This is a genomic window from Euzebyella marina (assembly GCF_014855515.1).
Taxonomy (GTDB): Bacteria; Bacteroidota; Bacteroidia; order Flavobacteriales; family Flavobacteriaceae; genus Euzebyella; species Euzebyella marina.
In genome coordinates this window covers 634,387-692,057 of record NZ_JACYFK010000002.1, presented here as the reverse complement: position 1 = coordinate 692,057, position 57,671 = coordinate 634,387, and the positions used below count along the sequence as shown (strand labels likewise).

At 40.0% G+C, this 57,671-nt stretch carries 54 protein-coding genes and 1 riboswitch (2 of these 55 only partly in view); of the genes, 24 read left to right on the top strand and 30 right to left on the bottom strand.

The window, feature by feature from the left end:
• On the top strand, positions 1 to 1,292 hold the 3' portion of the coding sequence (locus tag IL356_RS11880; protein WP_121848798.1) for a DUF6623 family protein. It extends 13 nt beyond the left edge of the window; only the last 1,292 of its 1,305 coding nucleotides appear in the window; its start codon lies off the left edge, out of view; the stop codon is at positions 1,290 to 1,292.
• A 68-nt stretch (positions 1,293 to 1,360) separates the two neighbouring features.
• Here the strand turns inward: IL356_RS11880 and purL are convergent, their stop codons facing one another.
• Together purL and IL356_RS11870 are read right to left on the bottom strand one after the other, a co-directional pair.
• Entirely contained in the window at positions 1,361 to 5,053 is a 3,693-nt protein-coding gene (gene purL, locus IL356_RS11875) for a phosphoribosylformylglycinamidine synthase (RefSeq protein WP_121848799.1), read from the bottom strand.
• Positions 5,054 to 5,153: 100 nt separating this feature from the next.
• Entirely contained in the window at positions 5,154 to 6,365 is a 1,212-nt protein-coding gene (locus IL356_RS11870) for an RsmB/NOP family class I SAM-dependent RNA methyltransferase (protein ID WP_121850690.1), read from the bottom strand.
• A 79-nt stretch (positions 6,366 to 6,444) separates the two neighbouring features.
• On the opposite strand from IL356_RS11870, the gene IL356_RS11865 reads away from it, so the two are divergent.
• Complete coding sequence (locus IL356_RS11865) at positions 6,445 to 7,347, top strand: WD40/YVTN/BNR-like repeat-containing protein (protein WP_317125468.1); 903 nt, start codon at positions 6,445 to 6,447, stop codon at positions 7,345 to 7,347.
• Positions 7,348 to 7,514: 167 nt separating this feature from the next.
• Here the strand turns inward: IL356_RS11865 and IL356_RS11860 are convergent, their stop codons facing one another.
• From IL356_RS11860 to IL356_RS11830, 7 genes are all read right to left on the bottom strand, one after another.
• A complete protein-coding gene (locus IL356_RS11860) occupies positions 7,515 to 7,964 on the bottom strand; it encodes a hypothetical protein (RefSeq protein ID WP_121848800.1) in 450 nt (149 codons plus the stop codon).
• The gene (locus tag IL356_RS11855) at positions 7,954 to 8,469 is read right to left on the bottom strand and encodes a hypothetical protein (RefSeq protein ID WP_121848801.1); all 516 of its coding nucleotides are present in this window, start codon (positions 8,467 to 8,469) and stop codon (positions 7,954 to 7,956) included. Before IL356_RS11855 ends, IL356_RS11860 begins: the two co-directional genes overlap by 11 nt.
• Before the next feature lie 33 nt (positions 8,470 to 8,502).
• Positions 8,503 to 9,045, bottom strand: coding sequence for an RNA polymerase sigma factor (locus IL356_RS11850; protein WP_121848802.1), 543 nt, complete (start codon positions 9,043 to 9,045; stop codon positions 8,503 to 8,505).
• Between the two features lie 85 nt (positions 9,046 to 9,130).
• Positions 9,131 to 10,957, bottom strand: a complete 1,827-nt coding sequence (locus tag IL356_RS11845; RefSeq protein WP_121848803.1) for an ABC transporter ATP-binding protein — start codon at positions 10,955 to 10,957, stop codon at positions 9,131 to 9,133.
• Positions 10,957 to 12,666: a phospho-sugar mutase gene (locus IL356_RS11840; protein ID WP_121848804.1), complete on the bottom strand. Its 1,710-nt coding sequence runs from the start codon at positions 12,664 to 12,666 to the stop codon at positions 10,957 to 10,959. The genes IL356_RS11845 and IL356_RS11840 overlap by 1 nt, the downstream gene beginning before the upstream one ends.
• Before the next feature lie 33 nt (positions 12,667 to 12,699).
• Positions 12,700 to 13,674, bottom strand: a complete 975-nt coding sequence (locus IL356_RS11835; protein ID WP_121848805.1) for a glycosyltransferase family 2 protein — start codon at positions 13,672 to 13,674, stop codon at positions 12,700 to 12,702.
• A 41-nt stretch (positions 13,675 to 13,715) separates the two neighbouring features.
• Positions 13,716 to 14,237, bottom strand: coding sequence for a DUF4199 domain-containing protein (locus IL356_RS11830; RefSeq protein WP_121848806.1), 522 nt, complete (start codon positions 14,235 to 14,237; stop codon positions 13,716 to 13,718).
• 185 nt (positions 14,238 to 14,422) lie between these two features.
• Here IL356_RS11830 and IL356_RS11825 point away from each other — a divergent pair, with 185 nt between their 5' ends.
• From IL356_RS11825 to mtaB, 3 genes are all read left to right on the top strand, one after another.
• Entirely contained in the window at positions 14,423 to 14,704 is a 282-nt protein-coding gene (locus IL356_RS11825; protein ID WP_121848807.1) for a type B 50S ribosomal protein L31, read from the top strand.
• Between the two features lie 174 nt (positions 14,705 to 14,878).
• Positions 14,879 to 16,054, top strand: coding sequence for a GlmU family protein (locus IL356_RS11820; protein WP_121848808.1), 1,176 nt, complete (start codon positions 14,879 to 14,881; stop codon positions 16,052 to 16,054).
• A gap of 110 nt (positions 16,055 to 16,164) precedes the next feature.
• The gene (gene mtaB, locus IL356_RS11815) at positions 16,165 to 17,493 is read left to right on the top strand and encodes a tRNA (N(6)-L-threonylcarbamoyladenosine(37)-C(2))-methylthiotransferase MtaB (RefSeq protein WP_121848809.1); all 1,329 of its coding nucleotides are present in this window, start codon (positions 16,165 to 16,167) and stop codon (positions 17,491 to 17,493) included.
• 74 nt (positions 17,494 to 17,567) lie between these two features.
• On the opposite strand, the gene IL356_RS11810 is transcribed toward mtaB, so the two are convergent.
• Positions 17,568 to 17,861 carry a GNAT family N-acetyltransferase gene (locus tag IL356_RS11810; protein WP_121848810.1) on the bottom strand — a complete coding sequence of 98 codons (294 nt, stop codon included), beginning with the start codon at positions 17,859 to 17,861 and terminating at the stop codon, positions 17,568 to 17,570.
• A 165-nt stretch (positions 17,862 to 18,026) separates the two neighbouring features.
• Here IL356_RS11810 and IL356_RS11805 point away from each other — a divergent pair, with 165 nt between their 5' ends.
• From IL356_RS11805 to cls, 3 genes are all read left to right on the top strand, one after another.
• Positions 18,027 to 18,689, top strand: a complete 663-nt coding sequence (locus tag IL356_RS11805; protein WP_121848811.1) for an alpha/beta fold hydrolase — start codon at positions 18,027 to 18,029, stop codon at positions 18,687 to 18,689.
• Positions 18,690 to 18,732: 43 nt separating this feature from the next.
• Positions 18,733 to 19,692, top strand: coding sequence for a lytic transglycosylase domain-containing protein (locus IL356_RS11800; protein ID WP_121848812.1), 960 nt, complete (start codon positions 18,733 to 18,735; stop codon positions 19,690 to 19,692).
• A gap of 113 nt (positions 19,693 to 19,805) precedes the next feature.
• Positions 19,806 to 21,278: a cardiolipin synthase gene (gene cls, locus IL356_RS11795; protein WP_121848813.1), complete on the top strand. Its 1,473-nt coding sequence runs from the start codon at positions 19,806 to 19,808 to the stop codon at positions 21,276 to 21,278.
• Between the two features lie 27 nt (positions 21,279 to 21,305).
• On the opposite strand, the gene IL356_RS11790 is transcribed toward cls, so the two are convergent.
• On the bottom strand, positions 21,306 to 21,821 hold the full coding sequence (locus tag IL356_RS11790; RefSeq protein WP_121848814.1) for a DUF2892 domain-containing protein: 516 nt from the start codon (positions 21,819 to 21,821) through the stop codon (positions 21,306 to 21,308).
• A gap of 11 nt (positions 21,822 to 21,832) precedes the next feature.
• Positions 21,833 to 22,732 (bottom strand): DUF6263 family protein, encoded by a 900-nt coding sequence (locus IL356_RS11785; RefSeq protein WP_121848815.1) that lies wholly within the window; start codon positions 22,730 to 22,732, stop codon positions 21,833 to 21,835.
• A gap of 181 nt (positions 22,733 to 22,913) precedes the next feature.
• Between IL356_RS11785 and rpmH the strand changes: the two genes are divergently transcribed.
• Positions 22,914 to 23,081: a 50S ribosomal protein L34 gene (rpmH, locus tag IL356_RS11780; RefSeq protein ID WP_072991142.1), complete on the top strand. Its 168-nt coding sequence runs from the start codon at positions 22,914 to 22,916 to the stop codon at positions 23,079 to 23,081.
• 126 nt (positions 23,082 to 23,207) lie between these two features.
• Positions 23,208 to 26,063: a carbamoyl-phosphate synthase large subunit gene (gene carB, locus IL356_RS11775; protein ID WP_121848816.1), complete on the top strand. Its 2,856-nt coding sequence runs from the start codon at positions 23,208 to 23,210 to the stop codon at positions 26,061 to 26,063.
• A 51-nt stretch (positions 26,064 to 26,114) separates the two neighbouring features.
• On the opposite strand, the gene IL356_RS11770 is transcribed toward carB, so the two are convergent.
• From IL356_RS11770 to gndA, 4 genes are all read right to left on the bottom strand, one after another.
• A complete protein-coding gene (locus IL356_RS11770) occupies positions 26,115 to 26,465 on the bottom strand; it encodes a ribose-5-phosphate isomerase (protein ID WP_121848817.1) in 351 nt (116 codons plus the stop codon).
• A 30-nt stretch (positions 26,466 to 26,495) separates the two neighbouring features.
• Positions 26,496 to 28,724: a tetratricopeptide repeat-containing hybrid sensor histidine kinase/response regulator gene (locus IL356_RS11765; protein WP_121848818.1), complete on the bottom strand. Its 2,229-nt coding sequence runs from the start codon at positions 28,722 to 28,724 to the stop codon at positions 26,496 to 26,498.
• A gap of 124 nt (positions 28,725 to 28,848) precedes the next feature.
• On the bottom strand, positions 28,849 to 29,379 hold the full coding sequence (locus IL356_RS11760; RefSeq protein ID WP_121848819.1) for a DUF3124 domain-containing protein: 531 nt from the start codon (positions 29,377 to 29,379) through the stop codon (positions 28,849 to 28,851).
• Positions 29,380 to 29,423: 44 nt separating this feature from the next.
• Complete coding sequence (gndA, locus tag IL356_RS11755) at positions 29,424 to 30,836, bottom strand: NADP-dependent phosphogluconate dehydrogenase (protein ID WP_121848820.1); 1,413 nt, start codon at positions 30,834 to 30,836, stop codon at positions 29,424 to 29,426.
• Positions 30,837 to 30,992: 156 nt separating this feature from the next.
• Between gndA and zwf the strand changes: the two genes are divergently transcribed.
• Positions 30,993 to 32,525: a glucose-6-phosphate dehydrogenase gene (gene zwf, locus IL356_RS11750; protein ID WP_121848821.1), complete on the top strand. Its 1,533-nt coding sequence runs from the start codon at positions 30,993 to 30,995 to the stop codon at positions 32,523 to 32,525.
• Positions 32,526 to 32,555: 30 nt separating this feature from the next.
• Entirely contained in the window at positions 32,556 to 33,269 is a 714-nt protein-coding gene (gene pgl / locus IL356_RS11745; protein ID WP_121848822.1) for a 6-phosphogluconolactonase, read from the top strand.
• Positions 33,270 to 33,303: 34 nt separating this feature from the next.
• Here pgl and IL356_RS11740 read toward each other — a convergent pair whose 3' ends face one another.
• From IL356_RS11740 to IL356_RS11715, 6 genes are all read right to left on the bottom strand, one after another.
• A complete protein-coding gene (locus IL356_RS11740; protein WP_192466547.1) occupies positions 33,304 to 33,849 on the bottom strand; it encodes an acyl-CoA thioesterase in 546 nt (181 codons plus the stop codon).
• The gene (locus IL356_RS11735; protein ID WP_121848824.1) at positions 33,849 to 34,214 is read right to left on the bottom strand and encodes a 6-phosphogluconate dehydrogenase; all 366 of its coding nucleotides are present in this window, start codon (positions 34,212 to 34,214) and stop codon (positions 33,849 to 33,851) included. Before IL356_RS11735 ends, IL356_RS11740 begins: the two co-directional genes overlap by 1 nt.
• Before the next feature lie 41 nt (positions 34,215 to 34,255).
• On the bottom strand, positions 34,256 to 35,623 hold the full coding sequence (gene rmuC / locus IL356_RS11730) for a DNA recombination protein RmuC (protein WP_121848825.1): 1,368 nt from the start codon (positions 35,621 to 35,623) through the stop codon (positions 34,256 to 34,258).
• 65 nt (positions 35,624 to 35,688) lie between these two features.
• Positions 35,689 to 36,474 carry an ABC transporter ATP-binding protein gene (locus tag IL356_RS11725; protein ID WP_121848826.1) on the bottom strand — a complete coding sequence of 262 codons (786 nt, stop codon included), beginning with the start codon at positions 36,472 to 36,474 and terminating at the stop codon, positions 35,689 to 35,691.
• Positions 36,474 to 37,502: a FecCD family ABC transporter permease gene (locus tag IL356_RS11720; RefSeq protein ID WP_121848827.1), complete on the bottom strand. Its 1,029-nt coding sequence runs from the start codon at positions 37,500 to 37,502 to the stop codon at positions 36,474 to 36,476. Before IL356_RS11720 ends, IL356_RS11725 begins: the two co-directional genes overlap by 1 nt.
• 3 nt (positions 37,503 to 37,505) lie before the next feature.
• Positions 37,506 to 38,648 carry an ABC transporter substrate-binding protein gene (locus tag IL356_RS11715; RefSeq protein WP_225621472.1) on the bottom strand — a complete coding sequence of 381 codons (1,143 nt, stop codon included), beginning with the start codon at positions 38,646 to 38,648 and terminating at the stop codon, positions 37,506 to 37,508.
• Between the two features lie 69 nt (positions 38,649 to 38,717).
• Positions 38,718 to 38,925, top strand: a riboswitch (cobalamin riboswitch).
• A 35-nt stretch (positions 38,926 to 38,960) separates the two neighbouring features.
• Between IL356_RS11715 and IL356_RS11710 the strand changes: the two genes are divergently transcribed.
• The 3 genes from IL356_RS11710 to IL356_RS11700 are packed head-to-tail and all read left to right on the top strand — an operon-like array spanning position 38,961 to position 42,863.
• A complete protein-coding gene (locus IL356_RS11710) occupies positions 38,961 to 40,805 on the top strand; it encodes a TonB-dependent receptor plug domain-containing protein (RefSeq protein ID WP_121848828.1) in 1,845 nt (614 codons plus the stop codon).
• A 10-nt stretch (positions 40,806 to 40,815) separates the two neighbouring features.
• Positions 40,816 to 41,934, top strand: a complete 1,119-nt coding sequence (locus IL356_RS11705) for a YncE family protein (protein ID WP_162987883.1) — start codon at positions 40,816 to 40,818, stop codon at positions 41,932 to 41,934.
• Complete coding sequence (locus tag IL356_RS11700; protein ID WP_121848830.1) at positions 41,934 to 42,863, top strand: ABC transporter substrate-binding protein; 930 nt, start codon at positions 41,934 to 41,936, stop codon at positions 42,861 to 42,863. Before IL356_RS11705 ends, IL356_RS11700 begins: the two co-directional genes overlap by 1 nt.
• A gap of 30 nt (positions 42,864 to 42,893) precedes the next feature.
• On the opposite strand, the gene IL356_RS11695 is transcribed toward IL356_RS11700, so the two are convergent.
• On the bottom strand, positions 42,894 to 44,375 hold the full coding sequence (locus tag IL356_RS11695) for a S41 family peptidase (RefSeq protein ID WP_121848831.1): 1,482 nt from the start codon (positions 44,373 to 44,375) through the stop codon (positions 42,894 to 42,896).
• Between the two features lie 90 nt (positions 44,376 to 44,465).
• A complete protein-coding gene (locus tag IL356_RS11690; protein ID WP_121848832.1) occupies positions 44,466 to 45,977 on the bottom strand; it encodes a S41 family peptidase in 1,512 nt (503 codons plus the stop codon).
• A 234-nt stretch (positions 45,978 to 46,211) separates the two neighbouring features.
• Here IL356_RS11690 and IL356_RS11685 point away from each other — a divergent pair, with 234 nt between their 5' ends.
• From IL356_RS11685 to IL356_RS11660, 6 genes are all read left to right on the top strand, one after another.
• Positions 46,212 to 46,721 (top strand): RNA polymerase sigma factor, encoded by a 510-nt coding sequence (locus IL356_RS11685; RefSeq protein ID WP_121848833.1) that lies wholly within the window; start codon positions 46,212 to 46,214, stop codon positions 46,719 to 46,721.
• Positions 46,708 to 47,157 carry a hypothetical protein gene (locus tag IL356_RS11680; RefSeq protein ID WP_121848834.1) on the top strand — a complete coding sequence of 150 codons (450 nt, stop codon included), beginning with the start codon at positions 46,708 to 46,710 and terminating at the stop codon, positions 47,155 to 47,157. The genes IL356_RS11685 and IL356_RS11680 overlap by 14 nt, the downstream gene beginning before the upstream one ends.
• Before the next feature lie 15 nt (positions 47,158 to 47,172).
• Positions 47,173 to 47,724, top strand: a complete 552-nt coding sequence (locus IL356_RS11675; protein WP_121848835.1) for a DUF4252 domain-containing protein — start codon at positions 47,173 to 47,175, stop codon at positions 47,722 to 47,724.
• 82 nt (positions 47,725 to 47,806) lie between these two features.
• Positions 47,807 to 48,349 (top strand): DUF4252 domain-containing protein, encoded by a 543-nt coding sequence (locus IL356_RS11670; protein WP_121848836.1) that lies wholly within the window; start codon positions 47,807 to 47,809, stop codon positions 48,347 to 48,349.
• Positions 48,350 to 48,401: 52 nt separating this feature from the next.
• Entirely contained in the window at positions 48,402 to 48,941 is a 540-nt protein-coding gene (locus tag IL356_RS11665; protein ID WP_121850692.1) for a DUF4252 domain-containing protein, read from the top strand.
• 172 nt (positions 48,942 to 49,113) lie between these two features.
• Entirely contained in the window at positions 49,114 to 49,929 is an 816-nt protein-coding gene (locus IL356_RS11660; protein ID WP_121848837.1) for a mechanosensitive ion channel family protein, read from the top strand.
• A 70-nt stretch (positions 49,930 to 49,999) separates the two neighbouring features.
• Here the strand turns inward: IL356_RS11660 and IL356_RS11655 are convergent, their stop codons facing one another.
• From IL356_RS11655 to IL356_RS11640, 4 genes are all read right to left on the bottom strand, one after another.
• A complete protein-coding gene (locus IL356_RS11655) occupies positions 50,000 to 50,899 on the bottom strand; it encodes a mechanosensitive ion channel family protein (RefSeq protein ID WP_121848838.1) in 900 nt (299 codons plus the stop codon).
• A gap of 120 nt (positions 50,900 to 51,019) precedes the next feature.
• The gene (gene purB / locus IL356_RS11650; RefSeq protein ID WP_121848839.1) at positions 51,020 to 52,363 is read right to left on the bottom strand and encodes an adenylosuccinate lyase; all 1,344 of its coding nucleotides are present in this window, start codon (positions 52,361 to 52,363) and stop codon (positions 51,020 to 51,022) included.
• A 92-nt stretch (positions 52,364 to 52,455) separates the two neighbouring features.
• Positions 52,456 to 53,016, bottom strand: coding sequence for an adenylosuccinate lyase (locus IL356_RS11645; RefSeq protein ID WP_121848840.1), 561 nt, complete (start codon positions 53,014 to 53,016; stop codon positions 52,456 to 52,458).
• 14 nt (positions 53,017 to 53,030) lie between these two features.
• Positions 53,031 to 53,732, bottom strand: a complete 702-nt coding sequence (locus IL356_RS11640) for an SIR2 family NAD-dependent protein deacylase (protein ID WP_121848841.1) — start codon at positions 53,730 to 53,732, stop codon at positions 53,031 to 53,033.
• Between the two features lie 35 nt (positions 53,733 to 53,767).
• On the opposite strand from IL356_RS11640, the gene IL356_RS11635 reads away from it, so the two are divergent.
• The 3 genes from IL356_RS11635 to IL356_RS11625 all read left to right on the top strand — a co-directional run bounded on the left by IL356_RS11635 (position 53,768) and on the right by IL356_RS11625 (position 55,448).
• Positions 53,768 to 54,430 (top strand): TrmH family RNA methyltransferase, encoded by a 663-nt coding sequence (locus IL356_RS11635; RefSeq protein WP_121848842.1) that lies wholly within the window; start codon positions 53,768 to 53,770, stop codon positions 54,428 to 54,430.
• 97 nt (positions 54,431 to 54,527) lie between these two features.
• Positions 54,528 to 55,058, top strand: a complete 531-nt coding sequence (locus IL356_RS11630; RefSeq protein ID WP_121848843.1) for an SRPBCC family protein — start codon at positions 54,528 to 54,530, stop codon at positions 55,056 to 55,058.
• 24 nt (positions 55,059 to 55,082) lie between these two features.
• Entirely contained in the window at positions 55,083 to 55,448 is a 366-nt protein-coding gene (locus IL356_RS11625) for a VOC family protein (RefSeq protein ID WP_121848844.1), read from the top strand.
• On the opposite strand, the gene IL356_RS11620 is transcribed toward IL356_RS11625, so the two are convergent.
• Together IL356_RS11620 and IL356_RS11615 are read right to left on the bottom strand one after the other, a co-directional pair.
• Positions 55,437 to 57,143 carry an alpha-amylase family glycosyl hydrolase gene (locus IL356_RS11620; protein WP_121848845.1) on the bottom strand — a complete coding sequence of 569 codons (1,707 nt, stop codon included), beginning with the start codon at positions 57,141 to 57,143 and terminating at the stop codon, positions 55,437 to 55,439. The genes IL356_RS11625 and IL356_RS11620 overlap by 12 nt on opposite strands.
• 50 nt (positions 57,144 to 57,193) lie before the next feature.
• Positions 57,194 to 57,671, bottom strand: partial view of a carboxypeptidase-like regulatory domain-containing protein gene (locus tag IL356_RS11615; RefSeq protein ID WP_121848846.1) — the 3' portion only. 296 nt of this gene lie beyond the right edge of the window; the window shows 478 of its 774 coding nt (coding positions 297-774); its start codon lies off the right edge, out of view; it ends in the stop codon at positions 57,194 to 57,196.

The following is a 57,671-nucleotide window of genomic DNA, read 5'->3' as shown; positions in this document are numbered from 1 at the left end:
CAGAAAAAAAGAGCACAAAGAAGCTCAAAAAAGCGGAGTATGTTCCACAGAAATCAACGGACATCAGCGAGCTACAGAAACATTTACAGTTATTCGGGTATTTTAATCCGTCCGATGCGGCCTTTGGTACCGGAAACAATCGTCCGCCACAACCGGAAGACGCGGCCCTTGAGAGCCTGAAATCTTCTTATGTAGAACCGGGCACTATGGATGCCGCCACCGTTGAGGCATTAAAAAAATACCAAGAGTTTCACGGCCTGAAAATTACGGGTAAGTTAGACAAAGAAACTTTAGAAGAGTTAGATACGAGACGTTGTGGTATGCCTGACCTGGGTGAGTTCTCAACCCACGGCAATAAATGGTCAACTATGAACCTGACCTATGGTTTTGACAATTATACCACCGATAATGGGTTGACACAAGCTGCCATTCATGAGGCAATTGAACAGGCCTTTGCTTTATGGGCGGCTGAAACTCCATTAAGTTTTAGACGAGTCGCGAATAGCGCCAGTGCCGATATTCGTATCAAGTTTGTTTCGGGACCTCATGGCGATGGTTCTTCTTTTGACGGGCCGGGAGGGGTGTTGGCCCATGCCTATTATCCGCCACCAAATGCCGGCGCTTTGGCAGGAGATGCCCATTTTGATGAAGCCGAGTCGTGGACGATAAATATACCCACAGGCTCAGGAAAAGTGGACTTGGTCACGGTAGCTGCACACGAATTTGGCCATTCTCTTGGGTTAAGGCATTCAAGTGTAAACGGTTCTTTAATGTTTCCGAGCTATTCAGGGCCTATGAGATATCTACATGGAGATGACGTCGCAGGTATCACAACCATTTATGGGGGGTATTCGATAGAAAGTGCCCCATGGATTCATGGAACCAGTATTCAAGTAGAGTTTCCTGATCGGTTGGAACAAATCACCAGAGCTGGATTTTACACCTATTTGTACGGGAAACCCAATACTACTAATTGGTTTCATTTTGCCTTGCCCACTCCTGTAATTAAGGACCAAAAAAGGCTAAAAATTGTATGTGCCATTCTAAGGTTCAGAACATTTTCGAATAAAGCCTTGGTCAACCATGTTCATATTTATGATGGATATACCAAAATTGCGGCCCACAATAATTTGAATTTGTCTGGTGACAATTGGTTCAAAAAATTCGGGGTGGCCGATAAACCATCGGTCTATTGGGGTCTCGGAATTTCGATAGGCGTTTCTTTCGGAACCGGTAGCCTTAATGAAAGAAGAATGGATTTTGTAGCTGCGGGTTGTGATTTAATCAATTAAGAGTCTTGTAAACAAAAAAGGCCACCTTAATCAGTGGCCTTTTATAACTGTTGCTTTCGTAATTACTTTTAATGTTGCTCCACCCATTTTCTGGCATTGACAAATGCCTCTAACCAAGGAGATACGCTATCGTTTCTGTCTTTTGGGTAGTGAGCCCAGTTCCATGGGAAAATAGATCGCTCAATATGCGGCATTGTAACTAGGTGTCTTCCTGTTTTATCGCACATCATGGCGGTATTAAAATTACTTCCGTTGGGATTGGATGGGTACCCTTCGTAGCCATACTTGGCAACAATTTGGTATTTATCCTCTTCATAGGGCAGACTGAACTTGCCTTCGCCATGGGAAATCCATACGCCTAGTGTAGTTCCGGCCAAGCTCGATAGCATAACGGAGTTGTTCTCCTGTACTTGTACCGAGGTAAAGTTACTTTCGTGCTTGTTCGATTCATTATAGGTCAACCTACCGTGCGTTTCATGATCAGGATTGATAAGGTCGAGCTCCATAAAAAGTTGGCATCCGTTACATATACCAACAGAGAGCGTATCGGGTCGCGCAAAAAAGTTTTTTAAAGCAGCATTTGCCTTTTCGTTGTATTTTATGGCCCCGGCCCATCCTTTGGCGCTTCCTAACACATCTGAGTTGGAGAATCCGCCTACGGCACCTATAAATTGAATATCCTCTAAAGTTTCCCTACCGGTAATCAAATCGGTCATATGAACATCCTTCACATCAAATCCTGCCAAATACATAGCATTGGCCATTTCCCTCTCCGAGTTACTTCCTTTTTCACGTAAAATGGCGGCTTTTGGCCTGCTACCGGAAAAAGGCTTGTAGTCTGTCAGGTCTATCTTTGGGTTTGAAGGAAAGGTGTATGCCAAAGGTTGTTTCTTATAGTTTTGATAGCGGTCTTTGGCGAGACCTTTAGCGGTTTGTTTTTCATCTAAAAGGTATGACGTTTTATACCACATGTCACGTAATGTAGACACGTTCAGACCCATTTGAACCCCATGGTTATTGATACTTAGAACGGCTTGATCACTTACCTCTCCAATTTTTATGAAATCAATGTCTTGTTCTTCAAGAAGTTTTTCAGCTTTTTCATCTTTGAGCTGAAAAACGACTCCAGAGTTTTCAGAAAATAAAAGTTTGATAGTATCATTTTCTTGAAGATCTGTAAGATCAAGATTGGCACCCAAGTTTAAGTCGGCAAAGCACATTTCGAGTAATGTAGTAATCAATCCGCCAGAGGCCACATCATGCCCGGCAACTATGGCGCCACTTCTTATCAGCTTTTGAATCGATTCAAATACCGATTTGAAATAAGAAGTATCATTGATAGTAGGGGCATCGTTACCGATTGCTTTTCTAATTTGAGAAAAGGATGAGCCGCCAAGTTTGAACGAATCTTTCGAAAGATTTACGTAGTATATGGCGCCGGCGTTTTTTTGAAAAACGGGCTCAATTACCTTCTTTATGTCATCGCAATGCGCCGCTGCGGAAATAATTACCGTTCCCGGTGAAATAACGTCACCGTCTTTATATTTCTGTTTCATTGACAGGGAATCTTTACCGGTCGGCACATTGATTCCTAATTCAATAGAAAAATCTGAAACAGCCTGGACCGCTTCATACAAGCGCGCATCTTCCCCTTCGTTTTTGCAAGGCCACATCCAGTTGGCAGATAAGGAAACTGACTTTAGGCCGTCTTTCAACGGCGCCCAAACGATATTGGTCAGGGCTTCTGCGATACTATTTTTACTGCCCGCTGCAGGATTGATAAGCCCAGAAATAGGGGAGTGGCCGATACTGGTCGCTATACCGTTGTTTCCTTTAAAATCCATGGTCATTACTGCACAGTTGTTCAAAGGCAATTGTAAAGGTCCGGCACATTGTTGTTTGGCCACGCGGCCGCCCACACAGCGATCTACTTTATTGGTCAACCAATCTTTACAGGCCACGGCCTCCAATTGTAAAACTTGATCTAAATAGTCATGAAAATGCTCTAATGAATATTGAGGCTCTTTATAAGTTCGCTTGACCGTTGTATCGGTCATAGTGGTCTTCGGTGAACTCCCGAAAATATCAGAAAGGTTAACGTCCATTGGTTTGACCCCTGTAGTCTTTGATTCAAAGGTAAAGCGGTCATCTCCCGTTACATCGCCCACCTCGTACATTGGTGAACGTTCACGATCGGCAATACGATGTAAGAGGTCAATGTTCTTTTGACCGATTACAAGACCCATTCTTTCTTGCGATTCGTTACCGATAATTTCTTTGGCCGATAAGGTAGGATCCCCCACAGGTAATTGATCTAGGTCGATTTTTCCTCCGGTTTCCTCTACCAGTTCAGAGAGACAGTTCAAATGCCCTCCGGCACCATGGTCGTGAATGGAGATAATGGTATTTTCATCGCTTTCGACCATGCCTCGAATGGCATTGGCCGCTCTTTTTTGCATTTCAGGATTGGAGCGTTGAACAGCGTTCAGCTCGATGGCGGAACTAAACTCACCTGTATCGGCACTGGAAACGGCAGCTCCGCCCATTCCAATACGGTAATTATCTCCTCCAAGAATTACAATTTTATCACCCTCTTTCGGACTCTCTTTTAACGCTTGGTCATTTTTGCCATAACCAATACCACCCGCCTGCATAATTACCTTGTCATAACCAAGCCTTCTCGGATTAGTATGGCCCTCATTGGACTCTTTGTTTTCATCATGTTCAAAAGTTAGAACGGAGCCGGCAATCAAGGGTTGTCCAAATTTATTTCCAAAATCCGATGCCCCATTGGAGGCTTTGATTAAGATATCGATAGGGGTTTGATATAACCATTCCCTTTCTTTCATATTCTGTTCCCACGGTCTTTCTTCTTCAAGTCTGGAATAAGCGGTCATGTAAACTGCGGTACCCGCCAAAGGCAACGATCCCTTACCACCGGCCAAACGGTCACGAATTTCACCACCCGATCCCGTAGCGGCACCGTTAAAAGGTTCCACAGTGGTAGGAAAGTTATGGGTTTCAGCCTTTAAGGAAATAACCGATTCAAATTCTCTCTCCTCATAAAAATCAGGTTTATCGGCACTTTTAGGTGCAAATTGTACTGCTTTCGGCCCTTTTAAAAAGGCGACGTTGTCTTTATAGGCCGAAACAATATCGTTCGGGTTTTCCTGAGAGGTCTTTTTGATCAGTTTAAAAAGCGACGAAGGCATTTCTTGACCGTCGATGACAAAAGTGCCATTGAAAATTTTGTGTCTACAATGCTCAGAGTTTACTTGGCTAAAGCCAAAAACTTCGGAGTCAGTGAGTTTTCTCCCCATCTTTTTAGAAAGATCGTTGAGGTAATCAACTTCCTCGCTGCTTAGCGCCAAACCTTCTTTTTCGTTATAGGCAGCAATATCATCGATTTCAAGAATCGGCTCAGGAACCACATGTATGTCGTAAATATCTTGATCTAGCTTCTGATATTTTTGAGATAGCATCGGGTCAAAATCGGTAAAGTCTTTTTTGACCGATTGAAACTCCTCAATTCGAACAACACCGGTAACGCCCATATTTTGGGTTATCTCGGTCGCATTGGTACTCCACGGGGTGATCATTGCTGCCCGCGGGCCAACAAAAAAGGCGTCAATAGACGCCGTGTTTATGATAGGTTGGTTGCCGAACAACCAAACAAGTTTATTAATGTCTTCTTGCGAAAGTTCGCTGGAGACCTGTACAGCGAAAACTTTGGTATTGGCATTACCGAAAAAAAGAACCATTGAATCTTAGGATTGATAGTTTTTAAGAAAGCACAAATTTACAGCTTTTCGGTGAAAGCTTCTAGAAGAAAAATTAACAGTATCAACAACAAATTGTTGATTACTTCTTCTGTAAAAGAGCCATGTAAAAACCGTCAAAACCTGATTGCGAAGCAAATATATTCTTGTCTTTCACCAAACTGAAATCTTTACCTTCTTCCGATTGAAGAAATGATTGAACTTGATTTCCGTTCTCTTGAGGTAAAATAGAACAAGTAGCATAAACCATTTTGCCACCGGGTTTCACAATTTTGCTATAACTACGAATAATATCTGCTTGTGTAGCCAAAATCTTGTCGAGAAATTCTGGTTGTAATTTCCATTTGGTATCCGGGTTTCTACGAATAACACCCAAACCTGTACACGGCGCATCGATCAATACCCTATCGGCACTACCATATAATTTCTTGAATACTTTGGTCGAATCGATTTCCCGGGTTTCAATATTATGGGCACCGTTGCGTCGGGCACGTCTTTTCAATTCCTTTAGCTTACTAATGTAAACATCCATAGAAATCAATTGGCCCTTGTTTTCCATGAGCGCAGCTAAATGCAGTGATTTTCCACCTGCACCGGCACAGGTGTCGACCACTCGTTGCCCAGGTTGCACATCTAACAGTTCTGAAACTAACTGTGAAGAAGCGTCTTGAACCTCAAATAGGCCATCTTTAAAGGCCTGTGTCACAAAAACGTTGGCACGCTCCACAAGTTTGAGAGCCAAAGGGTAGCCTTTGATAGGTTCTGCAACGATACCCTCGTCGAGCAATGTTTTTCTTAGTTTCTCGCGGGTTGTTTTTAAGGTATTGGAGCGTAAAATGACTTCTGCCTGCTCGTTGAGGGCGGCAATTTCCTTGGTCCAAAGTTCATCGCCCAATGCTTTTTCGCATAATTCATCTATCCAATCCGGAATCGCTTCGCGGTACTTCCTAATTTTGGAGAGCTCATCAAATTTGCCTTTTATCCTTCTTTCGGGTGTTGGTTCAATCTGTTTCCAATCGGGTAACTGAATGCCTTTCAAAACGGCCCAAACCGCCCACATTCTAAAAAGCTCTGGTCTGTTGAAAGGAGCTTTAACCCCCGCGATTTCGGCATACAACCTTTTATAGCGAACCATTTCGTAGGTAGTTTCGGCAATGAAGCCACGGTCTCTGCTTCCCCATCGCTTATCGAACTTCAATACCTTTTGCACTACCTTATCGGCATATTCGCCTTCATTAAATATTAAATGTAGCGCATCAATTACGGCAAACACAAGATTTCGGTGTAGTCTCATAAAGTTCGTTTCTAAAAAGGTGGGTGCAAAGGTATTGTATTCATGGCGAATGGCTCTATTTTTGACAAAATTTATAATCATGCAGAGATTAGGTGCTATTGTTTGTTTGCTAATCCTTCTTTCTTGTCAAGAGGTGGATAAAAGAAAGCCGTTTACGTCGGTGTCTGTTACCGATGTTTACGAAGATTCAGTCAGTATAAGGGCTATTGAGCTAATGGGCGAGAGTTTGGCTTTTGCAGGCAGCAACGGTATTTTCGGTAGTATAAATTTAAATACCCATAAAGTTCGGACAAATATACAGAAGTATGATTCCATCACGCCAGAGTTTAGGGCTGTCGGGCACACGTCTACCGATTTTTTTATGCTGTCGGTCGCTACACCGGCGTTACTTTACAAAACGGGTGACAAAGGAAAAATGGAACTTGTATATAAAGAGGAAGGGGAGCATGTTTTTTATGATTCGCTTAAATTTTTTAACGATTCGGATGGAATAGCCGTTGGAGACAGTTTCGAGGGCTGCCTTAGTATACTTATGACTGATGATGGAGGCAATAATTGGTCGAAACTACCGTGTGATGAACTACCTAAAGCATTGGAAGGGGAGGGGGCTTTCGCGGCCAGTAACACTAATGTTGAAATACAAGGGGATAAGGTTTGGATTGCTACTACCGGAGGTAGATTGTATCATTCTACCAATAAGGGAAAAATTTGGACCATTCAAGACACGCCAATAGAAGGATCGGAACCAACCCAAGGAATTTATTCGTTGGATTTCTACAATGAAGAGATTGGTCTAGCCATAGGAGGCGACTATACTCAACCCGATGGTAAAAAAGATAATAAGGCCATTACTTTGGATGGAGGTAATACTTGGAACTTAATAGCGGATGGTTTAGAACCGGGATATAAAAGCTGTATTCAGTTTGTTCCTAAATCGGAAGGTAAGGAGATAGTGGCCCTTGGTTTTACCGGAATTTCCTAATCATCTGATCAGGGTAAAACATGGTCGGCCCTTTCTCAAGAACCCTTCTATACCCTTCGATTCGTTAACGATTCTGTTGCGTATGCTGCTGGAAAAAACAGAATTTCAAGATTGGTATTTAAATAAGAGATTGAAACCCGAAATTTGCTTAAAAAACTTATTGAGGCCTAATTGTAGCCCATTTTTTCCCGATATTGTTTGATAAGTTGCTTCTTAAATTCTTCTTCGGAGCGTAGTAGAAGTAGTGTTTTCTTCGCGGAAATAGCTTTGCTGACCGCTTCTAAGTAATCTTTTTCGATTTTTTCCTCTTCCTGCTCATAGTCCAAATATTTCTCTACAAGGGCTTGGGCCTCCTTTTCAGAAATATCGCTCGCATCCTTTATTTTAGAACGAACCTCTCTCCATTGCACATGCCTAAGTGATTCTTTGTTGCTTTCATATTGATTATAAAGCGGCCAGAATTCTTGAGCTTCTTTTGTGCTTAGATTGAGCTTTTCGGTCAGAAATGCAACCTTTAGCGCGTTGATTTTATCTTTTTTAGAATGCTCTTGTGCGAAAGATAGGGTAGAAGCAAAAGCTACCATGCATGCAATCAGAATTTTTCGGCTATTCATCATAATCAAGATTTAGGGCTTCAATATCCTCAATATTTTCATTGAGATAATCGACCATTTGTTCTTCAACAAAACGGCTTTCCATTACGTCGTAAACCTCTAATTGGTCAATTGGTATAACATCTGCTATTTCATAACTGGTAAGCCCGATATCATTGTTTTCAAAATAGGCATCGATTTCCGAATTGGCCAAGTCGTCAAAAGTTGGCTCATCGGAAACACCCAATTTTATGAATATGGCGATAAGTAATATGGCAGCGATAGAAGCTGCTATGTAATAATAGTTTCTGTAATTACTGCGTAATGATATGACCTTGCTTTTCTCTTCAGCCAAAGTATCGAGCAGCCTTCCTTCAAAAGAATCAAAATAATCTTTCGGAATAGCAAACCCATCATCTTCAGGTAAAGTGCTCTCGCTTGAAGAAAGCTTTTCAAATAGCTTTTCTTCAAAACCCTCAAAATAATTTTTGGGCGTATTAAACGGATTATTTTTATTTAGGTCGCTCATTGCTTTTATTTGACACTCAAAAACTTAAAAGGTTTAATCGGTTTTGAGATAAGCTTCAATTTTTTTAACCGCTAAATGATAACTTGCTTTAAGACCACCTACCGAAGTTTCTAAAATTTCTGAAATTTCTTCGTATTTAAGGTCTTGAAAATACTTCATATTGAAAACCAACTTTTGCTTTTCTGGCAATGTGGCAATCGCCTTTTGAAGCTTTAGTTGAATTTCATCACCTTCAAAATATACGTCTGCTTGTAAGTTTTGGACGATATTTTCTTGCAATTCGGCATCGGTGTAGCCGTTGCGTTTCGCTTTTTTCTTGAGAAAGGAGAGCGCCTCGTTGGTAGCTATTCGATAGAGCCATGAATACAACTTGCTCTCCCCCTTAAATCCGTCGATATTCCTGTATACTTTGATGAACGTATTCTGAAGAACATCATCGGTATCATCGTGATTAAGAACAATTCGGCGAATATGCCAATACAGGGGCTTTTTGTAAGTACTTACCAATACTTCAAAGGCACTTGCAGAACTTTCTTTTTGCTTTAATTGTTGAACTAAAGTTTCTTCGGAAACCAAATAGATGCACTTTAGATATACTATTAGACCTTGACCAAGATAAAAGGTTTAATCCGTAATGCAATGATTACTATAATTTTAAAAATTAATTAGCAAGTGATTGCATGGCCACCAATTTTTTGTAGACACCATCTCTTTCCAAAAGTTCACTATGGGTACCCTTCTCGACTATTTCTCCTTTTTGGAGAACAACTATCGTATCGGCGTTTTGAATGGTTGAAAGACGATGTGCAATGACAATTGAGGTTCTGTTTAGCATCATTTTTTCCAATGCATCTTGCACCAAGCGTTCACTTTCGGTATCTAGGGCCGAAGTAGCCTCATCTAAAACCATGATAGGCGGGTTCTTGAGAACTGCCCGGGCAATGGAAAGACGCTGCTTTTGGCCGCCACTCAGTTTATTACCGCTATCGCCGATATTGGTGTGATAACCTTCCGGTAACTCAGAAATGAATTCATGGGCATTGGCAATTTTAGCCGCTTCAATTATTTCTGCCTCTGAAGCATCTTTTTTACCTAGAGCTATATTGTTGGCTACCGTATCGTTAAAAAGTATGGAGTCTTGGGTAACCAAGCCCAATAATGACCGTAATGAGCTTTTGGTCACGTCTTTGATGCTATGGCCATCTAAAGCGATAGCTCCTTCATTAACGTCATAAAATCTGGTTATAAGGTTAGCGATGGTGCTTTTACCACTACCTGATTGGCCAACCAAGGCCACCGTGTGCCCTTTTGGAACACTAAGGTTAAAATTCTTCAATACGTATTCATCCTCATACTTGAAGGAAACATTCTGTAGTTCGATACCCCTTTCAAAACTTGAGATTTCAACAGCATTCGGTTTGTCGGAAATAGGGTTTTCGGTTTCCAAAATCTCCAGTACCCGTTCCGCTGCTGCATTTCCTTTTTTTACTCCGTACGAAGCTTTGCTGATGGCTTTTGCCGGGGTCAAAATGTTGTATGCCAGCCCCATGTAAGCAATAAAAGAGGAAGGGTCCAGTGTTTCTTCTACCAGAACCATTCGGCCACCAAACCACAATAAAACCCCTATGACCAGAATACCAAGAAACTCACCTGTTGGAGAAGCTAAATTTTGTCTATTCAACAAAGTATTCGAAAACCTAAAAAATCGTTTGGTCGAGCGAGAAAATAATTGGTAAAAGTGAGACTCGGCATTAAAGGCTTTTATAACCCTTAAACCGCCAAGAGTTTCTTCAACAATAGATAAAAACTCGCCCTGTTCTCGTTGTACTCGGTCCGATTTTTTCTTTAAAGATTTTCCGATTCTTGAAATGATGGCTCCTGCGATGGGTATAAATATAAAGACAAACAATGTGAGCTTCGTACTGATGCCGAACATGATGAGAATGGTAAACAAGATGGTGAGTGGCTCTCTAACTATCAATTCTAGGATCGATAGAAAAGAATGCTGAATTTCAAGTACATCAGATGTTATTCTGGCAATGACATCACCCTTTCGCTTCTCGGAGTAGAATGACACAGGTAACTCTACGATTTTCTGGTACATTTTATTTCGAATGTCTTTCAATACACCATTTCTTAAGAAGGTAATGAAATACATGGCCAAATAATTGAAAAAATTCTTTAGCAGAAACAGTACCAAAACAAGACCAATTACTAGAACCAGGCCTTTCATCTCGTCATCACCGGAATACACGGTGACCCTGTAATTGATATAATCTTGAAGGTAATCTTTAAGTTGCCCAAAACCCTCATATACAGGCTCAACGGTCACCTTGTTTTCAGGTTTGAAAAGAACATCTAGCATAGGAATCAGCGCCGCAAATGAAAGGGCGCTGAACAATGCATAAAGAATATTAAAAAAGATGTTTAAATAGCCGTATTTGCTATAAGGTTTTGCAAACCTGAGAATCTTCTTAAAGTAATCCATTAACCGAGGTTAAGTTCGCCCAAGATGGTATTTATTTTCTCATCTAGCTCTGCAGAGACCTTTTTGTAATCTTCAGCCTTTTCTAATTTACCGTTGGTGCTAATGTAAAACTTTACCTTTGGTTCTGTTCCGCTAGGTCTGGCAGCGATTCGAGTACCATCTTCCGTTTCGTAAATCAATACATTCGATTTGGGAATGTCAATGGCTTTTTCTTCGCCGGTGATTACATTTTTCGCTATCGATGTATTATAATCTTCGATCCATACAACTTTTGAACCGGCCACTGTAGAAACAGGATTTTCTTTGAAATCTTTTAGCATTTGCTTGATTTCTTCGGCACCGCTCATTCCCTTTTTGGTGATGGAGATAAGTTTCTCTTTATAAAAACCGTAATCAACATAACATTGAATCAAATCTTTGTAGAAAGAGCTCCCGTTCGCTTTTGCTTGAGAAGCAATTTCACAGGCCAATAGAGTAGAAGTAACGGCATCTTTATCTCTCACGAAATCACCCACCATATAGCCATAGCTTTCTTCGCCGCCACCGACAAAATGAGATTCAGGAAAATCTTTAATCATCTTTCCTATCCATTTAAATCCGGTCAATGCAGTTTTGAACTCAACGCCGTAGGCATTTGCCATTTTTTCCATCATTGGGGTAGAGACAATGGTAGTTGCTACAAATTCATTACCCTTGAAACCTTTTTCTTTCTGCTGTTCCAACAGAAATTTGGTCATAAGAACCATAGCCTGGTTACCGTTTACAATTTCCATTTGACCATCAAGGTTACGAACTACAATACCCAAACGATCACTGTCAGGGTCTGTACCTACGACCATGTCTGCACCTATTTCTTCCGCCTTTTTAATGGCCATCGATAGGGCCTCGCTTTCTTCGGGGTTAGGTGATTTAACAGTGGGGAAATTGCCGTTCGGCACCGCTTGCTCTTCAATGATAGTAACATTCTTGTATCCCGCTCGTTCAAGCACCTCAGGTATGGCGGTTATGGAAGTTCCGTGTAACGAGGTAAAGACTATTTTAAAATTATCCTTTCCCTTTGCATCAAAATTACCATTAGCTACCGAGGCTTCAAAAAATGCTTCGTCAACTTCTTTGTCAATTAATTTGATCAAAGATTCGTTCGCGTCAAAATTGATATCTTCATAAGCCAAGGCATTAATTTCGGATATGATTTCACCATCCTGCGGAGGTACTATTTGTCCGCCATCAGTCCAGTAAACCTTGTATCCATTGTATTCAGGCGGATTGTGTGATGCTGTCAATACGATACCAGCATGACATTTAAGATGTCTTACGGCAAATGAAAGCTCAGGTGTGGTACGAAGGCTTGAGAAAAGATAAACATTGATTCCGTTCGCAGAAAGAACTTCGGCGACCGTTCTGGCCAAGGTGTCGCTATTGTTTCTACAATCAAATGCGATAACTACCTTAATATTTTCGCCATCATAGACTTTTTTCAAATAATTGCTAAGGCCTTGCGTACTTTTACCCAAGGTGTATTTGTTGATTCTATTCGTGCCAACGCCCATAACACCACGCATTCCGCCTGTTCCGAATTCCATATTCTTGTAGAACCTGTCTTTAAGTTCTTCGGTATCGTTGGCGATAAGGTCTTGTATTTCTTTTTTAACGGCCGGATCGAAAAAATCGGTCAACCAGCTTTTAGCGGTGTTCAAAATGGCATCCATAGTATATAGTATTCGTATTTTTTGTACTTAAATTTAAGAAGAATATTGCTTTTCAGCAGGTGTTAAATTAATTTCTTCGGAAACCGTATAACGGGCTTCATTTTTTCTTGATCTTATCAATATTTCGCCCAGAAAACCCGCTAAAAACAATTGGGTTCCCATTACCATTGCGGTCAATGCAATGAAAAATTGAGGCCTATCTGTAATAAGCCTTCCTCTGGTATTTATAAAAAGTTTGTCAACACCTAAATAAAGGGCAAAACCAAAGCCTATGATAAACATAAGTACCCCGAGAGCCCCAAAAAGGTGCATGGGCTGTCTGCCGAATTTAGATACGAACCAAATGGTAAGCAGATCCAGAAAACCATTAATAAAACGCTCTATACCAAATTTGGTCTTGCCGTATTTTCGCGCCTGGTGTTTAACGACTTTTTCACCGATATGACTATAACCCGCATTTTTTGCCAATACAGGAATGTAACGGTGCATTTCACCGGAGACTTCAATGTTCTTAATAACTTTCTGATCAAAAGCTTTTAAGCCGCAATTGAAATCGTTCAATTGTACACCCGAAGTTTTTCGGGCAGCCCAGTTGAAAAGTTTTGAAGGCAGGTTCTTTGATAGGAGGGAGTCGTATCTTTTTTTCTTCCAACCAGAAACCAAATGGTAGCCCTCATTTTTAATCAAATCATAAAGTTCGGGTATCTCTTCAGGATTGTCCTGTAAATCGGCATCCATAGTAATGACCACCTTACCTTTGGCAGCTTTGAAACCGGCATGAAGGGCCTGCGATTTACCAAAATTTTTGACAAATCGAACACCCTTTACATGAATGTTTTCGCGGGTAAGTTGTTGAATTAGGTTCCATGAACCATCTGAACTTCCATCATCAATGAATATGATTTCATATACATATCCATTAGACCGCATTACTTTAACAATCCAATCGTGAAGTTCTTTTAATGATTCCTCCTCGTTTAGAAGAGGGATAATTATGGACAGATCCATTCAATTATTCTATAGGTCTGCCCAAAAATACAATTTTGCAATCAATACGCAGGTTTTTGTTTTTTAAGAATTAATCCGGCAATAAGACCGACCACCAAGCCAATGATGACATTTAGGATCAAGATAACCGGATAAGAAATCCATGCAAAACTTTTTTGCATTTCAATACCTTGGTCGATTTGCTCTTCGGTAAGCTCGGGGTTGTTCTCCATAGCCTGTTGTTTGCCTATTTCGTACATATTATCCATAAAATCGGGCTCAACATAATTAGAGAAGACAAAAAAGTAAATTAAGCCTATTATACCTGAAATTAGGGCAATACCGGCACCAAGTTTTAACGCCTCGGATAAACTTAAAAAGCCGAGATTGGCTTTTTTAAACTGAAAAATGCCAAGTGCAATAACGGCCGCCAAGATAGCGATTTGGGTAGCTTGAACTGCCAAACCTCTTTCATAGTGCATATCCATCGTGTAGAGCATAATGCCAAAGACGATTCCGATACCACCGGCCAAGGCACCAAAATTAAGTGAATACTTGCCTGTAGTTGGTTGATTTTCTTCCATGATTTAATTTTGTTTTTAAGTTGTTATAGATAATAAGTTGTATTGTGATGTTGTTTGTTACGCCTAAATATAAAATATTTTCTTACTCTTTTTTAAATTGAGTACTTGTCGGGTAAATAAAAATAACTAAATTTGCAGCCTTAAAATGAGTGCCTGTCGGAATGGGTGCGTAAAATTTTATAAAGATGAAAAAAGACATACACCCAGAAAATTATAGGTTGGTGGCCTTTAAAGATATGTCGAACGACGATGTATTCTTGACCAAATCTACCGCTGATACCAAAGAGACTATTGAGGTTGATGGCGTTGAATACCCTTTGGTAAAATTGGAAATTTCTAGAACTTCTCACCCGTTCTATACTGGTAAAGCCAAATTCTTGGATACTGCCGGACGTATCGATAAGTTCAAGAGCAAGTACGAAAAATTTAAGAAGAAGCCAGCAAAGGCAGATTCTGATAAGAAATAATCAAGCACATTGCTTGGTAGAGACGCCTCCTTTTTTAAGGGGGCGTTTTTTTGTGTATTACTAGAGTGGGTAGCAGCACGGAAGCACTCGCATGCAATTAATTTTAAAATCTAACAATAAATTAAAAAGGCATCCGTAATTAGATTACTTAATTTTACGGAAAATAGCTTACCGATGAACTACATACTTTTTGATGGTACTGTTCGTGAAAACCTATTGCCCTTTACTTTTACAAGGCCGGTAGCCGATATCAGAATAGGCATTCTTACCATACGTGAAAAGTGGGAAACCTACCTAGGTTATACTACTACGACCATTACCGAAGATTATCTCTCCGAAAAATACCCCATGGTCGAAATGGAAGAAAATGTTTTAATCAATGCTTCTTTTTTGCCAAATAGTGAGCTGGTTGAACTGGTAAAGGGCCTTTCTGAAGGTGAAGCCATTTTTCAGGGGGAAGAGGTCATTGCTTTTTATACCAAAGACACGCAAGAAGAAGTTGATTTTGAAGATTATACGGCCATCGACTATGATGGTGATGTGCTCAGGGTAATCAATACTTGGGATATCTTCTCGAAAAATGCCGAGGCCATTCAAGAAGATTTTGATTTGCTGACCGAAGGTCGAGAGAGTGCACCCATATCAAATACGAATACGCTGATTCATCCTGAGCGTATTTTTGCCGAAGAAGGGGCAAAAGTTGAGCACAGTATTTTAAACGCGACCGATGGGCCAATCTACTTGGGAAAGGACTCTGAGGTTTGGGAAGGAAACCTAATTCGGGGCGCATTTGCACTTGGTCATAATGCCGTAGTTAAGATGGGAGCTAAAATTTATGGTGCCACAACCGTTGGGCCATATGGCAAGGTTTGTGGTGAAATCAGTAACTCGGTAATTTTTGGTTATTCAAGTAAAGGGCACGAAGGCTATTTGGGTAATGCTGTCTTAGGTGAGTGGTGTAATATTGGTGCTGACTCGAATAATTCTAACCTCAAGAACAATTATGCCAAAGTTCGGTTGTGGAATTATGCTACCGAGAAATTTGAGCAAACAGGCTTGCAATTTTGCGGACTAATGATGGGGGATCATAGCAAAACCGCCATTAACACGATGTTCAATACAGGCACCGTCATAGGGGTCAACTGTAATATTTACGTGCCGGGGTTTCCAAGAAATTTTGTGCCTAGTTTCAGTTGGGGCGGGGCGTCCGGCTTTTCTACTTATGCAACTTCAAAGGCTTTTGAGGCTGCTAAGGTAATGATGGCCAGAAGAAATGTCGAGTTTACAGAATTGGATGCCAAAATATTGGAACATGTTTTTGAACTCACCAAAAAATGGCGAAATTACTAACCGTATTTGTGGTGTAAATTTCAGCAAATCGAATTTTTAAGGATGCCAACTACATTGAAAAGGCGGCCCATTAATTCTGTGTATATTTGCACCCCAAAATAAAAACCCTCATGAAAAAGAAGGTTGCATTTTATACGCTCGGTTGCAAACTGAACTTTTCTGAAACATCTACGATAGCCAGAGGCTTTCAAGAAGAAGGTTTTGATCGTGTCGATTTTTCGGAAAAGGCCGATATGTATGTAATCAATACTTGTTCGGTGACCGAGAATGCCGATAAGCGATTTAAGACAATCGTGAAACAGGCGCAAAAATCTAATCCCGAGGCTTTTGTGGCGGCCATTGGTTGCTATGCCCAATTAAAACCTGAAGAATTAGCGGCTGTAGATGGTGTTGATCTGGTTTTGGGGGCGACCGAAAAATTTAAGATTACCGATTACATCAACGACCTGTCAAAAAACGATTTTGGCGAGGTTCATTCTTGTGAAATTGAAGATGCCGATTTTTATGTGGGTAGTTATGCCATAGGTGATAGAACAAGGGCTTTTTTGAAAGTTCAAGACGGCTGTGATTATAAATGTACCTACTGTACCATACCATTGGCCAGGGGAATCTCAAGAAGTGATACTCTTTCAAATGTTTTGAAAAATGCGGCCGAAATCTCTGAGCAGGGAATCAAAGAGATTGTTTTAACGGGTGTAAACATTGGTGATTATGGCAAGGGAGAGTTTGGTAATAAAAAACATGAACACACCTTTCTAGAGCTAGTAGAGGCATTAGATACCGTTGATGGAATTCACCGTTTAAGAATCTCATCTATAGAGCCTAATTTATTGAAGAATGAAACAATCGATTTTGTATCCCAGAGCGATTCTTTTGTTCCTCATTTTCACATACCCTTACAAAGCGGTAGTGACGATATTCTTAAATTGATGAGAAGGCGCTATTTAAGTGCACTTTATGTAGATCGGATCAAGAAGATTAAGCAGGTAATGCCCGATGCCTGTATCGGAGTTGACGTAATTGTAGGCTTCCCAGGTGAAACAGATGAACATTTTCTTGAAACCTATCATTTCTTAAATGATTTGGATGTTTCTTATTTACATGTCTTTACCTATTCTGAGAGGCAGAACACCCCGGCAGCTGAAATGGATGGGGTAGTACCTAAAAAGGTAAGGAGTAAAAGAAGTAAAATGCTTCGTGGCCTATCCGCAAAAAAAAGGAGGGCTTTTTACGAGAGCCAATTGGGCACAGAACGTACAGTGCTTTTTGAAGGGGAAAACAAAGAAGGCTACATTCACGGTTTTACAGAGAATTATGTGAAGGTAATGGCCCCTTGGAATCCGAATTTGGTCAATACATTGCACGAAGTCAAGCTAACTGAAATTGATGAAAGCGGCCTCGTACGTTTCGATTTTGTCAAAGAATTGATAAGCGCCTAAAGTCAGCTAGGGTAGGGATAAAAAAAATCCCACTGAAAGTGAGATTCTTAATAATGGTAACTTTAGAATGTCTTCTAGATTCTTATACCTACGGGTAACATCTCTTTATATTGCCTATTTTTTCTTAAGAATCCTGCTATTTGAGGGCTAGTTGGAACTACTCTTTGGTTTTGCTCCTGAATGTGGTGAAGAACAGATTTTATGAAATCTTCTTTAAATCCTTCATTGGTAATTTCTTCAGGTATTACCAATTTGGTTAGGAATACTTTTCTCTCTTGCGAAGAGTACTCAATTTTGGCCAAGTGACCGTTGACCTTAGTTTCGAACTGACGCAAGAAACTATTGTCTTTAATTTCTACTTCATTCATATAGTTTGATTTTTGTAGTAGCAGCAGAAAAAAAATCACGATGTTCCCCAATCGTAATTTTCTATACTTTTGCCATTGTTACGTAAACGTTGGAGTTTTCCAAAAGTCCGCAACAAAAGTAGTGAAAAAATTGTTAAATTCCTAATAATTCGGTGGTTAATACCTATGTCTAATCAAAAGGTACATGTTTATCTAATGCCAGGCATGGCGGCCAACCCAACTATATTCAAACATATCGACCTTCCCAAAGAACAGTTTGAGGTTCATTGGTTAGAGTGGTTTGTTCCTGACAGGGGTATGTCTATTAAAGCGTATGCCCAAAAAATGAACTTGAACATCAAACATGAAAACCCTGTTTTGATAGGTGTTTCTTTCGGTGGAATGTTGGTGCAGGAAATGGCTCGTTATATTTCGGTAAAAAAGGTTATAGTCATATCTACGGTTAAAAAAGCCCATGAATTGCCCAGACGAATGAAATGGGCCAAAAAGACAAGAATGCACAAGTTATTGCCCACCGGTCTGGTCAACAATATTGAAGTGCTCGCCAAGTATGCTTTTGGCGAAACAGTCAACAAAAGGCTGTCGTTGTACGAAGAATACCTATCCATTAGAGATAAATCGTATATCAATTGGTCTCTAGAGCAAATCGTTAATTGGAGCGAACGAAATTTTTCAGCACCTTTGGTGCATATTCACGGTGATAAGGATGCCGTTTTCCCTATCTCGAATATAAAAGACTGTATAACCGTAAAAAATGGCACCCATACCATGATTATACACAGGGCGCGGTGGTTTAATGAACACTTGCCCACAATTATTTTGCAATAAGCGAGTTGTAATAGTAACTTTGATAAACAATCAATAAAAAGAGATGAAGATTTTAAAGAATATTTTGATGCTTTTGGGTGTATTCTTTGTGGTTAGCACCTTGATTTTTGCTGTTCAGGGCAATGTTGAGCAGCAGCCCGATGATGTCCAGGATGTAGCTGAAAATGATGTAGAAAAAAATGTTGCCGACAGTTATAGAATCTCTTCTATTGATATTCCCGAAGATTTAAATTTTGCTGGAGAGATGGTGCCTCAAGACGACCCTGAAATAATGGAGCGTATTGATCGTGAATTTTTGGTAAATACGTATTGGCAATCAAATGCCCTTCTTCTCATAAAAAGAGCCCATAAATATTTTCCTATTATCGAACCTATTCTAGCCAAAAATGGGGTGCCCGATGATTTTAAGTATTTGGCTGTTGCCGAGAGCGGATTACAGAATGTAGTATCCCCGGCCGGCGCAACCGGTTTTTGGCAGATTATGAAAGCTACGGGTAGGGAATACGGTCTTGAAATTAACAGCAATGTAGATGAGCGCTATCATCTTGAAAAGGCAACAGAAGTAGCTTGTGCCTACTTGAAAAAGTATAATGAGAAATACGGCAGCTGGACGTTGACTGCCGCATCGTACAACGCGGGAGCCGGTGCCATCAGTAAATATTTGGGTATTCAACAAGTAGAAGATTATTATGATCTTTTACTTGGTCAAGAAACGGGTCGTTATGTATTTCGAATTATGGCCATCAAAGAGATTTTGAGCCATCCCGAAAAATATGGTTTCTTGGTAGAAGAAAAAGATTTATACAAGGCTGTACCTACTTTCAAGGTTGAAGTTGAAGAGCCTGTATTGAGTTTTGCAGATTTTGCCCAGAAGTATGAAATCAACTATAAGATTTTAAAGCGCCACAACCCATGGTTGCGCGAGCCTCACCTAAATAACGCCTCACGTAAAAAATACAATATTGAAATACCTTATAAGGGGTATTATCGCGGTTCAAAATAGAGTCTTTTATCAGATGGGTACATTTTAAGCGCATTTGGGTTATTTCAAAAGATTTAAAATTCAGATCTTGACAACCTATTTTCCAATAGCAAACGCTTTCGGTAGGTTAAGTAATGAGTGAAATTATAACTTTCGGAAAATCGAACATTTGGCTTATACTTTTAAGTATCAATTATTTATTGGTGTTTGCCCTTTGTATAATTATTCTTCTCAAGAATAAAAATCCGGTAAAAACCCTCTCTTTTCTATTTGCTCTCGCAGTGCTGCCTTTTTTAGGCTTGATAGTCTATTATTTTCTGGGACAAGATTATCGCAAAGAAAAAATATTTGAAAAGAAGTATCTTTTTGATAATGAGCGCATACGAGAGTGGAGAAAGAAGTTCAAACTTGACTATCAAGAACGCGAAGATTTCGAAGAAACTTTTGGCGAGGGTATTTTTAAAATATATAAGCTCTTAAAAAACAATGAAAAAGCCGTACTAACTTTTGACAATGATATAGAAATATTGGTCAATGGCGAGAAGAAGTTTGAAAGACTTCGGCAAGACCTCGATGCTGCTAAAAGACATATTCATCTAGAATACTTTGTTTTGTTCGATGATGAACTGGGTACGGAGTTAATTGATATTCTTTGCAAAAAAGCGGAAGAAGGTGTTAGGGTTCGATTGGTATATGATGATGTTGGTAGTAATCTATCGAGAAAGGCCAAGCGTAAGCTTAAAAAGTCAAAGGTAGAACACTATCCGTTCATGCCGGTCATTTTTTCCAATTCAACAAGCAAGCTTAATTATCGCGACCATAGAAAAATTGTAGTAATAGACGGGAAGATAGGTTATGTCGGCGGTATCAACTTAGATCAGAAATATGATAATTCTTATGATAACGAGCGCTATTGGCGAGACACTCATTTAAGAATTCAAGGAGGTGCGGTGGGCTCTCTGCAGTCCTCTTTTTTGTTAAGCTGGAATTTTGCCTCGAATGATGAACTGGAAATAGAAGACCATTTGTTTCCTAATGTGAAGCCTGAGACACAAGAGCCTGTAGCTATTCAAATGGCTGCTTCTGGCCCCGATACCGATTGGGCAAACATTATGGAAGCTATTTTCTGCGCGATGAATTCCGCAAGGGAGAGAATTTACCTCACTACTCCTTACTTCATGCCCAATAATGCCATTTTTACTGCTTTGACCACAGCAGCCAGAAGTGGGGTAGACGTACGTGTAATTCTACCTTATGAGTCGGATTCCTGGGCCGCTCAGTATGCGTCAGATTCCTATATTGAGCAATGTTTGGAGTCAGGTATTAAAATATACAGGTATTGTAGGGGCTTTGTACACGCAAAAACCATGGTGGTAGACGATATGCTATCTACTATCGGCACTGCCAATCTCGACTATCGCAGTTTCGCACTTAATTTCGAAATCAATGCCCTTATTTATAACAAAAAAGTAAATGAAGATATGGCGCAGATTTTTATGAACGATTTGAACGACTGTGAAGAAGTTGAATTGGAGCGTTGGAGAAATCGTGGCATACGACGCAAATTAAAAGAGTCGTTTAGCCGTCTTTGGGCACCCCTACTATAAAAAAAGCCCCGTGAGGGGCATTTTGCTTTAGATACGCTTCATCTGCTGCTGCATCATCTTAATCTGTTCGGTAAGCATATTGTTTTTATCCAATTTCTTTGCTTCGTTCAGTAATGTAGTTGCCTCTCTTTTCCTTCTTTTTTGCATCGCAATACCGGCAAGACTAAGTTTGGCCATGGCCACATCATAGTCCATGTTAAGGCCTAGCTTAAGTGCTTTGCGAAAATACTTTTCGGCTTGGGTGAGGTTTTTCTGGGAATGAATGATACCGTGTAAATAGTTATAGTAACCTTGTTGTTTGGTAACCAGGGCACCTTCAGGATTTTTAATTTTATCAAGCCATTTTTGGGTGCCATCTAAATCTTGCTTACGCATTCTTAAGAAGGCTAAAAGAATCATCTCATTCCTAAAATACAAGAAAATGAAAATGAGAGAAAGTAGTATTAAGAAGATGCCGTTGCCGATATTACCCTCAACGAATTGATATACCGCATAGGCAATAATCAGACCGGCAATAACAAGTTTTATGTTTTTGTGAAACATTTTAAAAGTGATTAATTGGTTTGTATTTGAGACCCTATAAGTTCGTAGGTTATAATCGATTTTATGGTAGTAGGTATTTCTTGTTCCCCCATCTGCGCCATGGTCGATGCACCTTTTGAAACTCCTTCTACAACCATTTTTTGAATGAAGCCTGAACTTAAATCAGTGGTTATCTGGGTTTTTTGAGAACCCGTTAGCTTCATAGTAGTTGTCGGTTCGCTAACGTTCATGATAACATCTGCCAATCCGCTTATGGTGGCATTTTCTTTAGATAGGTTTTTCAATGTCCAAACATTTTTGGCCTGAAGCTTTCCACCATATTCATTTTTCCAATTACCCCCAATTTTCACCTTGTTCTTGGGGTAAATAAAAGTCATCTGTTTGTAACTGTTGGATAGGGCCTCTGAACCAAATTCCTTCTCCAACGATTTTTTCATCATTTTCAATGAGAACTCATCTTCCAGACCCGATGCTTCCGCCATTTGAGCCACAATATTGTCACCACCCTTAACTTCTAGAATATCGCCATTTTTGGCCAATACCATTTTGACAGGTTTATTTAAAAGGCTATTGAATATTTGAGATTGCATGTCGTCTTCGACCACTTCTTTGGCCTTTACGTTCATCAACTCACCTTGTATGCTAGAGGTCATAACAAGGTTAAGGTCTTTAAATGTTAGGGCGATGTCATAGATACTGTCGCGTTGCCCCAATACCTTGAATTCTAAAATTCCATCAATTTTATTGGTAAGTTCATGGGTCGAACCATCTAATTCTTGGGTGATAATTTGTTGTGCTTCTTGCTTAATAGTGTAAATGGCATCCTTCTTAAGTTTGTATTCCAAGACGGTCTGACCGACACAAGCGGAAGTGAAAAGCAAGGTTGCCAAGAAGCTCAAATAGTGTCTCATAGGTTGATTTTGTTAGAAAAATCAGATTTCGGCAAAAGTAATAAAAACCTATTTCTAGGCCTTGGACAAACTTGAAAAATATTTTTTTAAATGTGTTTGGGAAAGAAAAAACTCTTTGTATATTTGCGCCCAGATTTTTGCGAGAGAAACGCAACATTAGAACTACGAAAAGGATAAGACAATGCCCGGACAGAAAAGAACATATCAGCCATCAAAGCGTAAAAGAAGAAATAAACACGGTTTTAGGGAGCGTATGGCCTCTGTAAACGGTAGAAAGGTTTTGGCCCGAAGAAGGGCTAAAGGAAGAAAAAAACTATCTGTATCTTCTGAGCCGAGACATAAGAAATAAATGATTCTATCAAGAATATGAAATATTAGGTGTTACTTTTTTAAAGTAGCACCTTTTTTTTGGCCTGTAAAGAGATAAACCACTATCTTAATCAATTAAATTTCCAAGCATAAAAGAACACTCAAAATGCCCAAAAGACAAGACTTAAAATCGATTTTAATTATTGGCTCCGGCCCCATCATCATAGGTCAAGCGTGTGAATTCGACTATTCCGGATCACAGGCCCTAAGAAGTTTGAAAGAAGATGGTATCGAAACCATTCTTATCAATAGTAACCCGGCCACCATTATGACCGACCCAACAATGGCGGATCATGTTTATCTGAAGCCGTTGAATACCAAATCGATAATAGAAATATTAAAGAAACACCCCCAAATTGATGCAGTACTGCCTACCATGGGTGGTCAAACAGCGTTGAACCTTTGTATCGAAGCCGATGAAAAAGGTATTTGGGAAGATTTTAATGTAGAAATCATTGGGGTGGATATCAATGCGATCAACATTACCGAAGATAGAGAGAAGTTTCGTGAGCTTATGTTGAAAATCGGTATTGGTATGGCCCCTCAGGCTACGGCCACATCTTTCTTAAAAGGTAAAGAGATAGCGCAAGAATTTGGCTTTCCTTTGGTTATTCGCGCCTCTTATACCCTAGGTGGTGCGGGAGCTTCTATCGTTCACAAACCTGAAGATTTTGATGAACTTCTGAGTAGGGGGTTGGAAATTTCCCCAATACACGAGGTCATGATTGATAAGGCCTTGATGGGATGGAAGGAATACGAGCTAGAGCTTTTGAGGGATAAGAACGATAACGTGGTTATCATCTGTACCATAGAAAATATGGATCCAATGGGTATTCATACCGGAGACTCCATCACTGTGGCACCGGCCATGACCTTATCGGATCGAACCTTCCAAAAAATGCGTGATATGGCCATTCATATGATGCGCAGTATCGGTGACTTTGCCGGGGGTTGTAACGTTCAGTTCGCGGTGAGCCCCGATGATGAGGAAGAAATAATTGCCATCGAAATCAACCCTAGGGTTTCACGTTCTTCAGCTCTTGCTTCGAAAGCTACCGGTTATCCGATTGCAAAAATAGCTTCTAAATTGGCCATTGGTTACCATTTGAACGAGTTGGATAATCAGATTACCAAATCAACTTCCGCTCTTTTCGAGCCTACGCTTGATTACGTGATTGTAAAGATACCAAGATGGAATTTCGATAAATTCGAAGGCTCTGACAGAACTTTGGGCCTTCAGATGAAATCGGTAGGTGAGGTGATGGGCATTGGTCGTTCTTTTCAAGAGGCGCTGCACAAGGCAACCCAATCATTGGAGATCAAAAGAAACGGACTTGGTGCCGATGGTAAAGGGTACAAGAATTACGATCAAATCATACAAAAACTTACCGTACCAAGTTGGGACCGGGTTTTTGTTATCTATGATGCTATTCAATTGGGTATTCCTCTAAGAAGAATTCACGATATCACAAAAATAGATATGTGGTTCTTGAAGCAATACGAAGAATTGCACCTATTGGAAAAGGAAATCTCTACCTATACCATCGCAACTTTGACCAAAGAGCTTATGCTTGAGGCCAAGCAACGTGGTTTTGCCGATAGGCAAATAGCCCATATGCTAGATTGTTATGAAAGTGAGGTACATAAAAAGCGTACCGAAGAAATGAATATCAATAGGGTCTATAAATTAGTAGATACTTGTGCTGCCGAATTTAAGGCGATGACTCCCTACTATTATTCTACTTTCGAGGAAGAAATTGAGAAACCGGATGGTACCCGCTATGTAGAAAACGATAGCGAAGTTACCGACCGTAAGAAAATAGTGGTTCTAGGTTCTGGACCTAACAGAATCGGTCAAGGTATCGAATTCGATTATTGTTGTGTTCATGGGGTGTTGGCGGCTGCCGAATGCGGTTACGAAACCATCATGATCAATTGCAACCCTGAAACGGTATCTACCGATTTTGATACAGCTGATAAACTTTATTTCGAACCAGTATTCTGGGAACATATCTACGATATTATCAGGCATGAAAAGCCCGAAGGTGTAATTGTTCAGTTGGGTGGTCAAACTGCTTTAAAACTAGCTGAAAAGTTATCAAAATACGGTATTAAAATTATAGGTACAAGCTTTGAGTCACTTGACTTGGCAGAAGATCGTGGTAGTTTCTCCGATTTGTTAAAGGCCAATGACATTCCTTATCCTCAATTTGGGGTGGCTGAAACCGCCGATGAAGCTTTACAATTGGCTGATGAATTAAATTTTCCACTTCTAGTGAGACCATCGTATGTATTGGGAGGTCAGGGAATGAAAATCGTAATCAACAAAGAGGAGCTTGAAGAGCATGTAGTTGACTTACTTCGAAAAATACCAAATAACAAGCTGCTTTTAGACCATTATTTAGATGGAGCTATTGAAGCCGAAGCGGATGCAATATGTGATGGAGAAGATGTCTATATCATCGGAATAATGGAGCATATAGAGCCTTGCGGAATTCACTCTGGAGATTCAAATGCCACATTGCCTCCCTTTAACCTAGGAGAGTTTGTGCTGCAGCAAATCAAGGACCACACCAAAAAAATAGCCTTGGCTTTGAATACGGTAGGTCTTATAAATATTCAGTTTGCTATTAAAGATGATAAAGTTTACATTATAGAAGCGAACCCAAGGGCTTCAAGAACGGTACCTTTTATTGCTAAAGCTTACAAAGAACCTTATGTTAACTACGCTACCAAAGTAATGTTAGGAGATAAAAAGGTGAAAGACTTTGAATTCAATCCGCAATTGGAAGGCTTTGCCATCAAGCAACCGGTCTTTTCTTTCAACAAATTTCCGAATGTGAACAAGAACCTAGGTCCTGAGATGAAGAGTACAGGAGAAAGCATTTTATTCATTGAGAGCCTGAAAGATGATCAGTTCTATGATCTTTACGGTAGAAGAAAGATGTACCTATCTAAGTAGGGATTAACTTATAATTGAAGAGGCGACGAATTTATTCGTCGCCTTTTTTATTTAATTGAACCAGACAGCGTATCTCTTTCTTCGTAGCTCTAAAGCTAGTGTCTTTTCCATCTCAAGTGCTTCTTCTCGGCTATAAATCGGGTTGATATGATTGTAGAGACTTGGTCTTAAATACGAACCATATTTTCTTACCAGATTAGAAGATAGGTTGTGTCCTTTGCTATTTCTGTATCCCGTTTTATGCTGTTCAAACCGTTCTTTGGGGGTTTTGCTGGTCATACCCACATACAGACATTCTAAAACTCCATTAAATTGAGGATTTGCTTCCCTGAATTTTCTGTTCTCCGTGAAGACCTTTTTTGAAAGTTCTATAACATAGATATGATAGGTCGTTTTTGGCAAAGGTTTTTGATTTATGTGTCAATCTTAATCCTAAGAAACAGAATTAGTTTCTTCTACATAAAGGTATTTAAAAACAGTATCAAGAAACTCAGGTAGGTTATAGGGCTTATGAATAATATCATTAATGCCCGAATTGATGATTTCTGTCTTGTTTTCATCAAGTTCTACCGCTGTTAATGCCAATATTGGAATATTCTTATCAAACTTTCTAATATGCCGGGTAGCTTCCATACCATTCATATTGGGCATATGAATGTCCATCAAGATCAAATCAAACTTACTTTCTTTACAGATTTCCAAGGCTTCTGCTCCATCATCGGCTAAAGTTGATTTGATTTGGTGCTTTTCTAACGTTTTCTTGGTTACCTTTTGATTTATTTTGTTGTCGTCAACAATAAGTACATGTTTGACCGAAGCTTCATTGGCTCTTTCCTTGCCATTTAATGAAGATGAATTTTTGGGTATATATGGCGCCGTTGGCTCATAAGCCCTCAAGTTGAGATTGAAAGTAAATTTGGCTCCTTTGCCGGGCGCACTTTCAAGTGAAATTTTACTGCCGTATAGTTTCAAAATTTTCTTGACAATGGTTAGGCCCAGCCCGGTACCTTTATAACTATGGTTCTTATTTTCTATTTGAGTAAACTCTTTAAAAATATCTCCTTGTTTGTCCAGAGGAATTCCAGGGCCATCATCCTTCACTACGAATTCGGTCATAAATCGGTCTTTCTTTGATTTTTTGACCAGCTTTAACTCGAGCCAAATATTTCCATTTTCGGTAAACTTAATAGCATTGCCCACTAGGTTGATAAGCACTTGAGAAAGCCGCACCGGGTCGCCTATTAACTTATTCGGAATTCTATCGTCAATTTCTAAATGTAATTGATTTCCGTTCTGTTGTAGACTTGTTTCGAAGGACCTTAAAATATTTTTTAAAAGCGCATTCATCTCATAAGGCACTTTTGAAAGTGTAATGGCATCGGCATCCATTTTACTTAATAAGAGCACATCATTGATCAGGGCGAGTAGGTAGTCGGCAGAAAATTTAAGCGCATCTAGGTCTTCGGAATACTCTTTCAGGTTCTCATCTTCTTTCAACAATGAAGAAATACCAATGACCCCATAAAGGGGCGTTCTCAACTCATGGCTTACGGTCGAAAGAAATTTGGTCTTTACTTTAGACAATTTCTCGGCCTTTTCCCGGGCAATTTCAAGCTCTTGATTCTTTATTTGTAGGTTGGTAATGTACTTTTTTCGTGTTCTGAAAAAAATGACAACCCCTATCAACGACATAACCAAAATGGCTATGGCAATAATTAGTACGGTGGTTAGCGACCGCGACTTTGATATGAGCTCATCAGAATATTCCTGTTCTTTTAGAGCAACCTGAAGATTCTTTTGTGCTTGGGCCAATTCGAATTTGGCACGAGCTTTTTCGGTTTCTTCCAGTTTTTTTAAGGTATACGCCTTTTGTTTATAGTTGTGATATTTATCTAGGTTTTTAAACGCATTTTCGTAGTTGTAGGTGGCACTATATAGTTTGGCAAGATTCTCATAGGCTTCCAGGGCCAAATCCATATGAGCATCCTCATCCGCTAGAGAAGCGATTTTCTCTAGTTTCAATCGGGCCTGGGTATAGTTTTTCTGTGTTAGATAGTACCGACCGTACAACAAGTCGATATACATTTTGTTTAGCGAATCTATTTGTTTGCCCGATAAAGCCTCGGCCTTTTGAAGAAATTGATATGCCTTTTCAGGAGCATTATTGTCAAGGTGGGTCCAAATCAGGTTAACATAGGTGAGATAAATTTCATTATAATCACCCAGCTTTTCATTAATGGCTATACTCTCTTCAAAATATTGAATCGCCTTGTGATAAGTGTTTTTATTTTCGGAATAAAGAATACCCAGATTCAGTGTTCCCCAGGCGATTAGGCTATCTTTACCGATAGTTCTTGCCAGGGCCAAAGCCTTTTCTGAATAAATTTTTCCTTGGATGCTGTCATCGGTTTCCGTGTAGATTCCTCCTAAAATATCATAACCTAGAAACTCGTATACAGGTCTCTCAAACTCTTTTCCTTTCTCTATAAGCAAAGAGGCGTATTTGATAGCATCTTTATACTGATATACGTCGTATGCTTGGTTTGACCGATCAACGTAAGACTGAAGTGTATCTAATTGCCATTCAGGTTGCTCTTGGGAAATGGCAACACTGGCAAATAAAAAAAAAGCAAAGATTGTGGGGAGCCGTATTACTTTCATAAGTGATGCAGACCCTAGGTGAATGGGGAAGGTCTTTTTTTAATCTACTAATATAAGCATTTGCTATGGAAATGGATAGTAAGATACCCGTGTTTAGAGGTTTGGGTCGAGCTGCTCTACCGACTTAGTCTTCTACATTCACGCCTTCGGTGGTGAACGAGAATGCCTGCGAGCCTAAACCGCCTACCATCACCGCTTGAAACAACGGATTTAGTTTTTTCTTGCCGTACCAATGAATAATAAAATTCGCGCCGCTACCCCCAGAATCGTCTTGCTGTTCGATTACATAATCAATAGTTTCCATGGGGCGCAAATAAATGGTTTGGTCTATATAACTGCGCACCAAATCACCTTGGGTATTGAAGTAATCTATTTTATTGATGAAAAGACTGTCTTTACTACTGGTGTTACGAATGCTCAGCGTTGCGGTAAGTAAGGTTCGCGAATCTCTGGTTTGATTATAGATGTCGGAGTATATCGGAACATAGACTTCATGAATTTTTGAAGGATTTTCCTTTTGGTCTACCTTTCGGTTCAAGGCATGCTCATCTAAAATTTCAATGGTGGCATCGTTCTTTTGATTCTCTTTACAAGAATGAAAAAGTAAAAGCACCGTTACTATTGTTGTTAAATATAAGATGCTTTTACTTTTCATAATACTAGTTGTTTTCTTTGCCTAAATAGGTCTAAGTCGATCGCTTATTCCCACTCGGTATGAAAAATACCCTCTTGGTCCAACCTTTCGTAGGTATGTGAGCCAAAATAATCTCGCTGCGCCTGTATCAGGTTCAACGGAAGACGTGTAGAAGTGTAAGCATCAAAATAGGTCAGTGAATTGGAGAGGCCTGGTAACGGAATTCCATTTTGGGCCGCATGAGCCACCAATTTTCTTGCGGAGTCCACCGTACCTTTTATTTTTTCTACAAATGTCGAAGATAACAATAGGTTGGGTAGATTAGGCTCTTCGTTAAAGGCTTCCGTAATATCGGCCAATAAGGCTGCCCGAATGATACAACCTTCACGCCATATCTTCGCAATAGTGGCAATATCAAGATTGTATTTGTATTCTTTAGATGCATCGGCCAATTGATGAAGACCTTGCGCATAGGTGATAATGAATGAAAAATAAAGCGCTTCCTCAGCTAATTTTTCAAGTTCGTTTTTATCTATTTTTTCGGTTTCAGGCTTATCGTAAAGGTCGTCGGCCTTAATTCTTTCGTCCTTCAAGGCAGAAATTTCACGCATACTGACCGCGATATCTATAGAAGGAACGGGAATACCTAGGTCCATAGCGTTTTGGCTGGTCCATTTTCCCGTACCCTTTTGTTTGGCCTTATCCGAAATTTGGTCTAAAAGTCCTAATTTGCTTAGGTTCAAATCATCTTTTTGGATGAAGATTTTAGAAGTTATCTCTACCAAAAATGATTGAAGACGACCCTCGTTCCATTTGGAATAGACAGTATGTAGTTCTTCGTTTGAGAAATCACCGGCCTTCTTAAGAATATCATAGATTTCAGAGGTCAATTGCATCAAACCGTATTCAATGCCATTGTGAACCATTTTCACGTAGTTTCCTGAAGACTTTGGACCTAAATAGGCTACGCAAGGCTCGCCATTGTATTTGGCGGCTACCGCTTCAAAAATAGGCTTGATATGGTTGTAGGCTGATTTTGAGCCTCCCGGCATGATGCTAGGGCCTAGTCTCGCACCTTTCGCGCCACCTGATACTCCGGCCCCAAAGAAATTGATGGCCTTTTCTTGTAAATACTCTTCACGTCTATCGGTGTCGGTAAAAAATGAGTTTCCACCATCAATGATAATATCGCCACGGTCGATATGGGGCAATAGACTTTCTATGACCGAATCGACAATTTTACCGGCAGGTACCAACAACATGATTTTTCTAGGCTGCTTCAGCGAGCGAACAAATGTTTTTATGCTGGTAGATGCGTTTACTTTAGCTTCATTTCCTCCCTCTTCCTTTAAGGCGTTCACCTTTTCAGCATCTAAATCATGACCATAGGCAGAAAACCCATTGTCAGCTACATTTAATATAAAGTTTCGTCCCATGACACCGAGACCTACTAAACCAAAATCATATTTGTCCTCCATGTGTAAATTTTATTTTGTCTGAAGTGTTCCTTAAACTCTACGGAACCGTTCCAAAATTAAATGAAAATTATGAGACAAAAGATTAAGTTCAGGTAAACTCGTTGGTATTCGCTTTACTTTTAAATACTTTTACGACTTTAATTTTTCCTCCTTAAGATGAATAAAACAGAAAATCAGATTCTTGTGATATTTGGTGCGTCTGGCGACCTTACAGCCAGAAAATTGGTACCTGCACTTTATAATCTATACGTGGCCGACCAGCTACCTGACAATTTTGTAGTGCTTGGCGCCAGTCGCAGTGATATGACCGATACCCAGTTTCGAAACAGGGTGGTTTTAGAAAGCTCTTATTTAAAAGATAAGATCAAAGACCAAGATGCAGACTATATCAACACCTTTGCCAATAAGTTTTTCTACGAAGATCTTGGGGGTAGTTATGATACCGATTACCAACGATTACGTACTAGGGTCGAAGACTTGAAAAACAAATATCAGACTTCAGGTAATATTATTTACTATCTGTCGACCCCGCCAACACTTTATGAAACCATTGCACAGCGTTTGGCCGATGCCGGTATGAGTACCCAAAATCACGGGTGGAAACGATTGGTGGTCGAAAAGCCATTTGGTTATAGTTTGGAGACTGCACAGCAATTAAACAAGGGGCTGCAACAGTTTTTTAAAGAGCATCAGATATACAGAATTGATCACTATCTGGGTAAGGAAACGGTTCAAAACCTTTTGGTGACCCGTTTTGCCAATAGCATATTCGAACCCTTATGGAACCGTAACTATATACACCACGTTGAGATTACGAATGCTGAAAAAGTGGGTGTTGAAAAAAGAGGAGGTTATTACGATAAATCGGGGGCTTTGCGAGATATGTTCCAAAACCATCTGTTACAGATTGTCTCGTTGGTCGTTATGGAACCACCGATTAGTGATGCACCCGAAGATATTCGAGATGAAAAGGTCAAGGCATTGAAGTCTCTTCGAATCATGAACGACGAGCAGACCTTGTTCGATAACACTATTCGTGCGCAATATACCAGTTCAGTAATCGACGGAAAAGAAGTTAAGGGCTACCGTGAAGAGGAGGGAGTCGATAAAAATTCGACCACGGAGACCTATGCCGCTATAAAGTTTTTTGTTGATAACTGGAGGTGGAAAGATATACCTTTCTATGTGAGAACGGCCAAAAGAATGCCAACCAAGGTGACCGAAGTGGTCATTCATTTTAAGACGCCGCATCATCAGATTTTTAAGGATTCTGGTGTGCATGATAAAGATAATAAGCTGATAATCAGAATTCAGCCTGACGAGGGCATTTTGGTGAAATTCGGGGTTAAAGTACCGGGCCAAGGCTTTAAGGTAGAGCGTGCCAACCTAGACTTTTATTACTCAAGTTTGGTAGAGACCCACGTAATGGATGCCTACGAACGATTGTTGCTTGATGCGATGCAAGGCGACGCCACTTTATATGCTAGGGCTGATGAAGTAGAGGCCGCTTGGGAATTTGTTGATCCAATTCTTAAGTATTGGGAAGATGGCAAAGATGTTAGAATGTACGGGTATGCTTCTGGAGTCTGGGGACCAGAAAACTCCAACGACCTAATCGAAGGTATCGGTGAATGGCGTAACCCAGGGCCTAATCTAACCGATGACCCAGGCTTTTGCGTCATCTGCTAACCAATACAGTATTGATTTTATAAAGAGAATATGGAATTAAAGATATATAAAGACAAACAGGAAGTAGCGGCGGAGTTTTCTAACTTTTTTGCTGATAAAGTGAACGAAAGTGATTCTTTACATGTGGCGCTGTCCGGCGGAAGTACTCCTAAAATTGTTTTTGATGTACTTGCCAGGGAGTTCGGTTCTGATTTAGATTGGAACAAAGTTCATTTCTATTGGGGCGATGAACGCTGTGTTCCTCCGACCGATGATGAAAGTAACTATAAAATGACTGTAGAGCACTTGCTTTCAAAAATTGAAATTCCCGAAGAGAATATACACCGAATAAAAGGTGAAAATGAGCCAAAGGGCGAAGCTGTTCGGTATTCTGAAGTTATAGAGCAATATCTAGCGGAATCAAACGGTATTCCCGCATTCGATTTGGTCATTCTTGGTATGGGCGATGATGGCCACACAGCCTCTATTTTTCCGCATGAGATTGATCTTTGGCACTCAGAAAAGACTTGCGAAGTAGCCGTTCATCCAGATTCTGGTCAAAGACGGATCACCATAACCGGCAAAATTATCAATGCGGCTGCTACGGTTGCTTTTTTGGTAACAGGAGAAGGTAAAGCTGAAAAAGTGGGTGAAATTGTTCGAAGAACAGGAAGCTTTAAAGATTATCCGGCAACCTTGGTAGCACCTACATCGAACAATCTATACTGGTTTTTAGATGATGCGGCGGCGGCTAATCTGAGTTAAGAGAGAGTCTCGGAAAAGGCTTGAAGGCCAACATTTAATGCAACGAAAGTTTTACATTTTCATCTTTTAGGCCTTCTAGATGCTCTTTCATGTTAAAGTGCGAGCTTTCAAATTGAGTGTCTCTGATAAAGGCTTCTTCCTTTCTTTTCTTGCTTCTGGCAAAGCGTCTTACTCCCTGCTCGTTTTCTAAAATTAAACCGGGAATGGAAATACTCTTGCCATCTTCATCTTTGGCAACCATAGTGAAGTAAGAAGAATTGCAGTGCCTTTTGGTGCCTTTGGTAATGTTTTCCGATTCAACGCGAACGCCCACCACCATTGAGGTTCTACCTGTATAGTTGATAGAGGCCCTTAAGGTCAAAAGTTCGCCTACCTCCACAGGATGTAAAAAATCTACCCGGTTTACAGAGGCGGTAACACAATAACATTGCGAATGTTTGGAGGCACAGGCAAAAGCAATTTGGTCCATCAGGTTCAGTATATGGCCCCCATGTACTTTACCTCCGAAGTTGGAGTGGGAAGGTAACATCAATTCGGTTATGGAAACCCGTGATTCGTGGGCACTTTTAAATTCTTGCATCAGTTTCTAAAATGAGGGGATTGCTCTTTTTCGACTTTTGTAATAAAGTATTTGGTGTCTCCTAGCCAAAAGAAGGTAGCAAAGCGTTCGGTATAATAAAGTTTTACGTATTGACCCTGATATTCTTGTAACTGATCGATAACCTCTTTATCCTTATCCAAAATGGAAAAGGAAAATATTTGCGCTCCGGAAATACCTTGACTGATTTCTCCTTCCCAAGTTTTGACAAGAACACCTTTGTGACTGATTTTTATGAGTTCACCGGAGCGAATGCCATCACTATAGGGAACAAAATATATAAAGGCATAAACCAGGGCAAAAAGGGCCAGAATAATGCCGAGAGTTATTAACAACGATTTTTTCATAAAGCGGATTACTTAGAAATTAACTGAAATTGGTACTAAGTTTAAAGGTTGAGTCTTCCTGAGGTGCCCGATTCGGTTTCCATATCCTCAAAATCATCATCTTTCGCCCTTTTTAAAATTGGCTCTGGCAATGACTTTTTGGCTTTTGCCCCCATTTTTTTGAGTTTCTGAATGCTGGTAATGATGTTTCCTCGACCCTCGAACAATTTGTTCATGGCCCCTTTGTATTCCGATTTGGCATCGTCCATTTTTTTGCCCACTTTGGTCAAGTCAGATACAAAGCCTTCAAATTTATCGTATAAGGCGCCCGCTTGCCGAGCTATTTCTATCGCATTCCGTTGCTGTTTTTCATTGTTCCACATACTGTCAATGGTACGTAAAGTGGCCAATAAGGTCGATGGCGTAACTATGACGATATTTTTTTCAAAAGCCTTGTTGTAAAGGGTATTATCATTGTTGATGGCAATGGCAAAAGCAGGTTCAATAGGTACGAACATCAACACAAAATCAGGACTATCCATTTCGTAAAGATCCTCATATTTTTTGGCCGATAATTGGTCGACATGTTTGCGAAGCGAGTTGATGTGGTCTTTTAAAAATCTCTCTTTAAACTCGTCTTCTGCATTTACAAAACGTTCATAATCGGTCAGTGACACCTTAGAATCGACTATCATTTTCTTTCCATCGGGAAGATTGATAATCACATCGGGCAAAACCCTAGTTCCATCTTCACGTGTAAAACTTTGCTGTACGGAATATTCCCTATCTTTTTCAAGACCTGATTTTTCAAGAACGCGCTCTAAGACCAATTCCCCCCAATTACCTTGCATTTTACTATCCCCTTTAAGGGCTTTTGTCAAGTTTTCTGCCTCTTGTGTAATTTTAAGGTTTTGAGTCTGAAGGTTCAATAACTGCTCTTTTAAGGCAGAATGTATGCTTATATTCTCTTTCTGACTTTCTTCAACCTTTTTCTCAAAGAGTTGAATCTTTTCATTAAGAGGAGTCAGTATATCTTTGATATTCTTTTCGTTACGTTCGGTAAACTTTAGGCTCTTTTCTTCCAGTATTTTATTGGCCAGGTTTTCAAACTCTTTGGTGAACCTTTCTTGAAGTTTCTCAACTTCCAATTTCTGTTCGCGATTTTTTGCCTCCAGATTTTCTAAATCTGCTTGGTACCTTACAATTTGATTGCCCAGTTGTTCTTTCTCACCTTGCAGGTTCAATCTATGTTCTTCAGCTTCCCTCAGGCGCTGTTCCATAGAGGAAAGATTGGCGTGTAGTTGCTGTTCTCTTTCTTCAAGCGCACTTTGGCTCGATTTGGTCTTTAATGATTGTATGTAAACCCCTAAAAAATAGCCTAGAAAGATACAGGCAAGGCCAATCAAGAGGTATATGAGATATTCGTTCATTTGTTGTACCTAGTGTTCGAAGTAAAGATACAAGTTTGACGGAAAAGGTAATCAACCTTCTTACGTTACTTTTTGATCTTAAAGGTGCCTGTTTCAGGGTCGAAAACTACGGTATCTTTTGGGAAGATATTCTCAAAAGACTTGTTTTCAATTAATTCACAAGGTTGGCCAAAAGGGTTGTTCTGACCATCAAGTAAAATCATTTTATCACATAATTGAATGGCCATATCTATTTCATGAGTGGTGTAAATGATGGTCTTTTGAGTGTTTTTGGCTATTTCTTTCAATAGCTTTAATATTCTAACCTTATGAAAGAGGTCTAAATGGGTAGTGGGCTCATCTAGTAGTATGATGGAAGTGTCTTGAGCCAATGCCCTGGCAATCATCACCCGTTGTAGCTGGCCATCGCTTAACTCGTAACATTTCTTATGTTGGATGGACTCTAGGTCGAGATTGACAATGGCATTTTTCACTTGAATTTTGTCATCTTCGGTAAGAGTACCTATCCAGTTGGTATAGGGTTGTCGCCCCAACATGACCAGTTCCAATACAGAAAGATTTTTAGAGGCCAGCGACTCGGTCAAAACCACGCTCATCTTTGTGGCCAGCTCTAAAGAATTGTAGGAACCAATTTCCAGTCCATCTACTAAAACACTTCCAGAAATATGATTTTGCATGTGGGCCAGCGTTCTCAGCAATGTCGACTTTCCGACACCATTGATTCCAATAATTGAGGTGAAATCACCTGTATTTAACGAAAAATCAATATTACTAACAATAGGTACACCCTTGTAACCAATTGATAGTGCTTTTGCTTCCATTGACTTATGTTCGCTCGCTTGCCCTTTCATTAAAAAACCATTTTTCTTTTTCGAAGTAAAAGCCAAATAACTACGGGTGCACCTATGATACTGGTAATAGCGTTGATGGGTAAAACGCTTTCCGAGCCCGGTAGCTGAGCCACCGTATCACAAATTAAAAGTACAATTGCGCCGAAAAGTATGACCGCCGGAACCAAAACTCGGTGATTGGTCGTTTTAAAAATTTGTCTTGCCAAGTGTGGCACTGCAAGCCCTAAGAATGCTATGGGGCCGGCAAATGCCGTAACGCTTCCGGCCAACAAACCCGTTGCCAGAATTATCATATATCGTGATTTTTTGAGATGAATACCCATAGTTTTTGCATAGCTTTCTCCTAAAAGCAGGGTGTTCAAAGGTTTTATACATAAAATACTCAATAAAATTCCGATAACTGTTAAGGATGCTAAAATGGACAATTGTCCCCAAGTTAAATTTCCTACAGAACCGAACGACCAATAAACGTATTGTTGAAGTTTTTCTGCCTGGGTAAAATAGGATAGTACGCTTACCACCGCCCCCGTAATACTACCAAACATGAGACCAATGATTAAAAGGGCCATGGTATCCTTAACCTTTGAGGCTACGATCACCACGGCAAAAAGCACAAGAAAGCTACCGATACTAGCGGCTATGGCCAGAGAAATATCGTTTATATATGCAATGGAAACGTAGCTGGTTATGAACGAAGAGCCCATAATCAATAAGGCCGCACCTAAACTTGCCCCAGAACTAATACCGAGTACAAACGGACCTGCCAAAGGATTTCTAAACAGGGTTTGCATCAACAGCCCGCTTAATGCAAGAGCGGCTCCCGATAACATTGCTGTAATGGCCTTGGGTATTCTGTAATTGATAATAATGTATTCCCATGAAGAATTTTCGATGGTAGATCCAAAAAGAATCGAGAAGATATGCTTGAAGGGAATGGTTACAGAGCCCAAACTGATATTCAGCACAAAAGCACCCATCAATAAAAATGCAAGAATTATAAATGAAGTGCTATGTGTTTTTAATGGCATCACCTATTGTAAAGGTTTGAAAAAGTAGAGTTGGTGGTCAGGTAGAACTTCAGGGTGAAAAATATGAATGAGGTCTTTAAGAACCATATCGGGTCTATTAGGTGCCAATTCATAATACAACAAACCACCCATGGGGCCTTTTGCGATAGTATTTGAGTATACCGATTTGTTTTTGAAGGCATCAAATTGGCCGTAATGGCGGTTTGCCTCCAGCATTTCATTGTAACCGACATGCATAGAAGGGTTCAGCCAAAATTCAGCAGTTTTTGCCTTTTCCAAAACAGATTCTAAGCTTAATGAGAGTCCGCCGGTTTCTTTGCTATCGGCCCAAAGGTAGTCTGCTTTGGCATCCTTTAAAAATTGAGACATCCAACTGTTTCCACCGGCTACGTGCCACACGTCTTTATAGAGCCCTCCCGTTAGTACCGTTGGTCTTTTAGAAACGTTTTCGACCAATTTTTTGGTCTCTAGGTAAGAATACTCGATATCCTTAAAAATGGAATCTGCTTTTTGTTCCAGCTCAAAGAACGGAGCAAAGAACTTGATCCATTCGGCTTTTCCGAGAGGGGAGTTCTCCGTCCAATCTCCATTATAAACTATAGGAATATTAGATCTCTCAATGGTCTGATAGGCTTTATTTTGATTGTTGATGCCAAAGCCTACAACAACTTCTGGTCGCAGCTCTATGACCATTTCGGTATTGATCGATTCGTTGCTGCCCAATTCTTTTATAGCGCCATTGCTTATTCTCTTTCTCGTTTCCATAGAAGAAATAAGCGAGGTATTGGGGAAACCAACCAATGTTTCGCTCACCCCAAGGGCTTCTAGAGAAGGAATGTGTGTGGTAGAAGTTACGACCATTCTTTCTACAGGTACAGGTATTATAGCATCGTAGGCATTGCGATCTAAAGTGATTGCAGCTAGTTTCGTTTTTGGAACCAGGGCATAAGAATACACTTTCTCGGCACCTACCCACGCCGAAGATACTTTTAAAACAGTTATATCCCCCGACCTTTCAATTTCAAAACCGGTGGCATAGCTGACAACCTCGTTTGTTGGGTCAATTTCAGATGGAGATTCTTTTTTATTGTCACTTTTACATGAAAAGAAAAAAATCAATAGGGCAGCGAGAAACAGATTTTTCAAGATAGTACGATTAATGCCTTCAAAAGTAGTATTATTTGATCTTTCGAATAAAAGATTAAACAAAATGTTTATTTTCGCCGCGAATATGGTTGCTATCTTTTTAGAGAGGATAGGATTAAAAGGGAATCCGGTGTAAATCCGGAACTGTTCCCGCAACTGTGAGCTTTGCCCGTGGGTGGCCGACATTACTTCAAAACCACTGATTAGATTCAGTTCTAATTGGGAAGGTAAATGACGGTACGCAAGTCAGGAGACCTGCCAAATTCGTTAACCCTTATTTGTTTGACTTTCGGGTAAAAAGTCTTTCATGGTATGAACTATTTACAGCGTTTACTTTTGGTCGGCCTCTTGCTGTTCGGTAAGCAAGTTTTTGGGCAAACGGACAGTGTTACGGTGCTCGATGAAGTTATCTTGACAGATGTAAGGCTCTTGCATTTTTCCAATAATAACACAACCGTATTAAAAGATTCTGTGCTAAAAAGAAACGGTAGTTCCCTAACCGATTTACTTCAATTCAATTCAGGTATTTATTTAAAAGAAAACGGATTGGGTATGGTTTCATCCCCGTCATTTCGGGGCACGAATGCCTCACAAACGGCAGTGGTATGGAACGGAATCAATATTAATTCTCTGTTGACGGGTCAGGTCGATTTTAACACTATTGTACCAAGCAATTACGATGATGTACAGATAAGAAAGGGTGGTGGTAGTGTACAGTTTGGCAGTGGAGCAATCGGCGGAAGTATTCACCTTCAAGATCAAATACAATTCAATTCCGGTCTTGAAAATGAAATAGAATTGTTCTATGGAAGTTTTGAAACCCGAGGGGTCGATTACAGGATTTCGAAGGGTTCGGATCAATTTACTTTCGGCTTTGGGGTGAACTACAGGGCTTCTGAAAACGACTATAAATATTTGGGCACGGACCAAAAGAATGAAAATGGTGATTTTGAGACCATCAACATTAATGGAAAAGTCGGATATAAGATATCTGATAAGCAGCTTTTAAAATTCTATCACCAAACCTTTCTTGGGGACCGGAATTTTTCCGGCACTTTAACGGCACCATCAAACTCTAAGTATAAAGATTACAATACTAGAAACCTTTTGGAGTGGAATCACTTTAAAAATAATCAGGTGCAAAGGTTAAAAGTGGGCTATCTGTACGAGAAGTATAAATATTTCGGAAACAATGATAGACCGGAATTCAGTTTCGGACAAACGAATACTTTCTTGGCAAACTACGATTATAAGATTACGGTCAAGAATTTGATTTTTGATGCGATTGCCGATTTTAACCATGTAAACGGTAAGGGGTCTTCGGTTGCAGATGCTAAAAGAAACACATTTGCGGGTACATTACTTTTTAAGCACAATGTCTCCAGTAATTTAAGTTATGACTTGAATATCAGAAAAGAGTTTGTGAACGATTTCGATAGTCCGTTGGTGTACGCCTTGAATTTAGAGTATCGGCCAAATAAAAAAAATATCCTTTACGTAAATGGATCTAAAAATCATAGGGTTCCTACTTTTAATGAAATTTACTGGATTACTGGCGGAGGCTCTAGCGGTAACCCCGAAATTCTTCCTGAATCTTCGTATCAACTTGAAATCGGTCACGCCTTGCTTTACAGCAAGTGGCAATTTAAAGGGGCCGCCTATTATATTTCTTCGGAGGATCGTATTCAATGGAGACCTAATGATTCAGGGATATGGACACCCATCAACATAAGTGAAGCAAGCAATTACGGTCTAGAAGTTTCCTTTAAATACGCAGAAAGCTGGGGACAACATCATTTGGTATGGGATAGCGGCTATTTCTATACGCAAGCCAGAAATGATGAAACCAACAACGATCTAATGTATGTGCCAAAGCACAAAGCGACCTCCAATATAAGTTGGAGTCATCTTAATTGGAAGTTGTTTTATCAACTTTTCTATAACGGCAGTGTTTATACCACTTCTGATAATTCTGATGAGCTACCTGACTATTCCGTATCCAATTTGGGGGTGTCAAGAGAGTTTAAATTGAATAAAGATTTAGACTTCACAGCGAAGTTTCAACTAAATAATATCTGGAACAAAAATTACCAAAATGTGGCCTTTAGACCCATGCCCGGTAGAAATATGCAACTAAAATTAAATCTAAACTTTTAAAAATATGAAAATGAAATTCAATAAACTGTCCGTTTTAGTGGTATTATCCACTTTGTTCGTCACTGGTTGTTCAGATGATGATAACGCACCCATAATCGATGAAACACCGATAGAAGAAGAACCCCCTGTGGAAGAAGAGCCACCAGTCGAAGAGGAAACCCCAGATGCATACGAAAACGGTATATTAATTGCCAATGAAGGCCCTTTTAATAATGGAACGGGAACCGTCACATTTATATCAGAAGACCTTTCCGTAACCGAACAAGATATATTTAATAAGGTAAATGATGAAGACTTGGGTAATATAGTTCAATCAATGGCCTTCAATGATTCCATAGCCTATATCGTGGTCAACAACTCCCATAAAATTCAAGTGGTGAATAGGTATACTTTTGAAAGCGTAGCTGTAATTGAAGAAGATTTACTGAACCCGCGCTATTTTACCGTTTCCAATGGCAAAGGTTATGTCACCAATTGGGGTGACACCTCGGATGAGGAAGACGATTTTATAGCAATCATAGATTTAGAAGGTCATACAGTAACAAATACCATACCTGTAGAATTAGGGCCAGAGTCAATTTCGGCTAATGAGAATTATGTATATGTAGCCCATCAAGGAGCCTACGGACAAAATAATAAAGTATCTGTTATCGACCCAACGACAGACTCCGTTTTAAAAACCATTGAAGTAGGTGATTTGCCCAACTCAATGCAATGGGATGCGCAAGGTAATCTTTGGGTACTTTGCGGAGGAGCCCCTTCTTACGCCGCTGAGGAAACAAATGGGGCATTGGTTCAGATTGATGCAACTACCAATGAGATAAGCCAAACTTTTGATTTTACGACCATTCAACACCCGGGAGGTTTGAATATTGATGGAAACGAGCTGTATTATGCATTAGCTGGTGGCGTATACTCAATTAGCACAGATGCTACTGAATTACCGACAGAACCTTATATAGATGGTGTTTCTTTCTATTCAATGACCGTTAATGAAGGTAAGTTGTACGGTACCGATGCCAAGGATTATGCCAGTCAAGGAGATTTACTTATTTATGACTTGGAAACTAAAACATTGACGAACACTCTTGCTGCAGGTATTATTCCTACAGGAGTTTATTTCAATTGATGGATTCGCTTAAAGCTTGCTCTTTTCTACCGGCTGTTACCCAAATGATGTATGACTTGGGTCTTCAAGAGCATTTGAAGGGAGTTACCTTTGAATGTCCGGAAATCGCCTTGCGGGAAAAAATGCCGGTGGTTAGATGTGTGCTTGAGGGGAAAAATTATTCGAGCAAACAGATAGATACCTTTTTTACCGAAAGCAAAAAGGAAGGTAAGAAGCTGTATTATGTAGAGGAGGACCTACTGCACGAAATAGCGCCAGATATTGTTTTTACCCAAGAGGTCTGTGATGTTTGCCAAATCGATTTGGAATGTACCATGCAGGCAGTTTCCAAACTTCCGGTGCAGCCACAGGTAATATCGATTAGCCCGCAGGGTCTTGATGATGTATTTGAAAATGCATTGACTATAGCGAAAGCTTTTGATAGGGAAGAACTGGCCTATGATTATTTAGGAAAACTTGATAAGCGAATTGATGCCGTAGTAGATGCATTGCGAAAGGCCAAAGTAAGAACAAAAAAGGTACTTCTTTTAGAGTGGTTGAACCCAATTTATAACTGTGGCCATTGGATACCCCATCAGATTGGTCTGGCTGGGGGTGTAGATATGTTATCACATCCTTCAGGCGACAGTACGGTTACCCCTTGGGAGAAGATTAAGCAATATGACCCAGAGGTAATCGTGATAGCACCTTGCGGTTTTAGTGTAGAGAGAACTTTCAAAGAAATGCATACGCTCTTATTACAAGAAGGCTGGCCCTCTTTAAAGGCGGTCAGGTCAAACAATGTGTTTGTGGCCGATTTTGAGCTTTTTACACAGTCATCGGCAAGAACGTTGGTTGATGGTATTGAGCTTCTAGCGGGATTATTTCACCCGAAAGCCATTTCAATTCCCTCGAGGTTACGAGCGAGGTACAAACGATTTTATGAATAGAAAAGGCCCTTTTTAAGGGCCTTTTATCTTTTACCAAATTACCGGAGGATCGCTAATAAACATATTATCTTTTAGCGGATCGTACATTTTAGAATTGGTAATAGGTTTTGCAGGTAGTTGCACATCGAAAGCTCTTTTAGCGGATGTTCCTGAAATTTCGCTTAATGCCCTTTCTAAAAGGGGTTCGTTTAAATCGCCCAATACTCCCAAATTGGTCAAATCTTCATCTAGTTCAATATCGGGGGTCAGACCGGCAGTATAATCGGAAAATCCATCGGCATTTTCGTTTCGACCCAAGAGAGGCTGTATGGCCCATCGGTTTTTAGAACTAATCTTACTGGTTCTTTCTGGGCTATAAATGTAATTATTGTCTCTATCATCTACCAAGGTGGTGGAAAACTCGTTCTTTCCTCGAGTCGTCTCACCAATTTGAATAACATCAACATAAGGCTCAAGACCATTAATGACCAATTCACTGGCAGAAGCAGAACCCGTAGTCGTTAAGATGTAGACTTTATTTAAATTCAAAGAATTGATTTCGGTTCCTTTCTTGGTTTTATTGGCAAAATACCGTTTCAGGTCGGTGCCGCTATCCTCAAGAACCTTTTGATATTTATCGTTATATCGGGCCTTTAAAAATACATCTTTGGTATTGGTGCCATAAATCATACTTGAAAGTAAAATAGCGGTATTTACCGAACCGCCCGAGTTATAGCGTAGATCTAAGACCAAATCGGTCACTCCGTTTGATTTGAACCTCCCAAAAATAGCATTGAGTTCTTCGTCGAATTCATCTATGAAGCCTGTATATACCAAGTAGCCTATTTTCGAAGACCCCATCTCAATAATCTCGTTCAAAAAAATGGGATTTTCTTGTAAACCGACCTCTTTTGTTAGAGTTATTTCTGTTTCATTCGCTACAACCTCTCCATCTACTATATCGCCCATAGTAAGGGTGTAGGTATCACTTTCACCAAATAATAATGAAGAATAATTGGTGTCGGTCAAAGTGGTTCCGTTGACGGCGGTGAAAATATCGCCTCTTTTGATGGGTTTGGCGGCAGCATCTGAATTTTCAATGATATACTGTACATATCCAAAAACTTCGTTTGAACCTTGAATACGAACAAGACCGAATATGAGTCCATTGCTTTTGGTGATGCCCGATAATGACTGTGTAAGTGTTACATAGTCATCGGAGTAGAAGCTAAAACGGTCTTCGGAAAAGAGTAATTGATTGTCGAAAAAGGCGCCTGGTTCACTTTCCGATTGTAAAAATTCAGTGTAAGCAGCAGAACCTTCAGAGGTATCAGGAAATCTGGAATCGGAAAGGTTTTCAACATCCTCTTGCCAGAAATACCAGAAGTTCATGGCCTTCCACATAAAATCTTGTACTTCTACTCCTGCTGCGGGATCTGGATCAACCGTATCAGGAATTGAAAAATCATCATCTTGAACACACGAAACAAATAATAAAAGGGGAATCACCAGCCCCCAGGTGAAATTCTTCATCAATTAAATTTTAAGGTCAGAATGAAATAAGAAAGTAGCTTCTCCATAATCACCAACGTAAAAGCAATTGTATTATTTTCAGGTGTTTAGTTAAAATGATGTGATTAACCCATCCATAAACATATTGTTCTTTCCGGGCTGGTACATTTTGGAATGTGTTAAAAAATCGGCAGGATAAGGTTCTGCCGCTTGATATTTAGCCGTTCCTCCTGAAATGATAGAAAGGGTGAGGGCTAAAAGGGGTTCGTTTTCATCACCTAGCACACCTAGGTTTTCAATGTTTTCGGACAACTCGTGGTCAGGTACCAAGCCTTGGGTATAGTCTGAAAACCCATCGGCATTCTCGTTTCTTCCTAACAGGGGTTGAATGGCCCAACTATTATTTGGATTGATCTGATTGATTCGGTTCGGGTTATAAAGAAAATCTCCTTCTGGGTCGTCAACAAAAGTATTCGAAAATTCATTTTTGCCAACGGTGGTCGTACCTATTTGAACAACATCAACGTACGGTTCTAGACCATTAATGACCAGTTCACTGGCAGAGGCCGTATTATCGGTAGTAATTACATATACCCTTGAAAGTTCGAGGGTGTTCAAAGGAGTTTCAGAGTCGTAAGTAACATCGGTGAAATTGTCGGCCGTACTGAACTGCTCTTGCAACTTAGCATTAAAACGGGGCCTTACAAATACTTCGTCGGTTTTGGCACCGTAGACCGAACTGGCTATCTGTACTGCAGAAGTTACTCGGCCACCCGGGTTGTATCGAAAATCGAGAATAAGTTCATCGATACCTTCTGATTTGAAAGTACCGAACACTTCGTTCAGTTCATCATCATAGGCGGCTAAAAAGCCGTTATACATCAGGTATCCTATTTTGATTCCGTTCTGTTCAATTATTTTATTGACCAAAATGGGGTTTTCAGAGAAGTTTTCAATTTTGGTCAGGGTAACTTCTTTGTCGTTACCAACAATATTGTCATTCACCAAATCGGCCATATTAAGGGTGTAAGTAGCATCTTCTCCGAAAAGTAGCCCTGCATAGTTCTCGATGGTTAAATCTTGGCCGTTAACTCCGTTAAAGAACTCACCTCTTGAAATATCTTGTTCCGAAGCGTTTGAGTTGGGCATAATATAATTGACCACCCCAAAAACATCAATTTGGTTATTGCCCAAATAGAGATTGAATTCTAGACCGTTACTTCTAGAAATGCCTGCCAATGAATTTAACAAGTCTTCGTAATTATCGACTACGGCACTGAACCGGTCTACGGCAGCTGCCTCACCAACGGCTTCTACATGATTGTTGCACAAATCTTCGTAAAAGAAAGCGGCCGGGTCATCTTGAGATGCCAAAAATTGAATGTAACTCGGGTCGTTAGGCCCGGTGAACTTGTTGTCGGCAAGATTTTCTACATCTCCCTGCCAAAAATAAAAGATGTTCATGGCCTGCCACATAAAGTGCTGCGCAGGATAGTCTTCGGCAGTTGCGTCGATTTGCTCCTCTTCTTCCTGTTCGCCATCAGGTATGATATTGTCGTCGGAAGAACAATTGATAAAAAACAAAGACAGACCAAGGTATATCGGGAGAAATAGTTTTTTCATAGTTTATTCATTTGGGGTTTTGGGGAAGGATATCAATTACCATTCCAAAAAAAGATAGGTTTTATAGAAGTTTATAAGTTCTTTTAGTGGTTTAGGGCGGTAGGTTTTAGTATATGAATGACCAAATTACTTACATTACGCAGAATATAAAAGTTTATTGTAACAAAAAAGAGGGTACTTCGTCTTCCTATTGTAGACCACTCATCAGGTATACATAAACAACCCGATCAAAAAATGCAACAGTCTGATTTTTTAAAAATTGTGACACCCTTTCAAGACAAACTGTACCGATTGGCCAAACGGTTATTAGTGTCTCGAGAAGAAGCTGAAGATGCCACTCAAGAGATTCTTTTAAAACTTTGGTCAAAGAGTAAGGCAATAGGTTCTTACAACAATGTAGAAGCCTTTGCGATGACTATGACAAAGAACTTTTGTTTGGATCGATTAAAGTCAAAGCAGGCAGGTAACCTTAAACTTGTTCATAGTAATTACAAAGAAGAAGGTACCTCTTTGCAAAAGCAAGTCGAAGCGAATGACAGTGTAGACTGGGTACAACGAATAATGGAAGAATTGCCCGAACAGCAAAAGATGGTATTACAATTGCGAGATGTTGAGGAGTACGATTTTGAAGAGATTTGTGAAATGCTTGAAATGAAACCTACAGCGGTAAGGGTGACCCTATCAAGGGCAAGAAAGGCCGTAAGGGAGAAATTAATGGAAAAACATAACTATGGAATTGGATAGAGTAGAAGATTTATTGGCTAGGTATTTTGAAGCTGAGACCACTATAGCCGAAGAGAAAGAATTAAAGGAATATTTTGCCCGGCCCGATATTCCGGCACACTTAGAACAATACCGACCGATGTTCGGCTACCTTAATAGTGCCAAGTCAGAGCGGTTCACCGGAAAAGTTCCGCTAAAGAAAAGTACGGGTGTTTCTCTAAAAAGGTTATACCCTTGGTTATCGGTTGCCGCGGTAACGGTTTTAATGGTCGGAACCTATTTCGGTAAAGATTATTACGATCAGCAACAGCTCGAAAAGCAAAAGGCCGAATATGCCTACCAAGAAACCCGAAAAGCGTTGGCCATGTTGGCCGAGAACTTTAACAGAGGTACTGAAAAAGTAGCGTATCTAAATGAATTTGTAGAAGCGCAAGAGAAGATTTATAACAAAAACTAAATTAATAATACTGAAATGAAAAAGATTCTAGTTGTACTGGCAATAGTATTTACCCCCATCTTGGCCCAATCACAATCTTTGTTCGATAAATATGAAGATCTAGACAAGGTCAGTGCAGTAGTCGTAAACCGAAGCATGTTCAATCTTTTAAGTAAAATCGATGTTGAGGTAGACGACCCAGAGGCCCAAGAATTTATGGATATTGCCAAGAGCCTCAATAACCTAAAGGTTTTTATTACCGAAGACCCTGCCATTGGTGCCGATATGAAGACATCTGTCGATAGGTACTTAAAGAGTGCCAAACTTGAAGAGTTGATGCGGGTCAAAGACAAAGATGCCAACGTAAAATTTTACATACGTAGCGGTAAAGACGAAGACCATGTGAGCGAATTGTTAATGTTGGTCAGCGGTATACAAAATGCCAACATTGATCTCAACGGGCGAAATTTTGAAACGGTCTTATTATCTCTTACGGGCGATATCGACCTCAATAAAATTGGTTCATTGACCAAGAAAATGAACTTACCTGAAGAGTTGAACGAAGCTGGAAAGAAAGGAGGTCGCTAATAGGAACATCATATCAGCTTATTCAAAGTCGAGATATTTTAAACAATCAAATATTAATTCATCAATCATTAAATCAACAGTCATGAAAAAACTAAGTTTAGTACTAGCAATTGCATTATTACCCTTTTTAGGATCAGCTCAATCAATCTTTGACAAGTTTGAAGATATGGATCATGTTACCTCGATATCTATTAACAAAGGTCTAATAAAATTAGCGGGTGATGTCGCATCTCTTGATCGAGAGAACCAAGAGGCACAAGATTTCGCCGAGCTTTCTAGGGGCTTAAGCGGAATCAAGGTTTTCGTAACAGAAGATGCCAACATCTCTCAAGACATGCACAAAACGGTCAGTAAATACCTAAAATCATCTTCTATGGAAGAATTGATGAGGGTAAAAGACAAAGAAGCCAATGTTAAGTTCTATATCAAACAGGGTAGAGATGAAAATCACGTTCGCGAACTTTTACTTTTTGTATCTGATATCAACAATAAAAACATTGAAATAGGTAATCGTAAGTTTGAGAGTGTGTTGGTTTCACTTACGGGTGATATCGATTTAAACAAGATTTCGGCCCTTACCAAACAAATGAATTTGCCTAAAGAACTTAATGAGGCCGGCAGGTAAAAACGGCTTAATGTGTTTAGTAATTGCATTCAACCTTAAAGCAATAAAAAATATGAAAACAATCAGAGTTACCTTCTGCCTTTTAGTTCTACTTTTTTTAGGCGCTTGTTCTTCGAAGCAAAGCTTACAAGAATATTATGTTGACAATTCTGAGAACCCCAATTTTTTATCGATTGATCTACCGGCCAGTCTTTTAAATTTAGAAATGGCAGATATGTCGGTAGAACAGAAGAAAAGTTTAGAATCATTTAAAAAATTGAATGTTCTGGCTTTCAGAAAGAATGAAGCTAACGATGCTGAATTTCAAGTAGAGAGGACGAAGGTAAGGACAATTTTAAAAGACTCGAAATTTACCGAGCTTATGAAAATGAATACTGCGTACGGTAAGGCCACCATCAGTTATTTGGGAGATGATGAGGCAATTGATGAGGTGGTAATTTATGGAGACAGTAACGATAAGGGGTTTCTGCTTGTTCGTGTTTTAGGTGATGATATGAATCCGGCCAATATGATCCAGTTTATGAAAGCACTTGAGAAATCAGATTATAAAGGGGAAGGCCTTGAACAGTTAGGGCAGCTTTTGAAAGGCTAGTTACATATCATTAAGAACAATATTAAATCCCGCTACTTTCAAAGTAGTGGGATTTTTTATTGGGAATGAATTATAACTAACATAAACGTTCATTTTGTAACATTAAAATAACCTTAATCCAATCGGTGATTTTTTTAACTTTATGACTTAACACTAACTAAATCATTGAATTATGGAACAAGCAGAAATCTGGATGAATCAAGGAATCGAGTTTGCGGTAGAGTACGGACCAAAAATTTTAGGTGCGATACTCATCTATATTATCGGTTCATGGGTTATTAAAAACCTTTTAAAAGGAGTACGAAAAATGATGGCCAAAGGCACCTATGACCTCTCGTTACAGAGGTTTTTAGTAAATATGTTGGCTTGGGCACTAAAAGCGCTGTTGGTCATAATAGTAATATCGACCCTAGGGGTCAATGTTACCACATTTGCAGCTATTATTGGGGCTGCCGGTCTTGCTGTTGGTTTGGCCTTGCAGGGATCACTAAGCAATTTTGCAGGTGGTGTACTGATCATGATTTTTAAACCCTATAGAATCGGCGATTTAATCGAGGCCCAAGGTGTTCTGGGATCTGTAAAGGAGATTGAGATATTTACGACCAAATTGATTACCCCTCAGAACAAACTGGCGATTGTGCCCAATGGGGTTTTAGCTAATGGAAATATTATCAATTACACTACAGAAGGAAAGATGAGGGTAGATACGGTAGTAGGTGTTGGGTATGGTGAGGACATCAAACAAACTAAAGATGTTCTTTTGCAAGTATTGACCTCTAACCCAAAGGTTTTGAAAGAACCGGCACCTTCTGTCAATGTTTCGGAGCTTGCCGACAGTTCGGTAAATTTTGCCGTAAGACCCTTTTGCAAACCAGAAGACTATTGGTCGGTTTATTTCAGTACCGTAGAAGGTTGTAAATTGGCATTGGACCAGGCGGGAATCGAGATTCCGTACCCACATCAAGTAGAAATTCAAAAAAAGGGCTAAAATCGCAATTAAGAGAATGAAAAAGGGCCGCTCCGTGCGGCCCTTTTTTGTTTTAGATAGCTAAAGTTGTTTAATCTTCAGTGTTCTTTTCTTCAGTATGAATTGTTAGGTTGTTCTTTCCAAAATCAAGGGTTCTGATAGGGAAAGGAATATTAATATCTTTCTCATCGAAATGAGCTTTAATCAATTTGACTGCTTTGTGTCTAGCAGCGTGTTCTTGTTTTTTAGTTCTAACATCCGTCCAAAAACGGACCATAAAATTAATAGAGCTGTCTCCAAATTCGGTGAAGAAGAATTCAACCTCTTCATTACCCCTTTGCTCGAAATTCTCGGTAATGATTTTTACGGTTAAATCCTCCACTTCCTGTAAATTACTCTCATAGCCAACACCGCAGTGAACAAAAACGCGTCCTCTCTCTGTCAAAGAGTAGTTGGTGAAAGCGCTATCAACAAAATTTGAATTTGGTATTACCACCGTATTGTTTTCAGGGGTTTTGATTACTATGTTTCGTAAACTTATTTCCTCTACAGTACCCGAGGCGTCACCATTCTGAATATAATCGTTGATTTTTATGTTTGGCATGAAGGATAAAAGCAACCCTCCAAAAGTATTGCTTAGCGTTCCCTGCAAGGCAAGCCCCACGGCCAAACCTATAACCCCGGCACCTGCCAGAATACTGGTAAGAACCTTATCCAGCTCCAATACACCCAGAGCTATAAAGAAACCTATTAGTAGAACGGTTACAAAAACTGTCTTGCTAATAATTTCTTGAATGGATACTTGACTTATTCTTTTGAGAAGAACGTTTCTGAACAATCTTCTCAAGCCTCTGGCAATGAAATAAAAGATAATCATTACCACTATGGCCATTGCAATGTTAGGAAGTTTTAAGATGATGGCATCCAACCATCCATCTAATTTATCCCAAAGTTTGCCTATAGAGTCTTCAACTGAAAATTTGTTTTCCATATGGGTGGTTTTGAGTTATTTAATTGGCACGGTTCAACCCGTGATAACGCAAATACGCTAATATGGCAAACTTAGTAATAGCATGCACCAGTATTTGGTGCTATTCAAAAAAACCTTGACTTAAATGCCTGTATAGTTACTCGGGCTAATTGCTTTCAACTCGGCTTTAATATCTTCAGAAACCTCAAGGGTATCGATGAATGATGATATTGAAGTTTGATTGATGGCTTCGTTGGTTCTGGTAAGCCCCTTTAATGCTTCATAGGGGTTAGGGTAGCCTTCCCTACGAAGAATGGTCTGAATGGCCTCGGCCACTACCGCCCAGTTGTTTTCGAGATCCTTTTCAAATTTCTCTCGGTTCAAAAGAAGCTTGTTCAGACCTTTTAAAGTAGATTGAAAGGCAATTAAAGTATGCGCAAACGGTACCCCAACATTTCTAAGCACGGTACTATCGGTAAGATCGCGCTGTAGGCGAGAGACCGGTAATTTAGAGGCCAAATGTTCAAAAACAGCGTTGGCAATCCCCAAGTTTCCTTCTGAATTTTCAAAATCGATAGGGTTCACTTTGTGTGGCATGGCCGATGACCCAACCTCTCCTTTTTTTATTTTCTGTTTGAAGTAATCCATAGAAACGTAAGTCCAAAAATCCCTATCAAGATCAAGAATAATAGTGTTAATACGTTTTAGGGCGTCAAACAAGGCAGCCATATGGTCATAGTGCTCAATTTGGGTGGTAGGAAAGGAGTGATGTAGCCCTAATTTTTGTTGGACAAACTGTTGGCCAAAAGCTTTCCAATCGATAGTAGGGTAAGCTACTTTATGGGCATTGTAATTTCCGGTGGCACCACCAAATTTAGCGGCACTTGGTACATCGTTCAATAGATTGAACTGTTCTCTTAGGCGCTCTATAAATACCTCTATTTCCTTACCCAGTCGTGTCGGTGAAGCCGGTTGCCCATGGGTTCTGGCCAACATCGGAACATCTTCCCACTCCGAGGCAAGTTCTTCAAGTTTTGTAAGTAATTCTAAATACCCTGGAACATACACATCGTTCATAGCCTCTTTGATAGAGAGCGGAATCGCCGTATTGTTGATATCTTGAGAGGTAAGCCCGAAATGAATGAATTCTTTGAACTCGCTAAGACCTAATTTGTCGAAGGCTTTTTTGATAAAGTACTCGACGGCCTTAACATCATGGTTCGTTACTTTTTCTATATCCTTTATTTCCTGAGCATCGGCAGAATCGAAGTTCTTGTAAAGTTCTCTAAGGGCATCAAATTTTGAACTGTCGAAAGCCTTTAACTGAGGTAGGGGTATTTCGCAAAGAGCGATAAAATATTCGATTTCGACTAAAACACGATACTTGATCAAAGCCTCTTCCGAAAAATAATCGGAAAGAGATTCGGTTTTACTTCGGTAACGTCCGTCAATAGGAGAAATAGCGGTTAAAGGATTAAGCGACATAATTGATGCGTTCAGATTGATTTTAGAAAACGCAAAGATACCACTTCAGGTCGATTTTTAAGGATTACTTCATAAGGAAAAAGGAAACCAGATTACTTTAATTTCGCTAGGGTATGCCTCGCCCTCGCCTGATATGCGGCACTGCCCGAACCATAGTTTTGCTCAATGACCATTTTTAATTCAGGATGTATCCAATCATACTTTCTGCCCAAAAGCAAAAGGCACGTCATAGAGTATGCCTGCGCGGCCACCTTATGTTCGCCTATCAACCAGTCAAAACAGGCCGCTGTAATAAGTTCTAGATGACTTTCTGTAACTTTTTGCTTTACCCTATTATTGTCTTTTGAAAAATATGCCTTTGTTAAAAACTCACAGATTTTTGCCATAGGCCTGACCGCGGAGTCGAAATGGACGTTTCGAAGGTTAGAAGTAAATACATCGAGATACGGCAAGATGTACCCAATATTCTCTTTGGCCGCAAACTCTAAAACCCAACATGCCCGGTTCGAAATAGAATCATCTACATCAAAGGCTATTTCAAGTAAAGGCTGTACTAATTCTGGGTTATTGAGTACCAAAGAAGACATTTCTGCCCTTTTTTCTCGGGAATGATTTACATAATCAAGTGCTTTATAAAGTTCTTCTTTTTGCACGTAGCGCTATTTATTTAATTGTGATTGTGGTCGGACATTAGTCGCAGTACTAAGTCGGGAACCCCATTCACGGCAGTTTTTGCCATGATGGTCAAATTTTCAAAATCACGCTCTTGAACCGCTGGCTTCGGGTCAATAAAGTAAATAGGGGTTTCGGGGCTAACATAATTGACCAACCCTGCCGCGGGGTATACCTGCATCGATGTGCCGATAATAATGAGAATATCTGATTGTGCCGTTATTTCGACCGCTCTTTGCAGCAGAGGAACTTCTTCGCCAAACCACACGATATGTGGTCTTAGTTGATGCCCTTTGTCGCAAAAATCTCCGAGAATGAGGTCATCATGCCAAGTTTTGACATCCGATTCGTTGCCCGTACTTCTTACCTTTAAAAGTTCGCCATGCAAATGCAAGACGCGGGTACTTCCAGCCCTTTCGTGAAGGTCATCTACGTTTTGAGTGATAATTTCAACATGATAGTTCTTTTCTAGGTCTACCAAGGCCAAATGCGCTTTGTTCGGTTTTACCAATGGGAGTTGCCTTCTTCTTTGGTTATAAAAATCCAACACCAATTCAGGGTTGTTGTAAAAACCTTGGGGCGAAGCTACTTCCATGACATCACGGCCTTCCCAAAGTCCATCCGCATCACGAAAGGTGTTAATGCCGCTTTCTGCACTTACCCCGGCTCCGGTTAAAATGGTTATCTGCTTCTTCATCTTTATAAAAATAGAGTTTTTATTATTTTAGATCAATGGAAGACAACCAACTTCTTACATATTTAGAGAAATTCATTTCAGAAGAGAGAAAACAACGCTTTCTCGAGATTCTTGAAGAACGTACCAAATTTTTTACGGTAGCCATTGAAGACGTGTACCAGCTACATAATACGAGTGCCGTTATTAGAAGTTGCGATATTTTTGGCATTCAAGAGGCGCATGTAATTGAAAATAGGTTTGGCAAAAGATTGGATAAGAAAATTGCCATGGGTGCTCAGAAATGGGTCGATGTTCATCGGTACGAAACTACTTCGAAGTGTATTGATACCCTTAAGTCTAAAGGTTACCAAATTGTGGCCACTTCTCCATATTATGATAGCTGTCTTTTGAACGATTTCAATGTGGACCGAAAAACAGCATTTATATTCGGTACGGAAAGAGAGGGGCTAAGCGAAGAGGCTATTTCAAAAAGTGACGGATTCTTAAAGATTCCAATGCTCGGCTTTACCGAGAGTTTGAACATATCGGTATCTGTTGCGATTATTTTACATCAGCTATCCGCAAGATTACGAGATTCAACAGTAGATTGGGGTTTAACCGAAGAGGAGAAGTTTGAAAAGAGATTGGACTGGACTAAGAAGTCAATCAAAAGTGTAGATAAAATAGTGCAGCGCTACCATGATAGCCTTACCTCTTGAGTTATAGATCTTTGATGTTTAAATATTCAGAGGTATAAATGGGTGTTGGCGTTCTGTATTTTTACTATATTTATTTCAACAATCAATTGAAAAACAAATGTATATAGCACTTTATATCATCGTAGGTCTCGTGGCGCTCGTTCTTTTACTGGCGCTAATAGCACCAAAAAAATACCATGTTTCACGGTCCATTCAAATTGCGAGGCCTCAATCAGAAGTATTCACTTACTTAAAATCATTGAAAAAAATGGATGATTGGTCTCCATGGGCCAGGCGAGACCCTAATATGCAGAAAAAATTTACGGGAACCGATGGTGAGGTAGGCTGTGTCAGTTATTGGAACGGAAATAAAGAAGTAGGGGAGGGGGAACAGGAAATCACTAAAATAGTACCAGAAGAGCGAATTGAATCTGAGTTGAGGTTTCTAAAGCCATGGGCATCGACCTCTGACTGCTACCTTCAGATAGATAAGGGTAGTACTGAAGAAACTTCCACCGTTACTTGGGGCTTCTCCGGTAAGAATAAGTTTCCGATGAGCATTATGGCCATGTTCTTAAGTATGGATAAAATGGTCGGTAAAGACTTTGAACAAGGGTTAAGTTCTTTAAAAACCCAATTGGAAAATTAATGGTCTTATTCTAATTTTTTTGAAATGGTAGCATGGTTTGAAATTCCTGTAAAGAAAATGGAAAGGGCCAAGTCATTTTACGAAAAGGTCTTTGATATTTCTATTACCGTACATGATTTAGGAGGTTTTGTTATGGGATGGTTTCCTAATCAAGAAGGCAAATCTTTGGCTTCAGGCTCGTTGGTTCAACACGAACACTATTCGCCCAGTGCCACCAAAGGGATGTTAGTATATCTTTCTTGTGACGACTTAGCCAATGAATTGGCCAAAGTGGAAGATGCTGGCGGCAAAATTATAAAACCTAAAACTGAAATCGGAAATGGCCATGGTTTTATGGCCTTGATTATAGATTCAGAAGGCAATAGGGTAGCACTACACTCAGTGAGCTAATTCCAAAAGCGCAGTATCATAAGGGTTGTCTAAATTGACCGATCCGTTTTCAACAGTTACTTGAGTCTGTGAATAGGTGTCGAACAGCTTGGTTCCGTCACCAAAGAAACCTTTAACCGATAATGATTTTTTCCCTTCCGGCAGGTCAAGGCCGATGACCACTTTATCCTTTATATCGTTTGCTGAATAAGTTCTGCTAAAGACATAAGGAGTTTTTGATAAACGTTTGTGACGCCCGGCACCTACTGCCAAGTGGTTGTTTCTAAAGGAGCCTAGTTTTTGCCAGTGTTGTAGTATTTGTTTGGTGCGGGGTATACTATCCAATTCATCCCAATTCATGAATGAGCGTAAAGAGGCATCGCCTTGAACAGGATTTTCCTCGGTGCCCTCTACATTTAAATCCCTAGCCGTTTCATCTCCATAATAAATTTGCGATGCGCCTGGCGTCAATAGCAAAACGTTAGCAGATTTGATAGGGTTAGATCGCCCACGGTCATAGGGGCTGGCATCGTCATGAGAGGTCAAATAATTAACCACGCCAAAACCGTTCAAGTTAGTGTGTAACAAATTATGATATTTGCCGAAGATAGATTCGTAATCGGTGAGGGCATCGGTTTTCAATTCAAAGTTGATCAGACTTTTAAAACCGTGGGCAAAATAATCGACCTTTTTATCGCCAAAGTCATACTCCCTTCCTTTTGATATTCCATAACCATATACTTCTCCTACCATAAAAAAGGGAGAGTCATCCAAAACTTTATCAGGATGCATTTTTTTCCAATTTTCAAAAGCATGGGAAGCCTCTTTGTATAGGTCTGCCCATGCATTTTCATTGGCGTGTTTTACGGTGTCTACCCTAAAACCGTCAATACCGAGATTGTTGACGTAATCCGTCAGCCATTTGATAATGTAATAGCGGGGTGCCCTTGGGTAACCAGTGCGCTCAAAAAAGAGCTGAAGCTCGTCTAGCTCTTGGCTCAACCTGCCTTCTTTTTTCCATTTGGCCAATAATTGGTCGGGCAGTTCGACAGGCTCATCAGATTCCGTCTTAATATCCGGCAAATTGGCTACCAAAGTGCAGGCGGTAGTGCTTTCGTAAGTCTTAAAGTCACAAGTGGGTGAGGAGCGTACCCATTCTTCTGGCCAAACCGGGTCTTCTTCGGTTACCGGTCCGGTATGGTTAAGTACAACATCCATCAAGATACGTATACCGTTCTTATGCGCTGTTTTTACTAAGGTTTCCAAATCTTTTTTAGTGCCGAAATTTGGGTCAAGGGCTGTCCAGTCCTTCGCCCAATAACCGTGGTAACCATAGGTGTTTCCTGTATTTTCATCCGTTGAACCATGAATTTGTTCCACCACAGGGGTGAACCAAATGGCATTGACACCTAGCTCATTGAAATAACCTTCTTCAATTTTTTTTGTTATACCTGCCAAATCTCCTCCCATAAAGCCTCTTAAAGGCCCAGTAGGTTCATTTCTATCGAAGTTAACGTCGTTATCGGTGTTTCCGTTATAAAATCTATCGGTTAAGAGAAAATAGATGTTTGCACCTTCCCATGCGAAAGGTTTTTTGATAATGGAATCGGCCTTTGACTCGCTCAAAGTTGTAGGTTCTTCGGTCGGTTCCTTTTTTTGTTCAACGCACGAAGCCATCGTGACCAGTAGGATAACCGCAGCGAGCAGGTTCTTCATAGACAACTATTTTGTCTAAAGCTATAAAATGCTATGGGGAAATCAAAGAATTATTTTTTACGGTTCAAGACCTTGAATTCTTCGTAACAACTACTGATGGCATCCAGTATTTGCAAGTCATTTGCAGTGGTTATAAACGATTTTGAATAGTTGCAATTGTTTAAAATATCCTCGATATCTACTTTTTCTATCTGTAGTAGTTCGGTTAGTGTTTCGCGATCGAACTTTGAAGCCAATAAGTCTCTTATCTGGTCGTCTTCTTTCATTTTACGCAGCTTACGCATCTGATTGGGCTGTTTTCCAAAAAGATTGCGCAGAAGGTCTGCCGGGTTCAGAATCGCGCCCAAAACCTTCGTAACGGCGCTAGGATTCTTATTACCCCCTTCGTAACTCACTGACAGGCCTGAAATACTATATTGATATGAGTTGTTGATAGGAAAGTTTTTTACGTCAATCTCAAGATAACCGGTCAATTGGTAAGGCTTTACAATAACCTCCTCCAAAGCGTAGGCCAATTCGGTAAGGGCA

What these genes read in the sequence shown, in the direction of transcription:
- purL (WP_121848799.1), bottom strand. Translation starts at nt 5,053, where the DNA reads ATGGTTCTTTTTTTCGGTAATGCCAATACCAAAGTTTTCGCTGTACAG.
- IL356_RS11870 (WP_121850690.1), bottom strand. Translation starts at nt 6,365, where the DNA reads ATGAGACTACACCGAAATCTTGTGTTTGCCGTAATTGATGCGCTACAT.
- IL356_RS11865 (WP_317125468.1), top strand. Translation starts at nt 6,445, where the DNA reads ATGCAGAGATTAGGTGCTATTGTTTGTTTGCTAATCCTTCTTTCTTGT.
- IL356_RS11860 (WP_121848800.1), bottom strand. Translation starts at nt 7,964, where the DNA reads ATGATGAATAGCCGAAAAATTCTGATTGCATGCATGGTAGCTTTTGCT.
- IL356_RS11855 (WP_121848801.1), bottom strand. Translation starts at nt 8,469, where the DNA reads ATGAGCGACCTAAATAAAAATAATCCGTTTAATACGCCCAAAAATTAT.
- IL356_RS11845 (WP_121848803.1), bottom strand. Translation starts at nt 10,957, where the DNA reads ATGGATTACTTTAAGAAGATTCTCAGGTTTGCAAAACCTTATAGCAAA.
- IL356_RS11840 (WP_121848804.1), bottom strand. Translation starts at nt 12,666, where the DNA reads ATGGATGCCATTTTGAACACCGCTAAAAGCTGGTTGACCGATTTTTTC.
- IL356_RS11835 (WP_121848805.1), bottom strand. Translation starts at nt 13,674, where the DNA reads ATGGATCTGTCCATAATTATCCCTCTTCTAAACGAGGAGGAATCATTA.
- IL356_RS11830 (WP_121848806.1), bottom strand. Translation starts at nt 14,237, where the DNA reads ATGGAAGAAAATCAACCAACTACAGGCAAGTATTCACTTAATTTTGGT.
- IL356_RS11825 (WP_121848807.1), top strand. Translation starts at nt 14,423, where the DNA reads ATGAAAAAAGACATACACCCAGAAAATTATAGGTTGGTGGCCTTTAAA.
- IL356_RS11820 (WP_121848808.1), top strand. Translation starts at nt 14,879, where the DNA reads ATGAACTACATACTTTTTGATGGTACTGTTCGTGAAAACCTATTGCCC.
- mtaB (WP_121848809.1), top strand. Translation starts at nt 16,165, where the DNA reads ATGAAAAAGAAGGTTGCATTTTATACGCTCGGTTGCAAACTGAACTTT.
- IL356_RS11810 (WP_121848810.1), bottom strand. Translation starts at nt 17,861, where the DNA reads ATGAATGAAGTAGAAATTAAAGACAATAGTTTCTTGCGTCAGTTCGAA.
- IL356_RS11805 (WP_121848811.1), top strand. Translation starts at nt 18,027, where the DNA reads ATGTCTAATCAAAAGGTACATGTTTATCTAATGCCAGGCATGGCGGCC.
- IL356_RS11800 (WP_121848812.1), top strand. Translation starts at nt 18,733, where the DNA reads ATGAAGATTTTAAAGAATATTTTGATGCTTTTGGGTGTATTCTTTGTG.
- cls (WP_121848813.1), top strand. Translation starts at nt 19,806, where the DNA reads ATGAGTGAAATTATAACTTTCGGAAAATCGAACATTTGGCTTATACTT.
- IL356_RS11790 (WP_121848814.1), bottom strand. Translation starts at nt 21,821, where the DNA reads ATGTTTCACAAAAACATAAAACTTGTTATTGCCGGTCTGATTATTGCC.
- IL356_RS11785 (WP_121848815.1), bottom strand. Translation starts at nt 22,732, where the DNA reads ATGAGACACTATTTGAGCTTCTTGGCAACCTTGCTTTTCACTTCCGCT.
- rpmH (WP_072991142.1), top strand. Translation starts at nt 22,914, where the DNA reads ATGCCCGGACAGAAAAGAACATATCAGCCATCAAAGCGTAAAAGAAGA.
- carB (WP_121848816.1), top strand. Translation starts at nt 23,208, where the DNA reads ATGCCCAAAAGACAAGACTTAAAATCGATTTTAATTATTGGCTCCGGC.
- IL356_RS11765 (WP_121848818.1), bottom strand. Translation starts at nt 28,724, where the DNA reads ATGAAAGTAATACGGCTCCCCACAATCTTTGCTTTTTTTTTATTTGCC.
- IL356_RS11760 (WP_121848819.1), bottom strand. Translation starts at nt 29,379, where the DNA reads ATGAAAAGTAAAAGCATCTTATATTTAACAACAATAGTAACGGTGCTT.
- gndA (WP_121848820.1), bottom strand. Translation starts at nt 30,836, where the DNA reads ATGGAGGACAAATATGATTTTGGTTTAGTAGGTCTCGGTGTCATGGGA.
- zwf (WP_121848821.1), top strand. Translation starts at nt 30,993, where the DNA reads ATGAATAAAACAGAAAATCAGATTCTTGTGATATTTGGTGCGTCTGGC.
- pgl (WP_121848822.1), top strand. Translation starts at nt 32,556, where the DNA reads ATGGAATTAAAGATATATAAAGACAAACAGGAAGTAGCGGCGGAGTTT.
- IL356_RS11740 (WP_192466547.1), bottom strand. Translation starts at nt 33,849, where the DNA reads ATGCAAGAATTTAAAAGTGCCCACGAATCACGGGTTTCCATAACCGAA.
- IL356_RS11735 (WP_121848824.1), bottom strand. Translation starts at nt 34,214, where the DNA reads ATGAAAAAATCGTTGTTAATAACTCTCGGCATTATTCTGGCCCTTTTT.
- rmuC (WP_121848825.1), bottom strand. Translation starts at nt 35,623, where the DNA reads ATGAACGAATATCTCATATACCTCTTGATTGGCCTTGCCTGTATCTTT.
- IL356_RS11725 (WP_121848826.1), bottom strand. Translation starts at nt 36,474, where the DNA reads ATGAAAGGGCAAGCGAGCGAACATAAGTCAATGGAAGCAAAAGCACTA.
- IL356_RS11720 (WP_121848827.1), bottom strand. Translation starts at nt 37,502, where the DNA reads ATGCCATTAAAAACACATAGCACTTCATTTATAATTCTTGCATTTTTA.
- IL356_RS11710 (WP_121848828.1), top strand. Translation starts at nt 38,961, where the DNA reads ATGAACTATTTACAGCGTTTACTTTTGGTCGGCCTCTTGCTGTTCGGT.
- IL356_RS11705 (WP_162987883.1), top strand. Translation starts at nt 40,816, where the DNA reads ATGAAATTCAATAAACTGTCCGTTTTAGTGGTATTATCCACTTTGTTC.
- IL356_RS11700 (WP_121848830.1), top strand. Translation starts at nt 41,934, where the DNA reads ATGGATTCGCTTAAAGCTTGCTCTTTTCTACCGGCTGTTACCCAAATG.
- IL356_RS11695 (WP_121848831.1), bottom strand. Translation starts at nt 44,375, where the DNA reads ATGAAGAATTTCACCTGGGGGCTGGTGATTCCCCTTTTATTATTTGTT.
- IL356_RS11690 (WP_121848832.1), bottom strand. Translation starts at nt 45,977, where the DNA reads ATGAAAAAACTATTTCTCCCGATATACCTTGGTCTGTCTTTGTTTTTT.
- IL356_RS11685 (WP_121848833.1), top strand. Translation starts at nt 46,212, where the DNA reads ATGCAACAGTCTGATTTTTTAAAAATTGTGACACCCTTTCAAGACAAA.
- IL356_RS11680 (WP_121848834.1), top strand. Translation starts at nt 46,708, where the DNA reads ATGGAATTGGATAGAGTAGAAGATTTATTGGCTAGGTATTTTGAAGCT.
- IL356_RS11675 (WP_121848835.1), top strand. Translation starts at nt 47,173, where the DNA reads ATGAAAAAGATTCTAGTTGTACTGGCAATAGTATTTACCCCCATCTTG.
- IL356_RS11670 (WP_121848836.1), top strand. Translation starts at nt 47,807, where the DNA reads ATGAAAAAACTAAGTTTAGTACTAGCAATTGCATTATTACCCTTTTTA.
- IL356_RS11665 (WP_121850692.1), top strand. Translation starts at nt 48,402, where the DNA reads ATGAAAACAATCAGAGTTACCTTCTGCCTTTTAGTTCTACTTTTTTTA.
- IL356_RS11660 (WP_121848837.1), top strand. Translation starts at nt 49,114, where the DNA reads ATGGAACAAGCAGAAATCTGGATGAATCAAGGAATCGAGTTTGCGGTA.
- IL356_RS11655 (WP_121848838.1), bottom strand. Translation starts at nt 50,899, where the DNA reads ATGGAAAACAAATTTTCAGTTGAAGACTCTATAGGCAAACTTTGGGAT.
- purB (WP_121848839.1), bottom strand. Translation starts at nt 52,363, where the DNA reads ATGTCGCTTAATCCTTTAACCGCTATTTCTCCTATTGACGGACGTTAC.
- IL356_RS11640 (WP_121848841.1), bottom strand. Translation starts at nt 53,732, where the DNA reads ATGAAGAAGCAGATAACCATTTTAACCGGAGCCGGGGTAAGTGCAGAA.
- IL356_RS11635 (WP_121848842.1), top strand. Translation starts at nt 53,768, where the DNA reads ATGGAAGACAACCAACTTCTTACATATTTAGAGAAATTCATTTCAGAA.
- IL356_RS11630 (WP_121848843.1), top strand. Translation starts at nt 54,528, where the DNA reads ATGTATATAGCACTTTATATCATCGTAGGTCTCGTGGCGCTCGTTCTT.
- IL356_RS11625 (WP_121848844.1), top strand. Translation starts at nt 55,083, where the DNA reads ATGGTAGCATGGTTTGAAATTCCTGTAAAGAAAATGGAAAGGGCCAAG.
- IL356_RS11620 (WP_121848845.1), bottom strand. Translation starts at nt 57,143, where the DNA reads ATGAAGAACCTGCTCGCTGCGGTTATCCTACTGGTCACGATGGCTTCG.